This is a genomic window from Cryptosporangium phraense, assembly GCF_006912135.1.
Classification (GTDB): Bacteria; Actinomycetota; Actinomycetes; order Mycobacteriales; family Cryptosporangiaceae; genus Cryptosporangium; species Cryptosporangium phraense.
In genome coordinates, this window is sequence record NZ_VIRS01000014.1 from 112,877 (window position 1) to 168,220 (window position 55,344).

Sequence of the window (55,344 nt, forward strand, 5' to 3'; positions counted from 1 at the left end):
CCGGTCGGCAGCAGCCGGTCGTCGACGAGGACCCGCTTCCCGGCCGGCAGCGTCAGCGTGGCCGCGTCGAGCGCTTCCCCGCCGATCGTCAGGAACGGGTGGATGCCGAGCCCGAACGGCGCCGGGGTCGGACCGGCGTTGACCGCCTGGTGCTCGACCTTCAACCCGTCCTTGCCCAGCGAGTAGTGCACCCGCAGCACGAGCGCGAACGGGTAGCCCGGACGCGGCTGGATCGTGCGGGCCAGCGTCACCGCGGTGGGGGTGTGGTCCATGCGGTCCCACAGCTCCCAGCGGACCAGGCCGTGGATCGCGGTGCGCTTGTCGGTCTCGTCCCAGCCGAGCTTGTGGTCGCGGCCGTCGAACGTGTACTTGCCGTCCCTGATCCGGTTGGGCCACGGAGCGAGGATCTGCCCGACACCCTTCGACGCCATCGCGTCAGCCGGATATCCGGCCAGGACGTCTCGTCCGTTCACCGTGTACTCGCGGATACCACCACCGATCTCGACCAGCGTCACACGCTGGGTACCCGCCTCGATCGTCCACTGATGTCCGGACGGGGTGTTCCACCGCGCCGTCATCGCGCCTCCACATCGTCGGGGGCCAGTCATACCAATAGGAATGCATACTGCACTCCATCCGGGGCACGATATCGGGCGATGGACGCCAGCACTCTCATCCCCGCCCAAGCGGACCTCTCTGCCCTCAAGTCGGCGGCCGCGGGCTGTACCGCGTGCGAGCTCCACGCTCCGGCGACCCAGACCGTCTTCGGCAGCGGCAACCCGGACGCGAAAGTGCTGCTCGTGGGCGAACAGCCGGGTGACGTCGAGGACCAGAAGGGCGTCCCGTTCGTCGGTCCGGCGGGCAAGCTGCTGCAGCGCGCGGTCGCCGAAGCGGGGTTCCCGGCCGGTGCGGTGTACGTCACGAACGCGGTGAAGCACTTCCGGTTCGAGCTCCGCGGTAAGCGACGCATCCACCAGACCCCGCTGCCCGAGCACATCAAGGCCTGCAATCCGTGGGTGCGGGCCGAGATCGCCGCCGTGCGGCCTCAGATCGTGGTCTGCCTGGGCGCCACCGCGGTGAAGGCGCTGCTCGGCTCGCAGTACCGGGTCACCAGGGACCGCGGTCACCTGATGCCGTACGAGAACATCCAGGCGCTGATCACGATCCACCCGTCGGCGATCCTGCGGATGCCCGACGACGCCCGCGAGCAGGGCTACGCGGATCTGGTGCGCGATCTGAGCGTCGTCGTCCAGGCCGTGTAATCTCCCCCTCACTGGTAGGGAATGCGGCCGCAACCGGCTTACGCTGGTGCGATGCGCGACTACGCGATCGTGGTGCAGTCGAATGGCCTGGCGCCCGAGCCGATCGAGATCCCGCCGCCCGGCCCGGGCGAGGTCCGGATCCGGCAGACCGCGGTCGCGCTCAGCTTCGCTGACCTCCGGGCCCGCTTATCGACGGTTCCCGGGAGCTCGGCGGTCGGCGTCGTGGAGGCGGCGGGGCGGCGGGCCGGGTTCGCGGTGGGGGAGCGCGTCGCGTACGCGGCCGGGCCGCCGGGCGCCTACGTGTCGGTGCGCAACGTCCCGGCCACCGCGGTCGTCCCGGTTCCGGACGCGATCTCCGACGAGGACGCGGCCGCGGTCCTCGACAAGGGCCTGCTGGCCTGGGCGCTGCTCCGCCAGGTATATCCGGTGCAGGCCGGCGAGACCGTCGTGTTCCACGCCGCGGCCGGCGGCGTCGGCCTGCTGGCCGGGCAGTGGCTGAGCCACCTGGGCGCCCGGGCGATCGGCACGGTCGGGTCGGCCGACAAGGTGCGGCTCGCGGTCGAGAACGGCTACGACGAGGTCGTCCTCTACCGCACCGACGACCTCGCGGCCCGCGCCCACGACCTGACCGACGGCGCCGGGGTGCCGGTCGTCTACGACCCGATCGGTGCGGCCACGTTCGAGATGTCGCTGGCCGCGCTGCGGCCCCGCGGCCTGCTGGTCTCGTTCGGCGCGATCTCCGGCCCGGTCACCGGCGTCGACCTGTCGGCGTTGGAGGGCTCCCTGTCGGTCGTCCGTCCGCGGCTGGCCGACTACCTTCCGGACGCGACGACGCTGCGCGCCGCCGCGTCGGAGCTGTTCGGTCTCGTCGACGCCGGGGTGATCCGGCCCAACCTGCGTCAGCGGTTCGATCTGGCGGACGCCGGGAAGGCCCAGGAAGCACTCGAATCGCGGGCGACGGTCGGGGCTACGGTGCTCCTACCGTGACAGGAGGCAGACATGGCTGAGCGCGCCATCCGCATCTACGAGACCGGCGGCCCCGAGGTGATGCGGCACGAGGAGCTCGAGCTGCCGCCGCCCGGCCCGGGCGAGGTGCGGATCCGGATCACCGCGGCCGGTCTGAACTTCCGCGACACCTATGAGCGCACCGGCCTCTACCAGGTCGAGCTGCCGACCGGGCTCGGCGGCGAGGCGGCCGGCGTCGTCACCGACGTCGGCGAGGGCGTCACCGGCCTGGCGCCGGGTGACCGGGTGGCCCACGCGACCGGGCCGCTGGGCGCGTACGCGACCGCGCAGAACGTCCCGGCGAGCTGCCTGGTGCCGGTCCCGGGCGGCGTGACCGACGAGGCCGCCGCCGCGGTGCTGCTCAAGGGGCTCACCGTCTGGTACCTGCTGCGCCGCACGTACCCGGTGCAGTCGGGCGAGACCGTGCTGTTCCACGCGGCCGCGGGTGGCGTCGGGCTGATCGCCGGGCAGTGGCTGCGCCACCTCGGCGTCCGGGCGATCGGGACGGTCGGCAGCGACGACAAGGCGAAGCTGGCGATCGAGAACGGCTACCAGGAGACGATCCTGTACCGGTCTCTCGACGTCGCGAAGCGGGTTCGGGAGCTCACCGACGGCGCCGGCGTGCCGGTCGTCTACGACTCGGTCGGCGCCGAGACGTTCGAGAACTCGCTCGACTGCCTGCGCCCGCGCGGGCTGATGGTGTCGTTCGGCAACTCGTCCGGGCCGGTGACCGGCGTCAGCCTGGGCATTCTGGCCGCCAAGGGGTCGCTGTACGTGACCCGTCCGACGCTCGGCACCTACGTCGCCGACCCGGAGGAGCTGCGCTCGGCCGCGGCCGAGCTGTTCGGGCTGGTCGAGTCGGGCGTGATCGACCCGAACATCGGCCAGCGCTTCCCGCTGGCCGACGCGGCCGACGCCCACCGGGCGCTGGAGTCGCGGGCGACGACCGGCTCTACGGTGTTGATCCCGTAGTCGTGCCGTCGTAGCGCCAGAATTTCGGCACCGACACCGCCAGCACCGCGACCAGCACGACGCAGAGCAGGCCGCCACCGACCCAGGCCACGGTCGGACCGAGCCAGGACTCGGTGGCGCCGGCTCGCAGGTCGCCCAGGCGCGGACCGCCGGCCACCACGACCGTGAACACGCCCTGCATCCGGCCGCGCATCTCGTCCGGGGCGTAGACCTGCAGGATCGTCTGCCGGTAGACGGCCGAGACCAGGTCCGAGGCCCCGGCCACGGCCAGCAGCACGACGGCGAGCCAGAGGTTGCGGGCCAGCCCGGCGGCGGCGACCGCGACCCCCCAGCCCATCACCGCGAGCGTCAGCGCAACGCCCTGGCGCCGCACCCGCCCGATCCACCCGGACGAGAGACCGGCCAGCACCGAGCCGATCGCGGTCGCCGCGAACAGCCACCCGACCGCGGCCCCGCCGCCGAACCAGTCGTCGGCGACCTGCGGGAACAGCGCGCGGGGCATCGCGAACACCATCGCGATGATGTCGACCGCGAACGACATCAGCAGCACCGGCTTGAGCACGATGAACGCCAGCCCCTGGCCGACCGCACGTAGCCCGGGGCTGACCCGCTCGCCGGTCGGCTCCAGGTGCGGCAGCCGGAAGGCAGCGTAGAGCGCCATCGTGAACAGCACCGCGTCGACGCCGTAGGCCACCGCGTACGACCAGCGGGCCAGCACGACGCCGGCCAGCAGCGGCCCGACGACCGTGCCGAAGTTGCTCGCGGTGAAGTTGAGCGTGTTCGCCGCCGGCACCTGCTCGCGCGGAACCAGCCGGGGGATGATCGCGCTCCGGGTCGGCCCGCTGACCGCGAACCCGGCCGACTGCACCGCGGTGAGCGCGAGCAGCAGCCAGGCGCTGTCGACGCCGGCCAGCGCCTGGACGACGAGCGCACAGGTCGCGACCCACAGCACGACCGACGAGATCAGCAGCAGCGTGCGCCGGTCGACGGCGTCCGCGACCGCGCCGCCCCAGAGCCCGAACAGGATCAGCGGGATCAACGCGGCCAGGCCGAGCATGCCGACCCAGAACGACGAGCCGGTGATCGCGTACATCTGTACGGGAACCGCGACCGCGGTCACCTGGTAGCCGATGAACGAGACGCTCTGCCCGGTGAACAGCCGCCGGTACGGCCCGAGCTTCAGCGGGGTGGTGTCGACGAGGATCCGGCGCCAGCGGGGCAGTTCCTTCGGGGGAGCGGCCGCGACCTGGGTCTCTTCCGGAGAGCTCACGGGCCCAGCCGTTCGACGACCCAGGTCTCGCCGTCCCGGCGGTAGCGCAGCCGGTCGTGCAGCCGGTCGGGGCGGCCCTGCCAGAACTCGACCGTGTACGGCACGACCCGGAACCCGCCCCAGGTCGCCGGGCGGGGGACGTCGTCGGGGTGCTCGGCGGCCAGGGCGGCCTCGGCGTTCTCCAGCGCGGCCCGGTTCGGCACCACGCGCGACTGCGGGCTGGCCGCCGACCCGAGCTGCGACCCGCGCGGCCGGGTGCGCCAGTAGGCGTCGGACTCGGCCTCGTCGACCCGGTGGACGATGCCGGCGACGTTCACCTGACGCTGCAGTGGGTGCCACGGGAACAGCAGCGTGGCCCGCGGGTTCTCGGTGAGCTCCCGGCCCTTGCGCGAGGTGTAGTGGGTGAAGAATTCCAGCCCGTGCTCGGTGGCGTCCTTGAGCAGCACCGTGCGGGCGCTGGGCGTCCCGTTCGCGGCCGCGGTGGCCACGATCATCGCGTTCGGCTCGACGATCTCCGAGGCCACGGCGGCCTCGGCGAACCACAGGCTGAACTGCGCGAACCAGGTGTCGGCCAGCGACTCCTCGGAGAGGGCGGCCCGGTCGTATCCCACGCGCATCCCGCCGACCTGTGACAGGTCCACTTTTCCTCCGCCCCGGGCACGATTTTCATGGCCCACGCAACCATATGCGGGTCTTACGGCTTCATGACCGTGATATGTCCCCGTCGTGTCGTCCAAGGATGTGGGCTGCGACACGATCACAATGGGCTTGGAGCGGTCTTCCCTCGCGGACCACCCGGGAACGGTAGGAAGATGGCAGAAACGTTCCCGACTGGTGGTCGGCTACCGCCTGCCGCCGGTCGAGCCGGCCGGGGCGTACCGCCACCGAAGACCACTGGGAGCTGAGCCAGCATGTCGGACTTCAAACCGGGGCTCGAAGGCGTCATCGCCTTCCACACCGAGATTGCGGAGCCGGACCGGGACGGGGGCGCGCTGCGGTACCGCGGCGTGAACATCGAGGACCTGGTCGGGAAGGTTTCTTTCGGGAACGTCTGGGCGCTGCTGGTCGACGGGAAGTTCGGCCCCGGTCTCCCGCCGGCCGAGCCGTTCCCGGTGCCGGTGCACTCGGGTGACATCCGCGTCGACGTGCAGGCCGCGATCGCGATGCTGGCGCCGTACTGGGGCCTCAAGCAGCTGATCGACATCGGCCCCGAGCAGGCCCGCGAAGACCTGGCCCGCATCTCGGTCACCGCGCTCTCGTTCGTCGCCCAGTCGGCTCGCGGCATCGGCCTGCCCGCCGTCCCGCAGCGGGAGATCGACAAGGCGCAGACGATCGTCGAGCGGTTCATGATCCGCTGGCGCGGCGAGCCCGACCCGAAGCACGTCAAGGCCGTCGACGCGTACTTCATCTCGGCCGCCGAGCACGGGCTGAACGCCTCGACGTTCACCGCCCGGGTCGCCGCCGGCACCGGGGCCGACTGCGCGGCCTGCATCTCGTCGGCCGTCGGTTCGATGTCCGGACCGCTGCACGGCGGCGCGCCCTCGCGCGTCCTCAAGATGCTCGACGAGGTCGAGAAGTCCGGCGACGCGGACGCGTGGGTGAAGAACGCGCTCGACAAGGGTGAGCGGCTGATGGGCTTCGGCCACCGGGTCTACCGGGCCGAGGACCCGCGGGCCGCGGTGCTGCGGAAGACCGCGAAGGAGCTCGGGAGCGTCCGGTTCGAGGTGGCCGAGGCGCTGGAGAAGGCCGCGCTGGCCGAGCTGCACGCGCGCCGCCCCGACCGGGTGCTGGCGACGAACGTCGAGTTCTGGTCGGCGGTCGTGCTCGACTTCGCCGAGGTACCGGCGCACATGTTCACGTCGATGTTCAGCTGCGCGCGGACGGCCGGCTGGTCGGCGCACGTGGTCGAGCAGAAGAACCTGAACAAGCTGGTACGCCCGTCGGCGCTCTACACCGGCCCGGGCCCCCGCAAGCCCGAAGAGGTCGAGGGCTGGGACACGATCAAGCGCAGCGAGTAAGCCGTACGGTTCTGAGGGCGGGCGCCGAACCGGCGGCCCGCCCTCAGCGTTTTTCCACCGAACCCCGAACCCCGAACCCCCACGAAGGAGCACCGTGAGCGTCACGATCCCCGCCGAGTTGCTGCCGGCCGACGGACGGTTCGGCTCCGGCCCCTCGAAGGTGCGCGCCGAGGCCGTGGACGCGCTCGTCGCGACCGGCCGTAGCTTCCTCGGCACCTCGCACCGGCAGGCGACCGTGAAGAACCAGGTGGGGCGGCTGCGGGCCGGGCTGAGCGAGCTGTTCCGGCTCCCCGACGGGTACGAGGTCGTGCTCGGCGTCGGCGGCACCACGGCGTTCTGGGAGGCCGCGGTCTTCGGGCTGATCCGCGACCGCGGCCAGTTCCTCTCCTTCGGAGAGTTCGGCTCGAAGTTCGCCAAGGCCGCGAAGATCGCGCCGTTCCTGGGCGACCCGACGATCATCGAGTCCGCGCCCGGCGACGCTCCGGTGTTCGAGCCCGAGGGCGGCGTCGACGTCTACGCGACCCCGCACAACGAGACCTCGACCGGCGTCGCGATCCCGGTGTCGCGGGTGCCCGGCGATCACCTGATGCTGCACGACGGAACGTCCGCGGCGGCGGGACTCCAGGTCGACGTCGCTCAGTCGGATGTGTACTACTTCGCGCCGCAGAAGGGGCTGGGCAGCGAGGGCGGGCTCTGGCTCGCGATCATGTCCCCGGCCGCGCTGGCCCGGGTCGACGAGATCAGCGCGTCCGGGCGGTACATCCCGGCGTTCCTCGACCTGGTCACCGCGATCGACAACTCGCGCAAGGACCAGACCTACAACACCCCGGCGCTGACGACGATCTTCCTCGCCGCCGAGCAGGTGGACTGGTTCAACGAGCAGGGCGGTCTGGCCTGGACGACCGCGCGCACCGCGGAGTCGGCCCGCACGCTCTACGAGTGGGCCGAGGCGTCGGCGTTCGCGACCCCGTACGTCAAGGACCCGGCCAAGCGGTCGAACGTCGTCGGCACGATCGACTTCGACGAGCCGGTGGACGCGACCGCGGTCGCGAAAGCCTTGCGGGCCAACGGGATTCTCGACACGGAGCCGTACCGGAAGCTCGGTCGGAACCAGCTGAGGATCGCGATGTTCCCGGGCATCGACCCGGCCGACATCGCGGCCCTGACGGCCTGCATCGACTACACCGTGAGTGCACTCGCGACCCGCTGACGGCGCGTCGGGGCGGACAAACTGGACGTATTGGTCGTACCGTAGGACTTGCCGGAGAACGGCGCGCCCGTACGGCGTGGTATGCGGGGCATACGAGCCCTGCCGTCGTATGGTGGGCACGCTCGCCGGTGTCTGGAGAGGGAGGTCGCAATGCGACCGTTGCGGTTCGTCGCGCTCTCCGCTGACGGGCAGGCCATGATTCTGACCGACGAGGTCGGGCGGATGCTTTCGCTCGCCATCGACGACCAGGTGATCGCCGCCGTTCAGCGAGAGCGATCCGGTACACCCGGTCAGCTATCGATGGATGTGGAGGCGACACTGACTCCGCGCGACATTCAGTCCAGGATCCGATCCGGCGAGTCGGCCGAGCACGTGGCCCGACTCGCGAACGTTCCGATGGAGAAGGTCCTGCGCTTCGCCGGGCCCGTGCTCCAGGAGCGGGCCGCGATGGCGCAGCTCGCTCGCCGTACCCGGCTGCGGGGCGCCGACAGCGGTCAGACCCTGGCCGACGTCGTCGACGGGCGCCTCCGTGCGCACGGCGTCGACGTCGAGACCGTGGCCTGGGACAGCTACCGGCGCGACGACGGCGGCTGGCGCACGACCGCGACCTGGCCGTCCGGTAAGGCAACCGCGCACGCGATCTGGGACCTCGACCGGAGCCGGTCGATGGTCACCCCGGTCGACGAGATGGCGAACTTCCTGTCCGGCGAGCAGGATCTGCTGATCGCGCCGGACGAGCAGATGTTGCCGTTCGGCATCCGGGCCGGTCAGCTGCCCGACGACGCCGACCCGAAGGAAGGCCCGGTCGTTCCGGCGCTCTCGATGCTGCGCAGGCGCGACGAGCGCCGTCGGGACGAGCCCGCGGCGGCGGCCGCGGCCGCGGAGGCGGCGGCCGCGTCGGCACCGGCTCGGGAGGTACCCCGGGAGCTCCCGCGCGAGGGCCGCGGCGACCTGCGCCAGGCTGCCCGAGACAGTGGCCGTGGCCGCGCGCTCGACCCCCGCTTCGACGATCTCCGCGCTCCGCGCCGCCCGGACGTCCACCCCGGACTGTCGGCGCCCGGCCTACCGGCACCCGGCGAGCAGGCCCCCGGTGGGGCTCGCCCCGGCGCCCCGGCCGGACCTGGCGTGCCGGGTCCGGGTACGCCCGGGCCTGGTCTGCCCGCGGCCGGTCTCTCGGCCCCGGCGATGCCGGGCACGCCCGCGGCCGGAGCGCCGAACCCGCCGGGCGTCGGTTCGCCCGGTCCGGCCGGTCGGCCGGGGCTCGCTGGGCCCGTGAACCGGCCCGGCGTTCCGAACCGGCCCGGTATCCCCGGGACGGGGCTGCCTCCGGCTGCTGCCCCCGGTGCGCCGGATCAGAGCGAAGGCACCGCTCCGGCGGCGTCCGGACGGGACGGTCTGCGCGGTGCGGGCTGGCTCGACGATCCCCGCCCGGCGAGCGGGGCGCGCCCGGACGAGGTCCGTCGCCCGGACCCGTGGGGCGACGACCCCCGACGTCCGGCCGGCCGTCGCGGTGACGTGCCCGCCGAGGCGGCGCCGACCAGCGGCGGTGGCAGCGGCATCACCGGGCGCAGCGACTGGCGGGAGCGACTCGACCCGACCGGCGTCGGCACCCCGCCGACCGGCCAGTCCGGCCGTCCGGAGCCGCCCAAGTCCGGCAGCGGCCGGGGCCGCAAAGCCGATCTCCCGAGCTGGGACGACATATTGTTCGGCAGCGGAGCCCGTAGAGGCTCCTGAACTCCGGAAGGCCCGCGCGAAGCGCGGGCCTTCTTGTTACTCCTCGTCCTCTTCCGGCTCGGGAGGGAGCGGGACTCGGGGGATGCGGGCGATCTGGCGGGACTGCGCGACCAGGCGGCCGGCCGAGTCGCGGATCGTGCAGTCCTCGTCGAACCAGCCCGACGCGAGCACGCGCCCGCGCAGCTCGGCCCGGAGCCAGCCCGGCGCCGGCAACACCCGCAGATACGTCGTCATCTGCACGGTCGGCGCCCAGCCGTAGCGCCCGAGCGTGAACGTCACCGGCGGGAACGCGTCGGCGGCCAGGAGGCATACCAGCGGGTCGGGATCGCGCCCGTCGACCATCCTCGCCCACCCCCGCAGCGCCATGCTCCCGTCCGGCCGCCCGCGCACCACGTTCGCGAACTCCGGCGCCAGCCGGACGTCGACGTGGTCCATCAGCGCGAGGTTCGTGTCGGGCAGGACGTCCGACCGGATCCGGGTGCACTGGTCGGGCGACGGCAGCTCGATCGGCGGCGCGAGGTCGAGATCGGGGTTGTTGGAGTCGAGCGTGCTGGTCACCACCGACGACACGAGCACCGGTTGGCCGTCCTGGATCAGCGTCGCCCGGCTGGTACCGACCGTCTTGCCGGTACGCAGGCGCTCGACGACGATCTCCGCCTCACCGGCGTGCGGGGCGGTCAGGAAATCCGTCGTCACGGCCACCGGGTGCGGGTGACCCTCGGCCGCGAGAACCGCTCTCACCACGGGAAGCTGCAGGTAACCCCCGTTGAGCGAAGAACCGATCGCCCAACCGCCGTCGATGAGTGTTGCGTACCGATCAGGCCCGGTCTCCCGGATCTCGGTATGAATCTCCAGCACGACCCCCACCCTGCCAGAGTTCGGCACCGCCGTTGTGGAAAGGCGGGTCCGCCGCCCGTGTGAAAGGTTTGGTGAGGCAACGAATCCGGTACTGGAGGTCAGCATGCAGTACGTCCGCCTGGGTCGGTCCGGCCTGCGCGTCAGCCGCATCTGTCTCGGCACGATGAACTTCGGGCCCGAGACGTCTGAACAGGACAGCCACCGGATCATGGACACCGCCCATGACCACGGGATCAACTTCTTCGACACCGCGAACGTCTACGGCCGCCAGCAGGGCGAGGGCGTCACCGAGAAGATCATCGGCAACTGGTTCGCCTCCGGCGGGGCCCGGCGCGAACGTACGGTGCTCGCCACCAAGCTCTACGGCGCGATGGGCGAGTGGCCCAACCAGGGAAAGCTGTCGGCGCTCAACATCCGGCGCGCCTGCGACGAGTCGCTCCGACGGCTCCAGACCGACTACATCGACCTGTACCAGATGCACCACGTCGACCGGGACACGCCCTGGGACGAGATCTGGGAGGCGATGGACGTCCTTCGTCAGCAGGGCAAGATCCTCTACGTCGGGTCGAGCAACTTCGCCGGCTGGCACCTCGTGCAGGCGCAGGAAGCGGCCAAGTCCCGGCACTTCCTCGGGCTGGTCAGCGAGCAGTCGTACTACAACCTGATGAACCGCTGGATCGAGCTCGAGGTGCTGCCGGCCGCGCGCGAGTACGGCATCGGCGTGATCCCGTGGTCGCCGCTGGAGGGCGGCCTGCTCTCCGGGGCCTTGCGCAAGCAGCGCGAGGGCACCGGCTCCCGGAGCAACTCGGGGCGCTCGGCCGCCGGGCTGGAGAAGAACCGGACGGCGATCGAGGCCTACGAGAAGCTCTGCGCCGACCTCGGGCACGACCCGGCCGAGGTCGGGCTGGCCTGGCTGCTGGCCCAGGACGGCGTCACCGCGCCGATCGTCGGCCCGCGCACCGGCGAGCAGTTCGACAGCGCGCTGCGCGCGCTCGACCTCACGCTCGAGGAGAGCACGCTCACCGCGCTCGACGACCTGTTCCCGGCCCCGTTCCCCAACCCGGGTAAGCCGGCCCCGGAGGCCTACGCCTGGTGAACCACCCACGAGTCGAGTGACTCGTAGCGGACCCCCTGGGCCCCGGTCGTGCTGCTCATCAGGTGGTAGCGGTCGGCGGCCCAGGTCGGTCCGCGGTAGGTCCGCAGGCGGTCGACGTCCTCGCGGAGCTCGTCCCTGGTGATCCGCGCCCGCGGCCGGGCCAGCGTCAGATGCGGCTGGTACGGACGCGGCTCGGCCTCGACCCCGAGATGCCGACGCAGCACCTCCGCGTTGTGGGCCAGCGCTCCCACGTCACCCGCGACGCCGGCCCAGAGCACCCGCTCGCCGAAGCGTCCGGCCCCGGCCAGCGCGAGCGGGCCACTCCGCGCGTCCCCGGCCGCGGCCGCGAGCCGGCCGAACACCGGCTCCGACACCTCGCCCAGGAACACCAGCGTCAGGTGCCAGCGCTCGGGCGGTTCGAGCACCCCCGCGCGCACCACGTGCAGGCCGTCGATCGCCTCGCGCAGATGGTCGACGGCTTCCGGCGGCGGCAACACCGCGACGAACAGACGCACGCCACACAGTTTCTCACTGGCGGAATGCCGCGAATCGCGAGATCGTTACCAGAGGTAATGAGTTGAGCGGCACAACTGAGGAGGCCCCGAGCGGGCATGCTCCATTACGAAGACCTCGCGGCGGACGTCCGGTCCACGACCGGTCGCTTCTTCCGTCGCCTACGGGCCGAGCGCCCCGCGCACGGCCTGACCATGACCCAGATCTCCGCGCTGTTCTCGATCTCGAAGGCCGAGGGCGGCCTGACCCCCCGGCAATTGGCCGAGATCGAGCGCGTTCAACCCCCGGCCGCCACCCGCACGGTCGCCGCCCTCGAGGACCGCGGGCTGATCCGCCGGGCCCCGCACCCCACCGACGGACGCCAGATCGTCCTGTCGACGACCCCGGCCGGCGACGCGCTGATCGTCGCCGACCGGCAGGCCCGCGAGGCCTGGCTGGCCGCGCGCCTGGCCGAGCTCGACGAGTCCGACCGGGAGGTCCTGCGCGCCGCGGTGACGATCCTCGACCGGCTGGCCCGCGCATGAGCCCGGCCCTCCGGACGATGGTCTCGTCGCTGCGCGTCCGTAACTACCGCCTGTTCGCCGGCGGCCAGATCATCTCGCTGACCGGCACCTGGATGCAGACGACGGCCCAGGACTGGCTCGTCCTCGACCTCTCCCACAACTCCGGCACCGCGCTCGGCGTGATCACCGCGCTCCAGTTCACCCCGGTGCTCCTGCTGACGCTCTGGGCCGGCGCGCTGGCCGACCGGCTCGACAAGCGCAAGGTGCTGCTCGCGACCCAGCTCGCGTCGATGCTGCTCGCGCTGGGCATGGGTGCGCTCGTCGTCACCGGTAGCGCCCAGCTCTGGAACGTCTACGTGTTCGCGCTGCTGCTCGGCACCGTCAACGCGTTCGACACCCCGGTCCGGCAGTCGTTCATCTCCGAAATGGTCGGACCGGACCGCCTGCCGAACGCGGTCTCGCTGAACTCGGCGACGTTCAACTCGGCCCGTCTGCTCGGCCCCGCGGTCGGTGGTCTGGTGATCGCCGCGGTCGGCGTCGGACCGGCGTTCCTGATCAACGGCGCCACCTACGTGGCGGTGCTGGTCGGCCTGCTCGCGATGCGCTCGTCCGAACTGATCACCGCGACCCAGGTGGCGCGGGCCCGCGGCGGGGTCATGGAAGGCCTCCGTTTCGTCCGCGGCCGCCGGGACCTGCTGCTGGTCATCGCGATGATGTCGGTCCTCGGCACGCTCGGCATGAACTTCAACCTGACGCTCCCGCTGCTGGCCAAGGTCGAGTTCGACGTCGGTCCGGCGTCGTTCGGTCTGCTCTCGACCGCGTTCGCGGCCGGCGCGCTGCTCGGTGCCCTCGCCGGGGCCCGGCGGACGACGCGTCCGTCGGCCCGCGTGGTCCTCAGCTGCGCGGCCGCGTTCGGGGTCCTCGAGTGCGCGGTCGCGTTCACGCCGACGTTCGGCCTGGCCTGTGTCGTGCTGCTGTTCGTCGGGCTGGCGTTCATCGCCCACAACAACGCGGCGAACGCCCGGGTGCAGCTCGGCACGCCCGCGCACCTGCGGGGCCGGGTGATGGCGCTGTACATGCTGGTGTTCCTGGGTGGCACGCCGATCGGCTCGCTGATCGTCGGCCCGATCTCGCAGCACTACGGCGCCCGCGTCGGCCTGCTGATCGGTGGGGTGGCGACGCTGCTCGCGGCCGGTTTCCTGGCCTTCGCCCGGACCCGGGCCCGCCGTCGTGGGACCGCGCCGGTCGCCGAACCGGCCAGACCCCGCCCGGCGGAGCTCCCCGCGACCGGGTAACCGGGTGGATCCCCACTGCTACCGTTCGGCGCCAGTCAGGGTCGACCGAAACCGGAGGGATCCACCCATGCCTTTACTGGTCCGGCGCTTCGCGGGTGTGGCGGCGGTCTTGGTGACGCTGGCCACCGTGTCCGCCTGCGGTGGCCTGGGCAGCGACGACGACGACCAGGCGGTCTGCGACTCGGTCAAGGAAGAGCTGCGGTCGGTCACGACCGAGGCCGCGGCCCAGGTCGAGACTCCGGCCGTGGCCTCGGAGACGTACCAGGACGGCGCGGCCCGGGTCCGGGCGTTCGCGAAGAAGGCCCACGGTGACGTCGCCGACGCCTCCTACGACATCGCCGACGCGCTGAACCATCTCGGCGGCCTGCTCGCCGTGGACGGCCCTCCGAACAACCCCGCCACGCTGGACCTCACCGCGCTCAACACGGCCGGCGCGAAGCTCCAGTCCGCCTGCGCGTAGACGCCGCCGTCCGACCGGCGTTTCTCACGCGTTACGCTGCTGATATGGCTCGCCGTCCGTCTCGTCCGACGCCGCAGCCGTTGGACGTCGATGCGGTCAGCGTCGTCACGATCGGCACCGTGCTCTGGGGCGTCGGCTCGCTGGTGCTGGCCACGGTCGCCCGCGGCTGGCTCGAGCGCCATGACGACACCTGGTGGATCTGGACCTGCGTGGCCGGGTTCCTGCTCGGGCTGGTCGGCACGTGGTTCGTCCGTCATCGCCGGTCCCGGCTCGCCCGCGCCGCCGAGGCCCACCCCGAGACCCCGGCCGGCCCCGCGGCGCCCGCGGCTGCCGCGTCCCCATCGAAAGAAGAACCGGCCGGGACCTGAGCCTGTCAGCCGGATGTGCGGAGCCTGACAGCACCGTCGCCGACAGTGGGGTCATGTCCATCGCGATCGAGGCCGAAGGCCTCGTCAAACGGTTCGGGACGACGACCGCGCTCGACGGCGTCGACCTGTCCGTCCCGGCCGGGACGATCCTCGGCGTGCTCGGCCCCAACGGGGCCGGGAAGACCACCGCGGTCCGGGTCCTGGCGACCCTCCTCACGCCCGATGCGGGCTACGCCCGCGTCTGCGGCTTCGACGTCGTCCGCTCACCCGCGGCGGTCCGGTCGCGGATCGCGCTCACCGGTCAGTACGCCTCGGTGGACGAGGACCTGAGCGGCACCGAGAACCTGGTCATGCTGGCCCGGCTGCTCGGCTTCCCGCGCCGGGACGCCAAGGCGGCCGCGCGCGATCTGCTCAGCCGGTTCGCGCTGACCGACGTGGCCGGCCGCTCGGTGAAGACGTACTCGGGCGGAATGCGTCGACGGCTCGACCTGGCCGCCAGCCTGGTCGGCGACCCGGACGTCCTCTACCTCGACGAGCCGACCACCGGCCTCGACCCGCGCAGCCGGGGCGAGGTCTGGGACACGATCCGCGGGCTCGTCGCCGACGGGGTGACCGTGCTGCTCACCACCCAGTACCTCGACGAGGCCGACCAGCTGGCCGACTCGATCGCGGTGATCGACCGCGGGCAGCTCATCGCGACCGGCACGCCCGACGAACTCAAGGCACAGGTCGGCGACCAGACGATCGAGGTGCGGCCGGTCGACCCGGGCCGGCTGGAGGAGGTCGCGGCGATCGTCGCCTCGGTCACCCGGGTCGAGCCGGCCCGGGACCTCGCCCGGTCGCTGGTCACCGCCCCGGTGGTCGAGCCGGCCATGCTCGCCGACGTCGTCCGGCGCCTGGACGACGCCGGGATCGTGCCCGGTGAGCTCGGCCTGCGCCGGGCCAGCCTGGACGAGGTGTTCCTGACGCTCACCGGTCACCCGGCCGAGGAGGCAGCATGACGGCGACGCTGGCCGCGCCCGCGGTCTACCGATCCGAGCCGCCGCGTCCGCCCCGGATCGGCCCGCTCCGGACGATCGGTCAAGGGCTCACGCTCACCTGGCGCAACCTGCTCAAGATCAAGCACTCGCCCGAGCAGCTGCTCGACCTGACGCTGCAGCCGATCATCTTCGTCGTGCTGTTCGTCTACCTGTTCGGCGGGGCGATCGCCGGCGACCAGCACACCTACCTGCAGTTCGTGCTGCCGGGGATCCTGGTCCAGACGATCGCGTTCGCCAGCCTCGGCATCGGCACCGGGCTCTCCACCGACCGGCAGTCGGGCGTGTTCGACCGGTTCCGGACGATGCCGATCGCCCGCTCGGCGCCGCTGATCGGCGCGGTGCTCGGGGACGTCGTCCGGTACGTCGTGTCGGTCGCGATCGTGCTCGGCTTCGGGGCGCTGATCGGGTTCCGCATCCAGACCGACCTGCTCTCGACGCTGGCCGCCTGCGGGCTCGTGCTGGTGTTCGCGTTCGGGCTGTCGTGGCCGATGGCGCTGATCGGGCTGCTGCTGAAGAACCCGCGGACCGTGCAGGGCATCGGCGCGTCGCTGATGTTCCCGCTGACGTTCGGCAGCAACCTGCTCGTGGAGACCAGCACGATGCCGGGCTGGCTGCAGGCCTGGGTGAAGATCAACCCCGTGTCGTTCGTGGTCGAGGCCACCCGCGGGCTGCTGCTGGGTCAGGGGCCGGTGGCCGCGCCGGCGGCCAGGACGCTGCTCGCGGTCGCGGTGCTGTGCGCGGTGTTCATCCCGCTGTCGCTGGCGGTGTATCGCCGGCGGACGTGAGGAGCCGGTGGGCCACCTTGGGGATGTCGTCCCGGGCCAGCTGTTCGCCCTCCCGGTAGCGCGCCTCGAACTGCTCGGCGCCCAGCGCGTCGCCGGCCCCCGTCCGGGTACGGGCGACGTCCGGGCTGCCGAGGTCGGGTAGCCCGCGGATCGTCGCGGCCGCGCCGAGCAGCACGGCGGCGCTGCCCGGGTCGCCGAGCGCCAGCACCACCGCGGCGGCCGAGTCCACCGCGCCACCGAGGATCGGCGAGTCCCGGGACTCCTCGGCGACGTCCAGCGCCTCGTGGGCGTTCTCGCGGGCCTCGTCCAGCCGGCCGACGTCGAGAAGGACGTAGCAGTAGTCGGCGAGCAGCAGCGACTTGATCTGCGGCGGCCCGTAGGGGTTGGCCCGGTAACGGGCCAGCTCGGCGGTCAGGATCTCGGCGGCCGCCTCGACGTCGCCGAACAGCCGGCGGATGCTGCCCTCGATCGCGCTGAGGAACCCGCGGACGTGCACGTCGTCGCCCAGGTGCGCGAACATCGCCCGGGTCTCGTCGACGTACTGCTGGGCCCGCTCCTCGTCGCCGACGCGGGCCCACTCCAGCGCCAGCCAGAGCAGCACCCGGGGCTGGTCGTCGAGCCCCTGCAGCTCCGTGAGCAGCACGTTGGCTTCCTCGAGCGCGTCGATCGCCCCCGCGTGGTCGCCGCGCAGCGCCTTGATGCTGGCCAGCGCGCCCAGCGCGGCTCCCCGGCCCCAGCGGTCGCCGATCACCGTGAACTCGGCCCGGGCCTGTTCGAGCAACGGCTCGACAAGGTCGATGTTGCCGTCGTTCTCACGCAGCTGGGCCTCGAGGAACAGCGCCAGCGCCCGGATCCACGGGTCGTCGCTGGCCCGGGCCCGCACCAGGGCCGCGGGCACCCGCTCGTTCTCCTCGGCCAGGAACGCGAGGATCGTGTCGGCGAGCACCAGGACCGGGTGCGAGTTCGGGTCGGTGGCGAACGGGGCGATCTCGGCCGCGGTGCGCTTGGCCCGCTCCCGCGCGACCTCGTAGTCCTGGCCCATCCCCATCTCCGACAGCCCGGCGAACGCGGCGATGATCGCCCGGTCGACCGGGTCGACGTCGTCGGCCAGCGGCAGCACCGCCTTGGTCCAGCGGGCGACCTCCTGGTGGGCCCCGCGGAGCGCGAGGTACCAGGTCAGCGAGGCGGCGATGTGGACCGCGGCCGCGCCCCGGCGCTGGTCGATGGCCCAGCGCATCGCGGCCGAGATGTTCTCGTACTCGATGGTCAGCCGGGCCGTCCACTCGGCCTGCTCGGCCGTGCGGAGCTTGGGCTCGGACTTCTGGACGAAGTCCTCGTAGTAGTCGAGCAGCGCGTCCCGGACGGCGACGGCCTCGCCCGCGTCCTCGAGCCTCTCGGCGCCGTAGGCGCGGACGGTCTCGAGCATGCGGTAGCGCGGTGGCCCGGTGTCGAAGGCGTCGACCGGGTCGACGGTCTCGACCAGCGACTTGTCGACCAGCGAGGCGAGCGTGTCGAGCACCTCGCCGGCCGGGAGCACCGCGTCGTCGGCGCACACCTGCTCGGCCGCTTCCAGCGTCGCGCCGGCCGGGAAGATCGAGAGCCGCCGCCAGAGCGCCTGCTCCCGGACGTTGAGCAGGTCCCAGCTCCAGGCGACGACCGCGCGGAGCGTCTGGTGGCGGGGGAGCGCGGTGCGGCTGCCGCCGGTGAGCAGCCGGAACCGGTCGCCGAGCCGGTCGGCCAGCTGCTCCGGCGTCACCGAGCGGAGCCGGGCGGCGGCCAGCTCGAGCGCGAGCGGCATCCCGTCCAGGCGGCGGCAGATCTCGACGACCGCGTCGACGTTCTTCGGGTCGAGCGCGAACCCGGAACGCACCGCCGCGGCCCGGTCGACCAGGAGCTGCACGGCCGGGTAGCGCGCGGCCTGGGCCGGCGTCACCTTGCCGTCGGGCGGGAGCGCGAGGCTCGGCACCGGGTGCAGGTGCTCACCCGGGACGCCGAGCGGCTCCCGGCTGGTGGCCAGGATCCGCAGCTCCGGGCAGTCGAGCAGCAGCGAGTGGGCCAGCTCGGCCACGGCCGAGATCAGGTGCTCGCAGTTGTCGAGGACGAGCAGCGTCGGGCCCGCGCTCAGCGCCTTCGTCACCAGGACCAGCACGTCCTGGGGCGGCGGCGAGTCGACCCGGTCGAGCATGCTGCCCTGCCGCCGGCCGAGCGTGTTGAGGATCGTCTGCGGTACCTCGCCGCCGTCGCCGACCGGCGCGAGACCCACCATCCAGACGCCGCCGGGGCTGCGGTCGGCGAGCCGGGCCCCCGACTCCTCGGCCAGCCGCGTCTTCCCGGCCCCGCCCGGGCCGATCAGCGTCACCAGCCGTTCGGCCGCGAGTAGCTCGGCGACTTCGGCCAGCTCGTCGCGTCGGCCGACGAAGCTCGTCAGCTGCGGCCGCAGGTTGTTCCGGGAAGCGGGGGCCGGGGCGGGAGCGGGGGCCGGGGGCTTCGGCGGGGCCTTGCGGGGGGTGTGGCCGTTGGGGGAGGTCGGGCCGCCGAGCACCGTGGCGTGGGCGGCGGAGAGCACCGGGCCGGGGTCCATGCCGAGCTCGTCGGCCAGCCGTCGCCGGATCCGGTCGTAGGTGGCCAGCGCCTCGGCCTGCTGGGACGACCCGTTGAGGGCCAGCATGAGCTGCGCGTGCGGCCGCTCCCGCAGCGGGTGCTCGGCGGTCAGCGCCTCCAACTCGGCGACGACGTCGGGGTGCCGATCGAGCGCGAGGTCGGCGTCGATCCGGTCTTCCAGCGCGGCCAGGCGGGCGTTGTCCAGGCGGGCGGCCGCGGCCGCGCGGAACGGCGCGTCGCCGACGTCGGCCAGTGCCGGGCCGCGCCAGAGCGCCAGCGCCTCCTGCAGCGTGGTGGCCGCGCCGAGCGGGTCGCCGCTGGTCAGCGCCCGGCGTCCGGCACCGGCCAGACGCTCGAAGCGGTGGGCGTCGACGGCATCGGGCGGGAGGGCCACCCGGTAACCGGCCGGGACCGACTCGATCAGGCCCTCGGGGAGCGTCCGGCGCAGGCGGCTGACCAGGGACTGCAGCGCGTTGACGGCCCCGGACGGCGGATCGTCGCCCCAGACCGCGTCGACGAGCGCGCCGACCGTGACCAGGCGTCCGGCGTCGAGGGCGAGACGGGCCAGGACGGCACGCAGCCGCTGGCCACCGACCGGGACGCGGACGTCGCCCTTCGTGACCTCGACTGCACCGAGCAGCCCGATTTGCACTGTGAAAGCACCTCCGCCGTCCCGACCGCTCCTCATTCTCCGCCTGCCGTCACGCCGGGCGCGACTGAGATGCGGTCAGGGTCGGCGCGGGTCCGTCCGCCGCCGGGGGCGGACGATGCCGACCGAGCCCGCCGGGCTCACCGGCCCGACGCTACCGGGGTCGTAGACGTCGTCGGCGTGAGGCGTGGGTTCCTCGTCGGTGGTGGCGCGGTGCGCCGCGCGGCGGCGACGGAGGCGGACGGCCCAGGCGACGACCAGGATCAGCGCGACGACGACGATCCCGGTGTTGCCCATGACCTCCTCCACCCGGTGGTACTGGTCGGCCGCGAAATAGCCCAGTACCGGGCACCCGACGCCCCATAACAGGCAGCCGGCGAAACTCGCGGCGAGAAACGTCGGATAGGGCATCAGCGAGACCCCGGCCGCCCCCGGGGTCACCGTCCGCAGGAAGGGTAGGAAGCGGCTGACGACCACGACGAGCCACCCCCGGCGCCGGAGCGTAGCGCCGGCGCGGTCGATCTGAACCCGGCGGCGGCGCAGGAGCCGGCCCTCGAGCAGCGCCGGACCGAACCGCCGGCCGAGCAGGTAACCGGTGGAGTCACCGGCCCAGGCGGCCAGGACCAGCAGCGGGACGACCAGTTGCAGGGAGAGCTGGTGCTGCCCGGCGAGGACACCGGCGACGATCGCCGCGGTCTCGCCGGGCAGGAACATGCCCAGCAGGATCGCGGTCTCGGAGAACACGACCGCGACGATCAACGCGTAGAGGACGGGGCTACGGAGGTCGGTCACCAGGGCGACGACCGTGTCCATTCATCCTCCTTCGCGCCGCCGGACGCCGCTAACAGCGTCCGGCGACGAGTTCCCTAGATCAAGGTGTTTATCCGGGGATTCACCCCACGGGGACCGGTTCGCGCTGCTCCTCGGGACGCTCCGGCTGGACCGGCTCGTCGGCCGGCTCCACCGTGAGGTGCGGCAGCCAGCGGTCCAGCCACTTCGGAATCCACCAGTTGCCGGCTCCGAACCAGTGCATCAGCGCAGGCACGAGCAGCGTCCGCAGGATGAACGCGTCGATGAAGACGGCGCTCGACAATCCGATGCCGAACTCGGCGATCACCCGCTGGCCCTCGAAGATGAACGCGCCGAAGACGAAGATCATGATCGTCGCCGCGGCGGTGATCACCCGCCCGGTGCTGGCCTGGCCGACCGTCACCGCCCGGCGGTTGTCGCCGGTGTGCACCCACTCCTCGTGCATCCGGCTGACCAGGAACACCTGGTAGTCCATCGACAGGCCGAACAGGATCGCCAGCATCATCACCGGCAGGAACGCCTCGACCGGCCCGGCCGCGCCGATGTTCAGCGCGTCCGCGCCCCAGCCCCACTGGAACACCGCCACGATGACGCCGAACGACGCGGCCGCGGCCAGCACGTTCATGATCGCCGCGGTCAGGGGCACGAGCAGGCTGCGGAACGCGACCATCAGGAGCAGGAAGCCGAGCGCGATGATCACGCCGAGGAACAGCGGCAGCTTGCCGGTGAGCACGTCGGCGAAGTCGTCGAAGATCGCGGTCGAGCCTCCGACGTAGACCTGGATCGTGTTGCCCTGCTCGACGTCCGGCACCACGTCCTCGCGGAGGTGCTTGATGAGGTTGCTGGTCTCCTCGGACTGGGGTGACGTGGTCGGGATCACCTGGACGATGCCGAGGTCGGCGCCGGGGGGCGTCGGGAGCGCGACGACGGCGGCGACGCCCTTTTCGTCCTGGACGCGCTGGACGAGCTCGTTGAGTGCGGCCGTGTCGCCGGGCGACTTCAGTTCGGCGACCAGCTGCAGCGGGCCGTTGGAGCCCGGCCCGAAGCCGTCGGCGAGCAGGTCGTAGGCCTTCCGGGTGGTCGAGTCGGCCGGGTCGTTGCCCTGGTCGGACGAGCCGAGCCGCAGCGAGAGCGTCGGGATCGAGAGCACCGCGATCAGCAGGATCGCGATCCCGGCCAGCATCCGCGGACGCCGCTGCACGATCCCGGCCCAGCGGGCCCAGAAGCCGCGGGTGTGGGCCTCGTACGGGCCCTCGGCGGCCAGGCGCTTGCGCTCGCGGCGGGAGAGCACCCGCGTCCCGAAGAACCCGAGCAGCGCGGGGAGCAAGGTGATGGCGCTGGCCACCGAGAACAGCACCACGACGGACGCGGCGACGCCGATGCCGGTGAGGAACGTCAGGCCGAGCACGAGCATGCCGAGCAGCGCGATGCAGACCGTGATGCCGGCGAACACCACCGCGCGACCGGACGTGTTCAGCGCCCGGACCGCGGACTCCTCGACCGACAGCCCGGCCATCAGCCCGTTGCGGTGCCGGGTGACGACGAACAACGCGTAGTCGATCCCGACGCCGAGCCCGATCAGCGCGGCCACCGTCGGCGCGATCGTGCCGATCGTCATGACGTGGCTGAGCAGGATGATCGACGAGGTGCCGACGGCCAGCGCGAGCACCGCGGTGATCAGCGGGATCACCATCGCGAGCAGCGAACCGAACGCGATCAGCAGGATCACCGCCGCGGCCGCGATGCCGTACGCCTCGGAACTGCCCGGCGGAGCCTGGTTGACCTGCTGGATCGCGTTTCCGCCGAGCTCGACGTCGAGACCGTCGGTGCGGGCCTTCTCGGCGGTTTGTATGACCTTGTCGACGTCATCGAGATTCAGGTCGTCGAGCTGGCCCGTGAACGTGACGGTCGCGTAGGCGATCGTGCCGTCCTTGCTGATCTGGGCCGCGCCCTCGGGCGTGTACGGGCTGGTCACCGACGCCACCGAGGGGGCGTTCGAGACCGCCTTCAGCATCCCGTTGATGCGGTCGGTGACGTCGGCGTCCTTGACCGAGCCGCTCTTCGCGTGCCAGACGATCGTGTCCGACTCTCCGGCCGCGTCGGGGAAGGCCTTCTGGAGCAGATCCAGGGCCTTCGTCGATTCAGTACCTGGTAACGCGAAGCTATCGTTGTAAGCGTTTCCGGCGGCCGTTCCCGCGGCGCCGAGCCCGAGCAGGCCCACGACCCAGAGGACCACCACCACGATCCGATGCTGGTAGCACCACCTCGCTAACCCAGCCATCTGCCTCACCCCGCTGCTAATTAATCGGTCGGTCGATTAAATACTAGGGGCAGCCTAAGAAGGCGTGTCAACCGGTGGGTCGTAGGCGTCACACGGATTTCACAGACCTGTCCGCGAGGCGCTGAAGTTCGTACTCTTGGAGCCCGGGGCACGTAGCAGGCATGGCTCCGGGGCTGGCCGGGCCTTCGGGCTGGCCGGGCCTTGGGGCAGGCCGAGCCTCAGGGCAGACAGGGCCTCAGGGCAGGCAGGGGAGAGGAGCGCGACGTGGCGCGTACGGCTGGTAGCACGGCCGAGGGCACCCGGCAGCGGATCCTCGATGCCGCGACCGAGCTGTTCGAGCAGCGCGGCTTCGCCGGCACGTCCATTCGCGACCTGGCCGTGCGGGTGGGCATGACGAAGGCCGCGCTGTACTACCACTTCCCGTCGAAGGAAGAGGTGCTCGAGGCGCTGATCAGGCCGTTCCTCGACGACATGGACCGGATCATCGCGGCGACCGCGGCCGGGCAGTGGTCGCGGGCCGAGCTGGTCAAGCGGCTGATCACGCAGATGAACGACCGCGGCGAGTTCCTCACCGCGGTGCTGAGCGACCCGTCGGTGAAGCACGCGATGTTCGAGCGGCTCGGCATGGCGAACCGGGTCGCGTCGCTGCTGCGGGTGCTGGCCGGGTCCGACGATCCGGTGGCGTTGCTGCGTAGTCGGTGTGCGATGGGGGCGTTGATGTCCGGCCTGATCGGCCACGACGAGCACGACCCGCCGGCCGGCCTCCGCCGCTTGTCGTCCACCGAACAGAACGTGATCTGCCACGCGGTTCTAGCTGTGCTGAACTCGGACGTGGACGAGCCCGCCGCCGTCTGAGCCCCGCCGGCCGCGGGGACGCTGCCGTCGGCGAACCCGGGTGGGGGTCGCCGCGTCCGCGGCGGAAGGTCACGTCGTGGCGGGATCTGTATGGGCGGCGGGAGAGCGCCTCCGGGCCGATCCGCGATCGGCAGCGCGCCGGCACGTGGGCGCGGGTGGGGCAGCACCCCGAAGTGCGTGCAGCATCAGGCCGGTGAGGTCGACCAGCAGTGCCGTTCGCGGCCCCGGACCCGCGTGCGACGTGTCGTCGCCGAGGGCCTCACCGCCCCGGACCGGGCAGGGAAGCGGCTCTGAGGAATTCGCCGTCAATCGGTGTCGGGACTCGGGGCGGGGGCTTTCTCGGCTCGGGGGAGATTCGCGGCCACCTCGTCGAAAGCTTCCGTCACCAGCGTGAACGCTTCCTTCAAAAGATCCTCGCCGATCACCAGGGGCGGCAGGAAGCGCAGCACGTTGCCGTAGGTGCCGCAGCTGAGCGTGACCAGTCCTCGCTGGTGGCACGCCTGGTTGACCGCCCCGGTGAGCTGGGGCGCGGGCGTCATCATGCCGGGTTCCACGATCTCGACGGCCAGCATCGCGCCCCGTCCGCGCACGTTCCCCACCCAGTCGTACCGCTCGGCGAGTCCGTCCAGCACCGGCCGCACGATCTCCTCGATCCGGCGGGCCTTGCCGGCCAGATCGTCGGACTCGATCGTGTCGATCGCGGCCAGCGCGGCCGCGCACGCGACCGGGTTCCCGCCGTACGTGCCGCCCAGGCCGCCGACGTGGGCGGCGTCCATGATCTCGGCCCGGCCGGTGACGCCGGCCAGCGGCATCCCGCCGGCGATGCCCTTCGCGGTCGTGACCAGGTCGGGCACGATCCCCTCGGCCTCGCAGGCGAACAGCGTGCCGGTGCGCCCGAACCCGGTCTGGATCTCGTCGGCGACGAACACGATGCCGTTCGCCCGGCAGTACTCGGCCAGCGCGCCCAGGAACCCCGGCGCCGGCTCGACGAACCCGCCCTCGCCCTGGATCGGCTCGATGATCAGCGCGGCGACGTTCTCGGCCCCGACCTGCTTGTCGAGGATGCTCAGCGCCCGCTCGGCCGCGGCCGGCCCGGACGCGTCGAGTCCGGCCGCCTCGTCGCGGTACGGGTAGGACGTCGGCAGCCGGTACACCTCGGGCGCGAACGGCCCGAACGAGTTCTTGTACGGCATGTTCTTCGCGGTCAGCGCCATCGTCAGGTTCGTCCGGCCGTGGTAGCCGTGGTCGAACACGACGACGGCCGAGCGCCGGGTGTACGCGCGGGCGATCTTCACCGCGTTCTCCACCGCCTCAGCACCGGAGTTGAACAGCGCCGACCGCTTCTCGAAGTCACCGGGCGTCAGGCGGTTGAGCGCCTCGCAGACCGCGACGTACCCCTCGTACGGCGTGACCATGAAGCACGTGTGGGTGAACGCCTCGGCCTGGGCGGCCACCGCGGCCGCGACCGCCGGGTTCGCGTTGCCCACGTTGGTGACCGCGATACCGGCCCCCAGGTCGATCAACTGGTTTCCGTCGACGTCGACCAGAATGCCGCCGCCGGCGGCCGTGACGAACACCGGCAGCATGACGCTGACGCCGCGGGCCACCGCGGACGTCCGGCGTTCGAGGAGCTCCTGCGAGCGCGGGCCGGGGATCTCGGTGAGCAGCTTGCGCTCCTGCGGAACCATCGCTCCTCCAAGGGGGTGCGGCTGTGAACAGCAGTATCGCACCCCCTCGGAGGGGGTCTCAGCGCTTGCGCAGGCCGGGGACGACGATCTCGATCAGCTCGATGTCGTCGGCCTTACCGGCGATGCGGCCGTCGTTGCCCGGGAAATTGTTGTCGTTGGTGACAAATACCCGGTCGCCGCCCAGCGGCAGGATCGTCTCGACCGACTGCAGCGGGAACGAGTAGGTCGGCCCGACCCCGAACTCGCCGGTCCGGGCCGGCGTCGTGATCCCGCGGGGGTCGGCGATCTTCAACAGGTCGGCGACGGTCTTCGAGGCGACCGGCCCGGGCTTACCCAGCTCGGCCACCTTGATCTGCTTGACCTTGGCCTCGGCGCCCTCGAAGTTGTCCCGCTCGAGCCAGGCGATCCGCCTGCCGTCGAGCACCTGGGCGTCCGCGACGCTGAACGCCGGGTCGTCGACGGAGATCGTCCAGGTCTTGCCGGTGTAGGAGTTCTTGCGGATGTCGAACTCGTAGACAGTCCGACGAGTCTTGTCGGTTTCCGCGACCTTCGCACCCTCGAGGATCGGGTAGAGCGTGCGCCCGTCCGTCGAGATCGCCATCGCCTCGAAGCCGGACGACGCGTTCACCGACGGCGTCTCGCCGGTCTTCAGGTAGGGCGACTGGGGCGACTTCGTGCCGTCGGCCAGCGGCACCGGCGCCTGCAGCACCTTGCCGGTCTTGTCGACCTCGACCAGGAACGGACCGAACTCGTCGCCGATCCACAGGTTGCCCGCCGCGTCCCGCTGCAGCGACTCGATGTCGAAGTCGGCGCCGGTCAGCAGGCGGTCCTTCGTCGACTCGTTGACGATCGGGAACGGGATCTTGTGGTCGGGGTCGCGGAAGCTGACGAACCCGTCGATCGACACCGGGGCCAGCGCGGACGACGTCGACGGCCCGGTCCGGTAGCGCGGGGTGACGTAGTACGCGCGAAGCAGGAAGTCGGCGGAGTTCGTCTTGGCCCCGAAGCCGTTGTCGGGCATGGCCAGCAACTGACCCCGGTGACGACCGGTGATGGCGGCCGAGAAGCCGGGGATCGGCTGGCCGTCGAACGGCGGGGTCACGCCGTTCACGGTGGCGGGATCGAGCGCGGTGCCCGAGACCGGGCCGGGCTGGTAGTCGGTGGCCGGGATGCCGGCCCGCCCGATCAACGTGGTTCGCGCGGAGTGGGCGTCCGATGGGGTCGCAGTCAGCACGACCGCGGCGAGCGCCGCGACGGCCGGGACGACGGCGAGACGGGTGCGCACCAGTTGCCTCCAAGTGGTTCGGGTTCTGGCCCGATCCAAAAGGATCCGTCCTAATTTCGCATTAACCGCAGAGGTACCGGTGGCGTAACCCTGGCACTATCGAGGGGCCTCGCGCGGCCCACGGCTGCGGCCGCGCGAGGCCACTCACCGCAGCAGGATCGCTCCGCCGAGCGCCGCGGTGATCAACGACCCCGCCATCACCGCCACCGGAAGCGCCGGGTTCGGCGCCCCCGGCCTCGGCTTCCGCAGCGCCCGCCGACGTCGGTCGCCGAAGAAGCACGCGACCACCACGTGGATCCCGACCACGACGATCGTCAGCACGGCGGCCGGCGGCGGCCAGTGGAGCAACACCGCCCGGAAGACCAGCAGGCTCACCCCGACCAGCCCGGTCAGCGTCCGGACCCAGGCCAGCGCGGTGCGCTCGGCCGCCAACCCAGGACCCCGTCGCCTCACCGGTCTCCGCCGAGCAGAACCACCATCAGCAGGACGACCGCGCCGAGCGCGAGCACCACGGCCAGCGCCTGCGGGAACCGCGATCCCGGCAGGTCGCGACCGGAGTGCATCTCCTTCTCGACCCGCACCCACCGGTAGGCCGAGTGCACCGCGGTCGCCGCCCCGAGCACCAACAGCACCGCGGCGATCGACGTCCGCAGTACCGGCCGCCCGAGGTCGGGGAGCAGCTGATCCACGGCCAGGCCACCACCGACCAGGGCCAGCGCGGTCCGGATCCAGGCCAGGAACGTCCGCTCGTTGGCGAGCGAGAACCGGTAGTCGAGTTCATCCCCCGGCCCGGTAGGCCTTGTCTCGTTCGGCTGGCGCAGATGCAGGTCATCCGCCATAGCCGTACCTCCGAGCGCAGCGTGCCCCTCCATCCTCGCACTCCGACGAACGCCCGGTGTTTAACAGTCGGGGAAGTACGGGAACATGGGTCCGGGGAGGACCACCCGTTTTGCTGGTACTTCGGTACCAGCGATCTCGCCCGCAAGGGCACGCGGTGGTCTTCCCTTTTTCGTGCCCGCAATTGACAGCTCGAGTCGACACCTGTCAGAGTTCTCTGACATATGGAAGAGACTGCCGACCCTACCGGCGACGAGCTGTTGCTGATGCTGAGCGCACTGGCGAACCCGCATCGGCTCCGCATCGTGGCGACTCTCGCCGCCGGACGGAACTACGTCAGCCGGCTCGCCCGCGAGATGGGCATGAGCAGGCCCCTGCTGCACATGCACCTGCAGCGGCTCGAGGCCGCGGGGTTGGTGTCCGGTCATCACGAGATCTCGGAGGACGGGAAAGCGATGAGGTACATCGAGGTGACGCCGTTCGCGCTGCGGCTGACCCCCCAGCAGATCGCGGTCGCCGCCCGATCGCTGTCCGGCCCCACCGACGAGGGAGCGCGCTGATGGATTGGCAAACCGCCGCGGTCTCCTGTGCGGCGATCTTCTTCGCCGCGGTGCTGACCTGGCAGATCTTCGCGACCGGCCGGGTCGCCGTGGTCCACGGCATCCGCAAGGAGATCGCGGTCGAGGTCCAGAAGGACAATGCCGCCTCGCTGGCCGATTTCCGAACCGCCATCGATGAGCTCGCGGCTGCCCAACGCGAGCTCACCGAAGTGACGACTGACGTCCGCGCCCGCCTCACGGCGATCGAGAAGCTCCTGCGCGAGGTCGGCTGACCCACCGGAAAGACAAGTGGGCCGCCGGGCTGCCACCCGACGACCCACCGCACAGCGGAACTCCCATTCCACTGAAGGAGAGCCATGAACTCCCCGCTGAAGTATGCCCGTCCGGCGGTCGGCCGAACTGACCTGCCGAAGAAGCGATCCCGCGCCCGCTGGGGCGCCTGGGGAATCGTCCTGTTCTGGGTCGTCGTCATGATCGGCGTCGGCCCGTTCGCGGGCCGGGTGTCCGACGTCGAAGACAACGGACCGACCGCGTTCCTGCCCCGGGAGGCCCAGTCGACCCGGGTAGCCGAGTCGCTCCAGCGCTTCGGCCAGAGCGACCTGCTCCCGGCCGTGATCGTCTTCGCCCGCGACGGTGGTCTGACGGCCGCCGACAAGGCGGCGATCACCGCCGAGGGTCCGAGGATCGAACGCCTCGGCACCGGCGGCATCGACGGCCCGATCCCGTCGGCCGACGGCGCCGCGCTGATGTACGTCGTCCCGATCAGCACCAACGACGACCCGCTGGGCGCGGTCGAGCGGATGCGCGACCAGGTCGGGAAGGCCTCTCCACCGGGCGTCGACGCGCACGTCGCCGGGGCCGCGGGCAACCTCTACGACCAGGTCTCGGTCTTCCAGGACCTCGACTCGACGCTGCTGCTGGCCACCGTCGGCGTCGTCACGGTGCTGCTGCTGCTCACCTACCGCAGCCCGGTGCTCTGGTTGCTGCCGCTGATCGCGGTCGGGTTCGGCAGCCAGCTCGCGACCGCGGTCGTCTACGTGCTGGCCAAGTACGCCGACCTGCCGGTCAACGGTCAGAGCGGCGGCATCCTGACCGTGCTCGTGTTCGGCGCCGGCACCGACTACGCGCTGCTGCTGATCTCCCGCTACCGCGAGGAGCTGCGCCGGCACGCCGACCGCTACCAGGCGATGGCGCTCGCGCTCCGCCGCACGGCTCCGGCCGTGCTCGCGTCGGCGGGCACGGTCGTCGTCGGACTGCTCTGTCTGCTCGCGGCCGACCAGAACTCGACCCGCAGCCTCGGTGCCGTCGGTGCGGTCGGGGTGGCCGGCGCCGCACTGGTGATCTTGACCCTGCTGCCGGCGCTGCTCGTCGGGTTCGGCCGCTGGGTGTTCTGGCCGCTGGTGCCGCGGGTCGGCAGCGAGCCGAAGAACTCCGGCTGGGGCACGGTCGCGGCCGCGGTCGGCCGGCGTCCGCGGTTGCTCTGGACCTCGGCCGTCGTGTTCCTGCTCGCGATGATGGTCGGCCTGACCACGCTGACGCTCGGCGCGAGCGATGCCCAGCAGTACCGGACCCCGCCGGATTCGGTCCGCGGTCAGGAACTGGTCGCGAAGCACTTCCCGGCCGGCTCGACCGAGCCGACCCAGGTCGTCGCCGCGTCCGGCGCCTCCGATCGAGTGGTGGCGGCCGCACGGTCCACGCCCGGCGTCTCGTCGGTGCAGGCCCCGGTCCGTTCGCGCGACGGCGGTCTGGTCCTGGTTCCGGTCACTTTGTCCGACGCTCCGGACAGCGCCGCCGCCGAACGGACCGTGCAACGCCTCCGCTCCGCTCTGGCCGACGTCCCTCAGGCGGACGCCTCGGTCGGCGGACGTACCGCGTCGACGTTGGACACTCGCGAGACCGCCGTCCGGGACCGGTGGGTCGTGATCCCGCTCGCGCTGGTGGCGATCGCGCTGATCCTGGTCGCGGTGCTCCGCTCGCTGGTCGCACCGCTGCTGCTGATCGGCACCGTCGTGCTCTCGTACCTGGCCGCGCTGGGCGGTACGTCGCTGATCCTCGAGGCGGTGTTCGGCGTGGACGCCGTCGACTACTCGCTACCGCTGCTCGGTTTCCTGTTCCTGGTGTCGCTCGGCGTCGACTACAACGTGTTCCTGATGACCCGGGTGCGTGAGGAAGTCGCGGCCCGCGGCCATCGCGAGGGCGTCCTGACCGGGCTGCGCACGACCGGCGGCGTGATCACCAGCGCCGGCGTCGTCCTGGCCGGGACGTTCGCGGTGTTCCTGGGGATGCCGCTGGTCGCGATGCTGGCGATGGGGCTGCTGGTCGCGGTCGGCGTCCTGGTCGACACGCTGGTCGTCCGGACGCTGCTGGTGCCCGCGCTGGCGCTGGACCTCGGGCCGGTGATCTGGTGGCCGAGCTGGCTCGGCCGTCGCTGGCGGGTGCGGCCCTGACCCGCGTTGCTGCCCGCGCTGCTGCCCCGGCACCCGTCCGGGGCAGCAACATGCCGGTAACGCAATCGTGGCAGGCTGGGGAACGTCGCTGGTCAGGTAGGGGGTTGGGATGCTGCTTCGGGTTCGGGTCTCGCTGCCGGACCGGCCCGGCGCGCTCGGTGCCGTCACCCGCACGCTGGGTGCGGGTGGGGCCGACATCCTGCAGGTGACCGTGCTCGAGAGCGTCGCCGGGCGCGCGCTCGACGAGTTCACGGTCGCGGTGGCCAACCCGGCGGTGCGCGAGCGGGTCACGGCCGGGCTGGAAGCCGCGCCGGGCGTCCGGCTCGAGGGCATCTGGGAGACCGTCGAGCCGCCCGGCGCGTTCCCCGACCTCGGCGTCCTGGCCCAGGTGGCGACGAACCCGTCCCGCGGGCTGGCCACGCTGGTCGACGCCGCACCCGCGCTGTTCAGCGCCGAGTGGGCCGCGCTCGTCGAGACCGACCCCGAGCCCCGGGTGATCACGACGAGTTGGCAGGCGCCGGACGACCTGATGCTGCCCGAGCTGGCTCCGCTGCGTCCGCGGATCCTCAGCATCCCCGGCGGCCCGCACCTGGCCGCGACGCCGTTCGACGGCACGTCGACCGTGCTGGTCGTCGCCCGGCGGCAGGCCCCGCCGTTCCACGACGTCGAGCTGACCCGGCTGACCGTGCTGGCCGACATCGTGGGGGCGATCGTGGGCAAGGGCGCCCACTCCCTCGGGTAATCGTCGGGTTCACGACTCGCCATTGGACCGCCTACGGAGAGTTGCCTGGTAGGCGCGGTGCGCGGTGTGTTCTTCGCCATGAAATCGGTGTCGCCGGCGTGACATCGTTCGTTACCGTCTGCGGTTGAAACTGGTGCAGGAGTTCACAGCCCTCGGGGGAGTCCCCGGGTTCGGGCTGGGTACTTGGCCAGGGCCAGAACCAGTGAAATCCCTGACGCACTCGGGCACCGTCCGCGAGCACGATGGGCACACGCCGGAAGACGTCCGGCCCGAGAACGTCGAGGAGGGGTTCGAATGAGCGTGCTGACACCGACGCTGGACGCGCCGGTACTGCGGCCGCGCCCGGCCCGGCGCCCGGTCGTGGCGACGAAGCCGTTCCCCCTCCCGGCGAAGGCGCCGAGCAAAGCGCCGGTCACTGTGGAGCGTCGGACCGCTCACCGTGTTCTCTCGCCTACGGTGAGTGAGCGCTCTTGGGTGATGCTGGCGCACCTGTCCGGCGTCGTCTCGAGTGCGGCCGGCCCGCTGGCGATCGCCCGGGTGGTCGGGCCGCGCTCGGCCTACGTGCGCCAGCAGGCTCTCGCGGCGGCGAACTTCCAGCTGGCGTTCCTGGCCGCGCTGGCGCCGATGCTGCTGCTCGGCGTCCTGACGTTCGGCCTGGCCGCACTGTTCGTCGTCCCGCTGGTGCTGGCCTGGGGCGTCACCACGTTGCTGGCCACGTTCGCCGCGGCCGGCGGCGAGCGCTACCGCTACCCGGTCGCCGTCCCGGTTCTTCGATAACGCACGACGCACAGCGGCCCCCCGGAGTCTCCGGGGGGCCCCTGTCGTGTCGTCAGCGCGAGTAGAACTCGACGACCAGCTGCTCGTTGCAGATCACCGGGACCTCGCTGCGCTCCGGGTCGCGCAGCACCCGGGCGGTCAGCGAGCTCATCGACACGTCGAGGTACGGCGCCGACGGCCCGGCCCCGGCGTTCGCGCCCGAGGCCGCGACCACGAACGGCGTCAGCTGGCGGCTGCGCTCGTGCACGGCCACGACGTCGCCCGGCTCCAGCCGGTACGACGGGCGGTCGACCCGCAGGCCGTTCACCGTGATGTGACGATGGGTGACGAATTGCCGGGCCTGGTAGATCGTCTTCGCGAAGCCCGCGCGCAGCACGGTCGCGTCGAGCCGGCGCTCGAGCAGCGACACGAACACCTCGCCGGTCTTGCCGGGCTTCTTCACGGCCTCGTCGAACACCCGGCGGAGCTGCTTCTCCCCGATGTCGTACTGGTAGCGCAGACGCTGCTTCTCCCGCAGCCGAAGCGAGTAGTCGCTCTGCTGGCGGCGACGCCGACCGTGGTCACCCGGCGGGTAGGGGCGCTTCTCGAAGTACGGGACGCTCTTCGGAGTCAGCGGAATCCCCAACGCTCGCGACAGGCGCACCTTCGGTCGGGACTTGTTCATTGAAAATCCTTCTGGGTTAGGCTTCACTAACTAAGGCCAGCCTAACCGAATTTGGAGGCGTGATGGAACCGACCCCGGCGGAGATCGCTCGTACGCTGGCGGCCGGCCACCTACCGGCCCGGGTCCGCACCGAGTGCGGCTCCGAGCGCACGCCCGTCACCGAGTTCGCGGTGACCCACGTGACCGACCGGATGGGCCGCGTCCTCCTGCTCCTGGCCGAAGACAGCCCGGTCGACCGCGCGCTCCGCCCGGTCGCCGCCGACGGCGACGCGGTCGCCCAGCTGCTGATCGCCGACCGGCAGCCGGTTCCCGGCGGCCCGTGGCACGGCCGGATCACGATGTCCGGCTGGGCGACGCGCCTGGCCGGCGTCTCGTCGCACCGCGCGGCGATGGACTTCGCCGAGGTGAGCCCGGTCGGCGAGCTGCTCGACGTCGGCCGGGGCAGCGTCCTCTACCGGCTCGACCTGGCCGAGATCGAGTGGGCCACGCCCGGCTACGACGCTCCGGACACCGATCCGGACGGCCTCCGCCGAGTCGACGTCGACGTCGACGCCTTCCTGGACGCCGAGCCCGACCTGTTCGGGGCCGAGGAGCAGAAGCTGCTGGCCGACCTGGCCGACCACCACGAGGACCTGCTGTCCGAGCTGTGCGCGCAGGCCCGGGAGACCGTGGTTCCCGGCGCCCGCAACGCCCGGGCGCTCCGCCTCGACCGCTACGGCCTGACGCTGGGCGTCGACGTGGACGACGAGGAGCGCTGGATCCGGGCCGGGTTCCGGCACCCCATCTCCGACCTGCGTGAACTGGCCGAGATCTTCCACCTGCTGGCCTGCTGCCGCTGCCGCCCGGAATCGCACCAGCACGCGCACTGATTGTTCACAGAATGTCCACGCCAGTCCGGGCGTGAGTTCCTTACGCCCGAAGCCGTCGCCGCAGTACACCTCCGGCATGCCTTCACCTGTTGTCGTTTCAGCGGGATATTCGGTGGTCCTCGCCACCGAGCCGGCGGAAGTCCGCGCAGCCCAGGAGCTGCGCTACCAGGTATTCGGGCTCGAGCTCGGTGCTGAGCTCGAGGGGGTCGGCATCGACGCCGACCGGTTCGATTCGCTCTGCGACCACCTGCTGATCCGCGACGACCGCACCGGCGCGTGCGTCGGCACGTATCGGATGTTGCCGCCCGGGCGCAGCGCCGAGCTCTACTCGGACGGTGAGTTCCGGCTCGACCGGCTCGCGCACCTGCGCGGGGAACTGGTCGAGACCGGGCGCTCGTGCGTCCACCCCGACCACCGATCGGGCGCGGTGATCGGCCTGATGTGGGCGGGGATCGCGCGCTACATGCACCTGGCCGGGCACCAGTGGCTGGCCGGCTGCGCGTCGGTGCCGCTCTTCGACGGCGGCGACGCCGCCGCCGCGACCTGGGCGGTGATCCGGGCCAAGCACCTCGCGCCGGACTCCCTCCGGGCCGAGCCGCTGCACCCGTGGCCGGTGCGCGAGGGCGCGCCGAAGGCGTCGATGATCCCGCCGTTGCTGCGCGGCTACCTCCGGCTCGGGGCGAAGGTCTGCGGCCCGCCCGCGCACGACCCGGCGTTCGGCACCGCCGACTTCCTGGTGCTGCTCTCGATGGCCGACGTCGACCAGCGCTATCTCCGACGGTTCCTCGGCGCATGACTCCGCACCTCAGGCCGGCCGGGCCGCCGTGGGCGCCGTTCTCGCCGTGCGAGGTCGAGTGCCTGGCCGACGACGAGCCCCGGGTGCCGATCCCGGTCGCGATCCTGCGGCTGGTCGGCGTGGTCGGGGCGCTGCTCGGCGCGCTGCCGCTGGCGATCGTCTACCCGGTGCTCCGCGGGGAGTGGCGGGTCGCGGTCGTCCGGGCCTGGTTCCGGGCGCTGCTGTGGACGCTGTCGATCCGGGTGCACGGAACCGTTCCGCCCGCTACCCGTGGCGGCTCGCTCGTCGTCGCCAACCACGTCTCCTGGGTGGACGTGCTGGTGCTCGGCGCGGCGCGGCCGGGCCGGATCGTCGCGAAGTCGGACCTGCGGGCCTGGCCGGTGCTCGGTGCGCTGGCCGTCCGGGCCGGCACGCTGTTCGTCGACCGGAACCGGCTCTCGGCGCTACCCGACTCGGTCGCCGAGGTCCGGTCCGCGCTCGAGGCCGGCGCCCGGGTGCTGGCGTTCCCGGAGGGCACGACGTGGTGCGGCGTCGAGGGCGGACGGTTCCGGCCCGCGCTGTTCCAGGCCGCGATCGACGCCGGAGTTCCGGTCGAGCCGATCCGGATCCGGTACCTGATCCGCGGCCGGACCCCGTCCCCGACGACGGCGACCGCGCCGGCGTTCGTCGGCGACGACCCACTGGTCGCGTCCGTGTGGCGGGTCGCCAGGGCCCGCGGGCTGGTCGCGAGCGTGCACTGCCATCCGTCGCTGTCGCCGGTCGTCGATCGGCGCGACCTGGCCGCCGAGGCCGGCCGGCTCGTCCGGGGCGAGCCGTCGGCGACGGCGGCCGGAGCGCCGGCCGCGGCGACCGGGTCAGTCCAGCGGCCAGGTGTGCGCAGGCGCGTTCGAGTGCATCAGGTCGAGGTAGTCGACGGTCATCCGGCGCAGCGCCTCGTCCCGGTCGAGGCCTGAGCGCTCGTACTTCTCGACGCTGGCCACCTGCCAGTCGGCCCCGGTCCGATGGGTCAGGCACCGGCCCTCGATGACGCCGAGCAGCCGGTCGCGCTCCTCGGCCGAGACGCCCCAGGCGTCCAGGCCGTCGGAGGCCAGCGGCAGCAGGTGACGCAGTACGAGCTCGGAGACCGGCACCTCACCGGCTCCGGGCCAGTACTGCCTGCTGTGGATGCCGTCCCGGGCTCCGGCCTGGAAATTCTCCTTGGCCGCGGCGAACGACATCTGGCTCCAGACCGGCCGCTCGGAGTCGACCAGCGCCCGGATCAGCCCGTAGTAGAACGCCATGTTCGCGGCGATGTCGACCACGGTCGGGCCGCCGGGCAGCACCCGGTTCTCCACCCGCAGGTGCGGACGATCGTCGACGACCGCGTACACCGGCCGGTTCCAGCGCCAGATCGTCCCGTTGTGCAGCGTCAGCTCGGACAGCGACGGGGTGCCGCCGGCCTCGAGCACGGCCGCCGGATCCTCGTCCTCGGTGAGCGGCAGCAGCGCCGGGAAGTACCGCGAGTTCTCCTCGAACAGGTCGAACACCGACGTGATCCAGCGCTCGCCGAACCAGACCCGGGGCCGGACGCCCTGGGCCTTGAGCTCGGCCGAGCGGGTGTCGGTGGCCTGCTCGAACAGCGGGATCCGGGTCTCCGCCCAGAGCCGGTGCCCGAACAGGTACGGCGAGTTCGCCCCCAGCGCCACCTGGGCCCCGGCCGCGGCCTGGGCCGCGTTCCAGTACGACCCGAACGTCGCCGGGCTGACCTGGAGGTGGAACTGGACGCTGGTGCAGGCGCCCTCGGGCGCGACGCTGTCCGCGTAGGTGTCCAGCCGCTCGACGCCGTCGATCCGGATCGGCAGGTCCTCACCGCGGGCGGCGAAGATCTGCTCGTTGAGCAGCCGGTACCGGTCGTTGGCCGAGATCGTGTCCGGGCCGACGTGCGACTCGCGCAGCGTCGGCAGGATCCCGATCAGCGCGAGCTGGGCGCCGATCGTCCGCGCCTTGTCGTCGGCGTGGTTGAGCGCGTCCCGGACCTCCTTCTCCAGCGCGCCCGGGCCGTCCTCGGCGATCCGCCGCGGAGGCAGGTTGATCTCCAGGTTGAACTGCCCGATCTCGGTCGCCCAGGCGTCGTCGGCGATGACGCCGAGAACCTCGGCGTTGCGCATCGCCGGCCGCCCGTCGGCGTCGACCAGGTTCAGCTCGATCTCCAGCCCGGTCAGTGGCCGGTCGAAGTCGAAGCGAGACTCCGCGAGCATGCGTTCCAGCACGTCCAGGCTGGCCCGCACCTTCTCGCGGTAACGGCGGCGGTCCTCTCGAGTGAATTCGACCGCCGGAACGTCGCGACCCATGCTTCTCCCCTCAGGTCATGGCATCGGTCTCCGGACCCCGATACCCGCACTACCCCGGTGAGAACCCCCTACCTAGGAACCATCGCACCGGGTGGGCCGTTGCGAACTGGGAATGCCGGATCAGGTGAAAGGTGTGCACCGCGTGGCAGAAATGGCCCCCGCTCTGGCCGCGAACGAGCCCCACGAGCTGACCGGCCTGTCCGGTTGGGTGGTGGATGTGGTCGAAGCGCTCGGACCGTTCGGTGTCGGGCTGCTGGTGCTGCTGGAGAACCTGTTCCCGCCGGTACCCAGCGAGATCATCCTTCCGCTGGCCGGCTATCTGGCCGGTGCGGGCCGGCTCGACTTGGTGGCGGTGATCATCGCCGCGACGGTCGGTTCGGTGCTGGGGGCGCTGGCGCTCTACTGGCTCGGGGCCGCGTTCGGGGAGCAGCGGATCCGGGTCTGGCTGCGCCGTCTACCGCTGCTGGACGAGGGTGATCTCGATCGCTCGCAGAGCTGGTTCGACCGGCACGGCGGCCGCGCGGTGCTGATCGGCCGGGTGATCCCGGTCGTCCGGAGCCTGGTGTCGATCCCGGCCGGGGTCCAGCGGATGCCGGTCGGGAAATTTACACTGTATACAACGATCGGCAGTGGAGTCTGGAACACGATTTTTGTGGTTCTTGGTTACGCTCTCGGCTCCCACTGGACCACTGTGGGTGACTACAGCGACGTCCTGAACGCGGTGGTGCTCGGGGCGATCGGGATCGCTGTGGCGGTCTTTGTCGGCAAACGCGCGGTGGCCGCCCGGCGCGCCCGGACGTCCGATAGCTGACCGCTACGCAGCGTCAGGTAGACGCTGGTCAGCGCGTCGTCGCCGGGCGGTCGGGGAAGCCTGGACGCCCGTGTTTGGATAGAAAGCATGGCCAACGGCGAAGAGCAGAACCTGTTCACCCTCAGCGATCCGGCAACCGCAGAGGTCACGTTCGACCTCGCTCTCCGCGGCTACGACCGACGTCAGGTCGACCGGTACATCGCGCAGCTCGAGAGCGAACTCTCGCAGTTCGCCGCGCGCCGGGACGACGCGCTCGCCCAGAACCACGCACTGGCCGCGCAGATCAGCGATCTGCAGACGCAGATGGTGGAGGTCCAGCGCCGTCCGACGACCGAGAAGCCGTCGTACAAGCACCTGGGCACCCGGGTCGAGCAGATCTTCGCGCTGGTCGAAGACGAGGCCGCCGAGGTCAGGGCCCGCGCCGAGGCCGAGGCCGCGCAGTCCCGCTCGAAGGCCGAACAGGACATCGAAGCCGTCAAGGCCGGGGTCGAGAAGGCGTTCGCCGAGCGCCGGGACGCGATCGAGGCCGAGTACGGCCAGAAGACCGCGCACGCCGACAAGCTGGTCGCCGAGGCCGAGCAGCACGCGGTCGCCACGCGCCAGGAGACCGAGCAGTTCCGCGCCCAGGCCGAGCGCGAGATCGAGGAGCTCCGCGAGCGCACCAAGGCGCACGCCCGCGAAGTCCAGGACGACGCCAGCCAGTTCTCCGCCCGGGTGCGCGGCGAGGCCGAGAAGCACGCCGCCGACGTGCTGGCCAAGGCCGACGCCCAGTCGGCCGAGGTCCGCCGCAAGGCCGACGAGGCCGCCCGCGGCGCCACCGACGCGGCCCGTCGCCAGTCCGAGCAGACGATCACCAACGCCCGGGCCGAGGCCGACGCGATCCGCGCCAAGGCCAAGACCGACGCCGAGCAGATGGTCGCCGAGGCCCGTCGCATCGTGGCCGAGCTCGACCAGCGCCGGAAGCAGATCAAGTCGGAGATCACCCGCCTGCGGGAGGCCGTCGCCAGGCTCACCGGCGGTGCGGCCGGGTTGTTCGGCGAGGAGGAGCCCGAGGAGACGTTAAAGGGTGAAGCCCCGTCGAGCGGTGGCCCGGCCGGGGCCACCGCTCCCGCGCAGCAGCCGGTCGACCCGGCGGCGGCGACCCAGCGGATCGCGGTGCCCTCCCCCAACCAGCCCACGCCCAACCAGCAGCAGCTGGGGTCGCGCCCGAACAACGGGATCGGGCCGCACCCGAACGGTCCGTCGGTGGCGGCGTCCGAGGTCACCCGGGTCAGCGCGGACAAGTAGGCCGGTCGTGACGAAGGGGTGGGCTGCCTGAGCAGCCCACCCCTTCGTCGTCTCTATTTCAGTTCGCGAGCTCGCCGTCTTCGTCGAGATCGAATTCGCCGTCGTTCACGCCGGCCAGGAATGCGTCCCACTCTCCCTGAGTGAAGAGCAGTACCGCGTCCGGGTCGGTCGAGTCACGCACCGCGATCTGGTCCCCGACGAACGCGACCTCCACGGTCGGGCCTTCGTCTTCGATGCTGCGCGAGCTCCGCAGCCACACGGCGTCGGAGAGGTCGACGTCGGGCATGGTGCCTCCGGTTCTGCACGCCCCGTAACCAATATTGGGGGCTGACGCCGAGAGGGTACACCGCGCGTCACTGCCGCCGTTGACCCTCGGACGCCCTGGCGCTGACCTCCCCGCGTAGAACGTGAAGACCGCGGGGGTCGACCCGGGAAACGACATCTAGCTGGCGCGATTGGCTCGTTCTTCGGCCCACCAGGGGGCTCGCCCGTGCGGGTTGCAGCGGCCGCCGTGGTGGCGGTAGTACATCCGCCAGTCCTCCGGGACGGCTCCGGAGCGTAGGCGCTCGCGCCACTCGCGACGGCGCTTCCGATGCTTAGCGTGAAATATCAGGCTGAGCGCCAGGAAGCCGAGCGGCCAGGCCGGCCAGAAGAACCCGGCGCCGGACAACGCCCAGATCCCGACCAGCACGGCGGCGAGCACGAACACGAACCCGAAGTGCCGGCCGAACTCGTCCCGCTCGTTCCGGCGGTCGCGTTGCTGCTCCTCCGGGTCCGGCGGAATCAGTTTCCGGCCGCCGTCGGGCAGGTCGGCGACGAGCGGCGCGAGCTCGTCCCGGTACTGCGACTGGTAGCAGGCCGCCATCCGCTCGTCGGCCTCGTCCAGCGAGAGCAGCCCGGCCTCGGCCGCGGCGCGCAGGATCGAGACGATCTTCTCCCGCTCGGCCGTCGAGGATCGGATCCGGCCGGGTTGCGGTGGGGTCTGGTCGGCGGACATGTCTCGCTCCGTTCGTCGGGGCCGGCAGGTTGGGGGGCCGACGCTCTCCATGCTCGGTCGTCCGGACCGGCTCCGCGTCGGCTCGCGGGCTGCCGTTGCGCTGCGCCGCCGGGCGCAGGACGCGGGCGCGTGTACTCCGCTGGTGGTACGTGCGCGGGCCACCGCGGGCCGATGACCGGGACCACCGACTGGCCTACGGTCTTCAGGTATGACGACCCCACCCGAGCCGGGAGACCCCCGGGCGCCCGACGACGCCCGGGAGGGTGGGCACCGGCACCCCTGGGAGCGGTGGGAAGCGCGCTGGGAGCAACGGGCCCGCCGCCGCGCCGGCGGCCCGGGCCGGGCCGGGCACTGGGGGATGCGGGCCGAACGTCAGGCCCAGGAGTGGGAGCGCCTCGCCGAGCAGCACGCGAACCAGTGGGAGCGGCACGCGCACCAGCAGACCCGGCACTGGGAGCGGCACGCCGAGCGGCAGGCCCAGCAGTGGGAGCGGCACGCCCGGCGCTGGGAGGAGCAGGCCCGGCGCTGGGAGGCGCGCGAGCACCGGCGCTGGGACTGGGAGAACCGCGGCGAACGGCACCCCGGCGGCGCGGCCTTCGGCATCCTGGTCCTCACCGTGCTCGGGACGCTGCTCGCGTCCTCGGCGCTGGACGGGTACGCCCCCCTCGACGTCCGCGGCTGGGCGCTGGCGGTCGCCGGGCCGCTGCTGCTCGGCGCCCGGAAGAAGGCCCCGATCCCGGTCGCGATCGTCATCAGCGTCGTGATGTCGGCCTACTACCTGCTCGGCTACCCGCCCGGGCCGGCGTTCCTGGCCCAGGTCGTCGCCCTGAACGCGGTCCTGCTGGCCAGCCGGCGCTGGGTCGCCTGGACGATCGCCGGCGTCGGGTACGCGGGCTTCGTCGTGGCCGAGAACACGATCGGCCGCGGACCCGGCGTCCCGCTCGGCGGGCTCATCGCGGCCGCCCTGTGGACGGCGCTGGTGCTGGTCGGCACCGAGGCCGGTCGCGCGGCCCGGGAGCGCGCCGAGGAGTACCGGGCCCGCCGGGTCGAGGTGGAGCGCAGCAAGCAGGAGGGCGAGCGACGCCGGGTCTCCGACGAGCGGCTGCGGATCGCCCGCGAGGTGCACGACCTGCTCGGCCACCATCTCTCGCTGATCAACGTCCAGTCCGGGGTCGCGCTGCACCTGATGGACAGCGGGACCGGCGCGGCCACCGAGGCCGACCTCCGCTCCGCGCTCGCCGCGATCAAACAGTCCAGCAAGGACGCTCTGGTCGAGCTGCGCGCGACGGTCAACGCGCTCCGGGGCGTCGACGAGGACGCCCCGCGCCAGCCGACGCCGACGCTCGACCGGCTCGACGACCTGCTGGCCGGCGCCCGCAACACCGGTCTGGACGTCTCGACGGTGATCGTCGGCGAGAGGCGCCCGCTTCCGGCCCGGGTCGACCTGGCCGCGTTCCGGATCATCCAGGAGGCGCTGACGAACGTGCGGCGGCACGCCGGGCCGGTCCCCGCCGTTGTGACGTTGGAGTACGGCGGCGACCTGCTCGTCGTCCGGATCGAAGACGGCGGCCTCGGCAGCGACGACGCCGAGCCGCCGGACGTCCACCTGGACATCGACGAGCCACCGGAAGGTGGCGGAAACGGGATACCTGGCATGCGGGAGCGAGCCCAGTCGGTCGGCGGGACGTTGCAGGCAGGGCCGTTGCCCGACGGCGGGTTCCGGGTCTGCGCCGAGCTACCGACGGACGAAGCATGATCCGGGTTCTGCTCGCGGACGATCAGGCGCTCGTGCGGGCCGGATTCCGGGCGCTGCTGGACTCGCAGGCCGACCTCGCGGTGGTCGGCGAGGCCAAGGACGGCGCCGAGGCGGCCAAACTGGCCGACGCGCTGACCCCCGACGTCGTGCTGATGGACATCCGGATGCCCGGCGTGGACGGGCTCGAGGCGACCCGCCGGATCACCGCCAGCCCGCGGCTGACCGCGACCAGGGTCGTCATCCTGACCACGTTCGACCTGGACGAGTACGTGTTCGAGGCGATCCGGGTGGGCGCCAGCGGGTTCCTGGTGAAGGACACCGAGCCGGCCGACCTGGTGCAGGCGGTCCGGGTCGTGGCCCGGGGCGACGCGCTGCTCTCGCCGGGCGTGACCCGTCGGCTGATCGCCGAGTTCGCCGGGCACCTGCGCCGACCGGCGCCGACCGCCGACCTCGACGTGCTGACCGACCGCGAGCGCGAGGTGGTCGCGCTGGTCGCGGCCGGGCTGTCGAACGCGGAGATCGCCGACCGGCTGGTCGTGTCGCCGGCGACCGCGAAGACCCACGTCAGCCGGGCGATGGCCAAGGTCGGAGCGCGCGATCGGGCCCAGCTCGTCGTGCTCGCCTACGAGACCGGTCTGGTGCGCCCCCGGACGGCGTAAGCGCTGGTGGACGCCACTATGTGTGAGTTGTCCGTCGCGGATTGCGATCGTCGTCGCCATTGGGTCACGATGCCCCGGTTCGTTACTCGGGGGCGCACCCGGGCGAAGGAGCGGGCTCATGGCCCATGTCCATCACTTCACATACGGCTTGATCACTTTGGTACTCGCCTATTCGGTCTCGGTCCTGGGGTGTCTGCTCGGGCTGATCTGTACGGCGCGGGCACGGGAGACCGTCCGGCTCAGCTGGCGGGTGCGCTGGCTCGCGCTGGGCGCGGTGTCGATCGGGGGCACCGGCATCTGGCTGATGCACTTCCTGGCGATGCTCGGGTTCACGGTCTCGAACACGTTCGTCTTCTACGACCCGGCGCTGACCGCTCTGTCGGCGCTGATGGCGGTCGCGATCGTCTCGGTCGGCATCTTCCTGGTCGGGCTGGGACGCCCGTCGATGGTGAAGGTGCTGGCCGGGGGAGTGATCACCGGGCTCGGCGTGGCCGGCATGCACTTCACCGGAATGGCCGCGATGCGGGTGCTGGACGGCCAGGTCGAGTACGACCCGGTGCTGGTCGTGTCGTCGGTGGTGATCGCGATCGTCGCGTCGACGGTGGCGCTGTGGTTCACGATCGTGATCAAGAGCCGGCCGGCGCTGGCCGCGGCCTCGCCGATCATGGCGATCGCGGTGACCGGCATGCACTACACCGGGATGTTCGCGGCCTCGGTGCGCGAGGTCAGCGTCAACGGCCGGGTCGAGGGTGTGGACGTCACGACGCTGCTGATCCCGAGCGCGGTGATCGTCGGGACCGTGCTGATCGCTCTGCTCTACGCGACGCTCTCCGCGCCGGCCGCCGAGGAGCGGGCCGCGCAGGCGCTCACGGTCCGGCTGCTCCAGGAGTGCGACGAGCAGATGCCGCCGCCGGCGGCCCGGCCGACCCGGGCGACGATGCGCACCCAGCTCCGTCATCACCTCACCGTGCGTGACGACGACGAGTCGGAGGCAACTCCTAGTGGTGCGTTCGTACCGCGGTAGTCCTTAAATCGGGCTAATGGTTCGCTACATGTGATCTAGCGCACCACGCCCATTGCCGTTGCAACACGTGCTTTTCCTGTGTGAACGGTGCGACAAAACGTCGTTGTCTGCATGCAACGAGTGAGGGGTTCAATACCGTTCGAGTTGGTCCGATTTAGGCCTTGAGAAACCTCCGGTGATGAACCAACGTGTTCGGCCGCAGAGCCTGCCGGGAGGTTTTCCGATGGCCGAGGTCCATCACTTCGCTTATGGGTGGCTCACGCCTGCCCTTGCTTACGGTGTGTCAGTTCTGGGGTCGTTGCTCGGCCTCGTCTGCACCGCCCGCGGGCGTCAGGCGATCACGCCGAGGAAACGGTTCGGCTGGCTGACGCTCAGCGCGCTGGCGATCGGCGGCACCGGCATCTGGCTGATGCACTTTCTGGCCATGCTGGGCTTCTCGGTCGTCGGCAGCGACGTCCGGTACGCGGTGCTGCCGACGATCTTCAGCGCGGTCCTCGCCGTGGTGGTCGTCGGGATCGGCCTGGTCGTGCTGGGCACCGGGAAGATGAAGTGGTGGCGGGTGCTGGCCGGTGGTCTGTTCGCCGGCCTCGGCGTCAACGTCATGCACTACACGGGCATGGCCGCGATGCGCGTCGACGGCACGATCGGGTACGACCCGAAGCTCGTCGCGCTGTCGGTGCTGATCGCTGTCGTCGCGGCCACCGCGGCGCTCTGGTTCACGGTCGTGGCCCGGAACCTCTGGCTGATCAGCGGGGCCGCGCTGATCATGGGCGTCGCGGTCACCGCGATGCACTACGTGGGCATGGCGGCCGCGCGGGTGAAGCTCGACAGCACGCACAGCGCGATGAGCGGCGTCGACGTGACGACCGCGCTGCCGGTGATCGCCGGTCTGTCGGGGATCATCGTCGTCATCCTGCTGTACTCGGCGCTCTCGGCGCCGATCGACGAGGAGACGCGGGCCGAGGAGGACCGGCAGCGGTCGGTGACTCCCGACTCGTTCGGGTCCGACTCGCTGTGGACGCCGCGGACGGCGGCTCCGGCGTCGGCCGGTGGCGCGCAGTCGGCGCAGGTCGCCGGCGCTGTCCGGGGCGGTCAGCCGTCGGCCGCGGACTGGCTGGGTGCGGGACGAGGCCCGGCCTCCGGGGGGCCGGCCCCGACGGCGGCGGCTCCCGGGCCGCTGAACGGCCCGGCCTGGCCCGGCGGCGCAGTGACACCCGCGCCGAACGGCACTGCCCCGAACGGTGTGGGCGGCCCGCAGGGCGCGTCGTCGCGCTGGGAGGCACTGCGTCAGAAGCCCGAGACCGCAGGGCCTGAGTCGTCGCCCTGGGCCGACGGCGACGAGCCCGCGCGCCGTAGGCACGCGTCCGATCCGTGGTCCTGACCACCGGAGGGTTCGGCGAAGCCGATTGACGGGTAGCTCCACACTGTCACCGGCCGGTGACATCGCCGGGCCGACGACCGGGTGAGGTGAGCGACCATGCCCCACGAGCACGAGTCCGGAACCGCTCGAACTGAGCCGTTGCCGGAAAATCAGAAGCCGACCCGTCCGCTGCCCTCCGGGGTTCCCGAGGCCGACCGCCGGGTCGACCGCCGGTCCCGGATCTGGGGACTGATCCTGCTCGCAGTGATCGTCCTGGTCGGCGTCGGCTCGTTCCGCGCCTGTTCCTGGTGGAACAGCGACGACCGCCCGCTGGCTCAGAGCACGGTGGACCGCAGCGGGCCGGTGGTACTCAAGTCGATCCAGGACCTGGCCCGCTTCCAGGCCGCGACCGGCACGTTCCAGGTCGTCGTCGATCTGGAGAAAGACACCAAGTACGTCCCGAAGGCGATCTCCGGGCAGCGGACGCTGTTCGTCGGCGTCGGCACGGTCGACGCCTACGTCGACTTCTCCGGCGTCACCAGCGACGCGCTGAAGATGTCCGAGGACCGGAAGTCGGTGTCGCTGCGGCTGCCGCCGCCGGCGCTGGAGAAGGTGAACCTCGACCAGGACAAGAGCTACGTCTTCGCCCAGGAGCGCGGGGTCATCGACCGGTTCAAGTCACTGTTCACCGACGACCCGAACAAGCTCGCGGATGTCTACAAGGCGGCGGAAGCCAAGATCGCGGACGCGGCCAAGGAGACCGACCTCTCCAGCCGGGCCCAGGACAACACCCGGACGCTGCTGACCGGGTTGTTCAAGTCACTCGGTTTCACGTCCGTCACGGTGACGTTCTCCTCCACCTGATGAAATGAGCAGGTGACCGACGAGAAGCGCTGGCAGCCGGGGGCGGGACTGGCCGGATTCCTGGTCGTCCTCGCCTCCGGCTCCGTGTTGGTGCTGGAGATCCTGAGCCTGCGGCTGATCGCGCCGTACGTCGGGGTCACGCTGGAGACGAACACCGCGGTGATCGGGGTCGCCCTCTCGGCGATCGCGGTCGGGGCCTGGCTCGGTGGGGCGGCGGCCGACCGGCTGTCGCCGACCGCGCTGCTCGGGCCGCTGCTGCTGGGCGGCGGCGCGCTGGTGTTCGTCGTGACGCCGCTGGTCCGGTTCGTCGGTGACCTGGTCCGGGGCGCGGACGCGTCGGGCGTGCTGCTGGTGGCGTTCGCGGCCGTCTTCGCCCCGGCGGCGCTGCTCTCCGCGGTGCCGCCGGTCGTCGTCAAGGCCCGCCTGGCAAACCTCGACGAGACCGGGACGATCGTCGGGCGGTTGTCGGGGCTGGGCACGGTCGGGTCGATCGTGGCGACGTTCGGCACCGGGTTCGTGCTGGTCGCGATGGTGCCGACGACCGTCATCCTGACCGGGCTGGGCACCGTGCTGGTGCTCGCCGGGCTGGTCGTGCTGTGGGTGAGCCGGGGGCGGGTCGACCGGCCGGTGGCCGGCTCTCTGGTGCTGGCGCTGATCGGGGTCGGAGCCACGACCGTCGCGCCGAACCCGTGCGATCTGGAGACCGCGTACCACTGCGCGAGCGTCACGACCGACCCGCAGCGGCCCACCGGGCGCACCCTGCAGCTCGACACGCTGCGCCACTCCTACGTCGACCTGGCCGACCCGACCTACCTGCAGTTCGAGTACCTCAAGGTGATCGCCGCGGCCACCGACGTGTTCCGCCCGCCCGGCGCGCCGGTGCGCGCGCTGCACCTCGGCGGGGGCGGGCTCACGCTGCCCCGGTACCTGGAGGCCGTCCGCCGGGGGAGCACCAGCCTGGTCTACGAGATCGACGCCGGGGTCCTCTCGCTGGACCGATCCGACCTCGGCCTCCGTGAGGGCGACGGGATCCGGACCCGGGTCCAGGACGCCCGCGTCGGGCTGGGCGAACAGCCGGCCGGGCGCTACGACCTCGTCGTCGGGGACGCGTTCGGCGGCGTCGCCGTGCCCTGGCACCTCGCGACCCGCCAGGTCGTCGACGAGGTCGCCCGCACGCTGGGGCCGACCGGCCTCTACGCCGTCAACCTCATCGACCACGGCCGGCTGGCGTTCGTCCGGGCCGAGACCGCGACGATCGCGGCCACGTTTCCGCACGTCGCGCTGATCGGCGAGCCGGACACGTTCGGCGGGGACGGCGGCAACTTCGTCGTGCTGGCCTCGCGGACGCCGCTGCCGCTCACCGCGCTGCAGCCGCGCCTCGACGGGATGCAGATCAAGTCCGGCGACGAGCTCACACGTTTCGTGGGGGATGCGAGGGTACTAACCGACGACTTCGCACCGGTCGACCAACTCGTCACGCCCTACCGTTCTTAGAAGGAGCCACCGTGAACTCCCGGAAGCGAATTGTCGTGGTGGGGGCCGGGTTCGCCGGCTTGCACGCGGCCAAGACCGCACTGCGCCAGACCCAGGGCCGCGTTGAGGTCGTGATCGTCAACCCGACCGACTACTTCCTCTACCTGCCGTTGCTCCCCGAGGTGTCGGCCGGTGTCCTCGAGCCCCGGCGCATCACGGTTCCGCTGGTGAACGCGGCTCGCGGAGTGCGGCTCGTGCTCGGCTCGGTCGACGGCATCGACACCGACGAGCACCGCGTCTACTTCCAGGGCCCCGAGGACGAGCGTGGTTCGATCCGCTACGACCGGCTGATCCTGGCTCCGGGCAGCGTCAACAAGCTGCTGCCGGTGCCCGGGGTGTCCGACCACGCGCACGGGTTCCGGAGCATCGCCGAGGCGCTGTACCTACGCGACCACCTGATCCGTCAGATGGAGATCGCCAGCAACGAGACCGACCCGGTCGAGCGGGCCGCCCGCACCACGTTCGTCGTGGTCGGCGCCGGCTACACCGGCACCGAGGTGGCCGCGGCCGGCCAGCTGTTCACCGAGGCCGCGATGCGCCGGCTGCCGAACCTGCGCGACCAGCGGTGCCGCTGGCTGCTGCTCGACCTGGCCCCCAACGTGCTGCCCGGCCTCGATCCGCGGCTCGGGCGGGCCACCGACGCGATCCTGCGCCAGCGCGGGCTCGAGGTCCGGATGAAGACGTCGGTCGCCGAGGCGACCGCCGACGGCGTCAAGCTCTCCGACGGGGAGTTCGTGCCGACCCGCACGCTGATCTGGTGTGTCGGTGTGCGGCCCGACCCGCTGATCGAGAGCCTGGGTCTGCCGACCCAGTCCGGCCGGCTGACCGTCGACACTTACCTGACCGTCGCCGACCATCCGGACGTCTACGCCGCCGGCGACAGTGCCGCGGTGCCCGATCTGACCCGGCCGGGCGAGATCACGGCGATGACCGCGCAGCACGCGCAGCGTCAGGGGGTGCAGGCGGGCAAGAACGTCGCCGCGTCGCTCGGATTCGGCGAGGCGGCCCAGTACAAGCACCACGACCTGGGGTTCGTCGTCGACCTGAGCGGGGCCAAGGCGGCCGCGAACCCGCTCGGGATCCCGCTGTCCGGGTTCCCGGCCAAGGTCGTGACCCGGGGGTACCACCTGCTCGCGATGCCGGGGAACCACCCGCGCGTGGTGGCCGACTGGATCCTCGACGCGACGTTCCGGCGCCAGGTCAGCCAGCTCGGCCTGGTGCGGGGCACGTCGGTGCCGCTCGACACCGCGTCCGGAGTGGAACGCCCGAGCGGAGAGCACTAGACGCACCGATGCCCGGTGGCTGACGGTCCACCGGGCATCGGGTACTGCGACGGTCAGCGACGGCGGCGCCACCGCCCCGGGTACGCCGTACCGAAACCGCACATGTGCAGGGCCATGAAGAGCAGGCCAAGCGCTACGAGCGTGTTCCAGTTGAAGAGGTCGCTCACCGGAAGCTGGTCGATCAGGTCCAGGAACAGCAAGATCCCGAACGTGATCGCGGCCAGGATGGCAAACATGCAGGGCTCCTTGGGGGATTAGGAGTACTACGTTGCGCCCCCAGTTCCCCGGTGCGGAAGTTCCGAAACTTTGCTCCCGTCTGGGGCTACCAATTCTCCAGTGAAGCGGCGAAAATGCCCGCCAGATCCTCAGGAGTCGGCGTCCGCGGCGACACGTCGAGTAGCCGCTGCTGCTTGAGCGTGCCCTCGACCAGGGCGTCCACATCGTCCGAACCGAAGCCGACCGCGGCCACGCCGGACGGGATGTCGATGTCGCGCATCAGCGCGATCAGCGCCTCGGGCAGCCGCTCGGACGGGGGAGCGTCGGACGCGGCCCCGCCGGAGAGCAGGTCGGCCGCCCGCAGGTGGCGGGCCGGATCGGTCGGGAACGTGAAGCGGAACGCGGCCGGAGCGGTCAGCGACACCGACTGGCCGTGCGGAACCATCGCGTGGTCGGCGTCGTAGCCGGCCGGACGGTACTCGCGCACCATGCCCGCGATCGGGTACGCGCAGGCGTGCGGGATGTGGACGCCCGCGTTGCCGAAGCCCATCCCGGCGAACGTGGCCGCCATCATCATGTCCGAGCGCGCGTCCAGGTCGGTGCCGACCAGCACGGCCCGGCGGAAGCTCCGCGCCACCAGCGCGAGCGCCTTCTCCGACCAGGTGTCGGAGACCGGGTTCGAGCCGTTGTAGGCGACCCGGTCCTGCGGCTCGTGGCGGAGGAACGTCGTGTAGTGCCGGGCGGTGTACGACTCGAGCGCGTGGCAGACGATGTCCATTCCGGACGCGGCCGTGACCGCGGCCGGCAGCGACATCGTGAGCAGCGGATCCACGACGGCCAGCACCGGGCGCAGCGACGGGTGGCTGATCCCGCTCTTCACCTTCAGCCCGAGGATGTCGAGCACGCAGACCGGCGTGCTCTCCGACCCGGTGCCCGCCGTGGTCGGCACCGCGATCAGCGGCTTCGGCGGCTTGCGCGGAGCCAGGCCCTCGCCGACCGGCTTGTTGACGTAGTCCATCAGGTCGCCGCCGGACGTGCTGAGCAGGTTCACCGCCTTGCCGGTGTCGATCACCGACCCGCCGCCGACCGCCACGTACGCGTCGAACTCCCCGTCTCCGGCGAGTTCGGCCGCGGCCGTGGCTGCGGCGCGCAGGCTCTCGTCGGTCGGTTCGGTGTGCGCGCGGTCGTAGACCGCGTGGTCCACCCCGGCCGCTTTCAGCGCCTCCCCGATGCGGGACGGCAGACCGGTCGCGGCGATCCGCTGGTCGGTCAGCACCAGCACCCGGCGGACGCCGAGCCGAGCGACGTCGAAGCCCACCTCGTCGGCCGCTCCGGGACCGAACTTGAGCGGCGGTGCGCCCCAGGTGAAGACGGATTCGGTCATCAGGTCGGTCATCAGTGACTCCCCTCGGCGGCGCTCTTCTCGGCGACCAGCTCCAGCGCCGTGCGGATCACCGGCGGGATCTCGCACTTGCGCCGGGTCGTGCTGTCGACGTAGACGTGTACGAACCTTCCCACCGCGACCGCGTCCGCGTCACCGTGACGGAACACCGCGAGCCGGTAGACGACGCTCGAGTGGCCGAGCCGGTCCACGGCCAAGCCCACCTCGAGCGGGTCGGGAAAGCCGACCGGCCGGAAGAACTGGCAGGACGTCTCGACGACGAGCCCGATCGCCGGCAGGTCGCGGATGTCGCAGCCGGTGGCGTCGATCAGCCAGCCGTTCACGGCCGTGTCGAAGTACGAGTAGTACACGACGTTGTTCACGTGGCCGTAGTGATCGTTGTCGGACCAGCGGGTCGGGACGGCCCGGAGCACCGGAAACGCAGCTCGGGTCGGTTGGTTCGGCATGAGCTCATCGTGCCTTGGTGCGCGCCTTGCGGCCTATCGGCAATTTCGCCGAGCGAATTGTTAACCTACCTTGCCGATAGGAATTGTGTTTCTGTCGAGCCTCTGAAAGACTGACGTCATGAGCGACGCTTGGTACCTCACCAGTCGCCTCCACATCGACTTCGGGCACGCGTCCAGTGCCTGGTGTCGGCGCTCCTGACCAAGCGACCCCCTTCCCACGTCAGGAGTAGACCCATGAGTGTGCAATCCCTTACCCCGGCGCGGCGCAAGCCCCGGGCCGGCGCCGGGCCGTCGTCCGCGTCGATCGTCGTCGAGGTCGCGGTGAGCGGGGCCGACGCGCTGGAGGCGGCCACGCGGCTCGCACGCGAGATCCGCGATCTGGTCGACTCGGCCGGTGCCGAACCGTCCGGCGTCGAGGTGTCGGCCTCGGTGGGCCTTCACATCGGGGCCGGCGCGCCGCGGGCCGCGCGCACGCCGTTGAGTTCGGTGCCGCAGCAGAGCCGGTCGAGCGCGAATAGTGCCTGGGCGCCCGGCCCCGGCTCGGACGGAGCGGCCCGGGTGCAGCTGCCGTCGTTCGTCGCGCCCTCGCCGTTCGCGGCCGCCGTCGAGCCGGGCGGTCGGCCCGCGGCTGCATCGGGTGCTGGTCCGAGGGCCGTCGGCGCGGCCGTGAGCACCGCGCCGCTGCAGATCTACCCCGAGCGACGGGTGGCGCTGCTCGACGGCGAGCAGGTCTCGCTCACCCGGCGGGAGTTCGACCTGCTGCTGTTCCTGGCCGAGCACGCCGGGCGGGTGTTCGACCGCCCGCAGCTCCTGCGGCTGGTCTGGGGCCACCAGGTCATCTGCGGCGAGCGCACGGTCGACGTCCACATCCGGCGGCTGCGCGCGAAGGTCGAGGAGACCGGGCCGGTCATCTCCACCGTGCGTGGCGTCGGCTACCGGCTGGATTCGGCCGAGCGGGTCGCGGTCGTCCGCGAGAGCAACTGACACCACGTCGAGGTGAACGCTGATCTCGTCGTGTGAACCTTGCTCACGGCCGGGTCGGGACGCCCGGCAGCCGGGAGGCGAGGGACCGGCGGGCCTTGGGCGTGGGCATCGCGGTGAACGCGATCGTCTCGATGTCGCTGGGCGCCGGCATCGCCTGCGGCGCCGGGTCGAGCCGGGGCGTCGAGCGCATGTGCACGGCCAGCCCGGCCACGCCGGTCAGCGCCACCGTGAGCGTGGCCAGCACGGTGAACCCGGCCAGCGCGCCGAGGTCGGAGAACACCCCGCCGCCGGCGATCAGGTGCTGGTAGGCCCAGTAGCCCTCGAGGGTGGTGGCGGTGGTGCCGATGGCCGCGACGACCGACCAGTGCAGCGGCCTCCGCTCGGATTCGGCGCGGTCGAGCGTCCGAATGGTGTTGAGGGTGAGCGTGATGTCGGACGCCCCGGCCGGGCGGACCGGCATCGACCGGTGCGCATCCCGACGCCGTCCGAACAGGATCAGCGCGTGGTCGGCCGACTCGGCGCGGGTCTCCAGCGCACGGCGGGTGAGCCGGTGCACGGCGTAGCCCAGCGACGCGCCGACCAGCGCGACGAGCACGACCGGGACACCACCGACGATCGCCAGACCGGCCGCCGCGGCCGACCAGAGCGCCGCGCCGACGATCGCGATCACGGTCGTTCCGCGTTTCCGCGGACCGGAACTCACGGTGGTGGCGACGGCCACCGCCAGAGCGACCATGGTGACGTAGAGAATCATCGGCGCCTCACCTCCGGGATCGCGGTCAGTCTAAGCCATCCTTCACAAGACCCTGTTAAACCCATCGCGTGTTCCTGGGTTCATTCCGGGTAGTGCGCGTCAATGGCAGACATCGCGGTGTTCGACGTGGACGGCACCCTGGTCGACACGAACTATCAGCACGCGCTGGCGTGGTTCCGGGCGTTCCGGCGATATGACCTGACGCTCCCGGTGTGGCGGCTGCACCGGGCGATCGGGATGGGCGGCGACCAGCTGGTCGAGGCCGTCGCCGGCGGGGACGTCGAGAAGGAGCACGGCGACGACCTCCGGGCCGCCTGGGAGGAGGAGTACGCGCCGCTCCTCCCCGAGGTCCAGCCGTTCGAGGGCGCCCGCCGGGTGCTGGAAGACGCCTCCGAGGCCGGGCAGCGGGTGGTGCTCGCCAGCTCCGGGAAGGCCGAGCACGTCGAGCACTACCTCGACCTGCTGGACGCCCGGCCGCTGGCCGCCGCCTGGACCACGTCCGACGACGTCGAGCGGACCAAGCCCGAGCCGGATCTGGTCGCGGTGGCGATCGAGAAGGTCGGCGGCGGGACTGCGGTCATGGTGGGCGACTCGGTCTGGGACTGCGAGGCCGCCCGGCGGCTCGGCGTCGCCTGCTACGCGGTCCGGACCGGCGGTTTCTCGGTCGACGAACTCCGCGACGCCGGCGCCCGGGACGTCTTCGACGACCTGAACGATCTGCGGGACGGACTCCGCCGGAGCCGGTGAGCGTAGCCGCCCTATCCTGTGAGTTCGTTGATGACGCGGGAGGGGGCGGGTGAATGGCCAAGCGGCGCGCCCTGCCCGGCTACGCCCGGAACGTCTGGCAGTGGGTAGCGGCCGGACGTCCGGGCGGCCGGCACCGCGGCGGGGCGGCAGAACCCGGGCCGGACGCCACCGAGCAGCCCGAGCGTCCGGACCCGCGGCGGGCGGCCTCGGTCGACGACCTCGGCGACCCGACGTTCGGCCGGCCCGACCACGAACGTGCCCACCGGGAGCCCGGCGAGCGTCGTCGCAGCGATCAGATGCCCCGCTGGCTGCCCCGGGCGTTCATCGTCGCCGGGCTGACCGTGACCGGCTTCGTCCTCACCTGGTGGCTGCTCGGCCGCCTGCGTGACCTGATCGGGCTGCTGCTGCTCGCGCAGTTCCTGGCGTTCGCGCTCGAGCCGGCTGTGAACTGGCTGGCCCGGCGGGGCTGGAAGCGGGGCGCCGCGACCGGCGTCACGATGCTGGTCGTGCTGGCCGCGCTGGTCGGGTTCATGGTGGCGGTCGGCTCGCTGCTCGTCTCGCAGATCTCGACGCTGTCGGCGCGGCTCCCGCAGTACCTCGACCTGACCGTCGAGTGGGTCAACGACACGTTCAACTCCCACATCTCGATCCAACAGATCCAGAGCCAGTTCACGGCCGACGACGGGCCGTTCCGGCGCTGGGTGGAGGGCATCGCGAGCAACGCGGTCGACCTGAGCACGAGCGCGCTCGGCGTGGTCTTCCAGACGCTGACCGTGCTGCTGTTCGGCTACTACCTGTGCGCGGACGCGCCCCGGGTGCGCCGCTCGCTCTGCTCGGTGCTGCCGCCGGCCCGCCAGCGGGACGTGATGCGGGCCTGGGAGATCGCGGTCGACAAGACCGGCGGCTACCTCTACTCGCGGCTGGTGCTGGCGCTGGTGTCGAGCCTGGCGCACTACATCGTGCTGTCGATCCTCGGCATCCAGTACTCGGTGGCGCTGGCGCTCTGGGTCGGGCTCGTCTCCCAGCTGATCCCGACCGTCGGTACGTACCTGGCTGCGGCGCTGCCGCTGATCGTCGCGCTGGTCGCCGACCCGCTGGACGCGGCGATCCTGCTCGTGTTCGTGATCATCTACCAGCAGATCGAGAACTACCTGCTGCAGCCGCGCATCACCGCGCGGACGCTCGACCTGCATCCGGCGGTCGCATTCGGGGCCGTGCTGGCCGGTGCGGCCGTGCTCGGGCCGACCGGTGCCGTGCTGGCGATCCCGTTCGCGGCGATCAGCCAGACGTTCGTCGGGTCGTACATCCGCCGGTACGACGTCGAGGAGCACCCGATCCACGATCCGGTGGCGATGGCGCGGATACCGATCGCTCCCGCGCCGCCGATGCCGCCGCGCTCCGGCGACGACGCTCCGCACCATGCCGACGGCTCGGTCGCGGCTCCGGCCCCGGCGGAAGTGTCGGCGGAACCCGGGCCGGCGGTCGAGGACGAAGAGACGGGGCAGCGGGAGACGGGGCAGCGGGAGACGGGGCAGCGGGAGACGCCGGCCGCGCCCTAAAGTCCGGGATATGCCGCATGTGTACCAGCGTCCCGCTGGTGCGGACGGTCCCCGAACTCGTCGACGCCGTACCCGCCGGGCCCGCCGCCGGGCGGCCGCGGTCGCCGGCGGCGTCGCCGCGGTGTTCCTCGGCGGCCTCTCGGTGGCGAACTCGATGCTCGACGTGCGGCCGGTGGGCCACGGGCGCGGGGGCGGTACCGTGGCCGATGAACGCCGTTCGGCCCGCCAGCCGGACGTGCCCGCACCGGCACAGGGGGCCGCACTGTATCCGCAGGGACCGTCCGTTCGAGTTCCGTTCGGCAGCCTCTCCCGGGCGCGGTACCGCGGCGCGGTGATCCGTCCGTCCGGGCCGCAGGAGAACCTCAACGCGACCGTGGCCGCGTACTACCGGCACTGGCAACGCGCGTTCGTCCGCTCGCGGCCGTGCGGCCGCGACTGGTCGGCGGTCGTCTCACCGGACGCCGGGCTGCCCTACATCGGTGAGGCCCAGGGCTGGGGCCTGGTGATCACCGCGCTGATGGCCGGTGCGGATCCGCACGCGAAGGAGCAGTTCGACGCGATCCTGCGGTACGTGCTCGGGCACCCGTCGTCGATCGATCCCGACCTGCACGCGGCCGAGCAGAACGAGCGCTGCGAGAGCATCAACGGCGGTGACTCGGCCACCGACGGCGACCTGGACATCGCCTACGGCCTGCTGCTGGCCGACGAGCAGTGGGGCGGGTATCGCGAGGTGGCGCTCCGCCGGATCGAGGCGATCAAGCGCAGCCTCGTCGACCCGCGGTCGCACCTGCTCCGGGCGGGCGACTGGGCCCGCGACGGCGACGACGAGGTCAGCCGGATCTCCCGCTCGTCGGACTGGATGCTCGGGCACTTCCGGGCGTTCCGCGCGGTCACCGGCGACCCGTTCTGGGATCGGGTGCTCGACGCGCACCTGTCGCTGATCACCCGTCTGCAGGGGTCGTACTCGCACGGCACCGGGCTGCTGCCGGACTTCGTGACCGGCATCGACCGCGAGCCGCGCCCGGCCGACGGCGAGATCCTGGAGAGCGAGAACGACGGTCGGTACTGGTGGAACGCCTGCC

55 protein-coding genes (2 of these 55 only partly in view) are annotated in these 55,344 nt (G+C 71.8%); 35 read left to right on the forward strand and 20 right to left on the reverse strand.

Annotation, left to right across the window (positions count from 1 at the left end; translation table 11 throughout):
- Positions 1-578 carry the 5' portion of an aldose 1-epimerase family protein gene (locus tag FL583_RS20450; protein WP_170323763.1) on the reverse strand. 343 nt of this gene lie to the left of the window's left edge, so 578 of the gene's 921 nt are visible here — the first part of the coding sequence; the start codon lies at positions 576-578; its stop codon lies off the left edge, out of view.
- Positions 579-656: 78 nt separating this feature from the next.
- Between FL583_RS20450 and FL583_RS20455 the strand changes: the two genes are divergently transcribed.
- Genes FL583_RS20455 through FL583_RS20465 form a run of 3 tightly spaced genes read left to right on the forward strand, consistent with a single transcriptional unit; the run spans position 657 to position 3,239 of the window.
- Entirely contained in the window at positions 657-1,262 is a 606-nt protein-coding gene (locus tag FL583_RS20455) for a UdgX family uracil-DNA binding protein (protein ID WP_142706305.1), read from the forward strand.
- 51 nt (positions 1,263-1,313) lie between these two features.
- On the forward strand, positions 1,314-2,249 hold the full coding sequence (locus FL583_RS20460; RefSeq protein ID WP_142706306.1) for a quinone oxidoreductase family protein: 936 nt from the start codon (positions 1,314-1,316) through the stop codon (positions 2,247-2,249).
- Positions 2,250-2,261: 12 nt separating this feature from the next.
- Positions 2,262-3,239 (forward strand): quinone oxidoreductase family protein, encoded by a 978-nt coding sequence (locus FL583_RS20465; RefSeq protein ID WP_142706307.1) that lies wholly within the window; start codon positions 2,262-2,264, stop codon positions 3,237-3,239.
- On the opposite strand, the gene FL583_RS20470 is transcribed toward FL583_RS20465, so the two are convergent.
- On the reverse strand, positions 3,220-4,509 hold the full coding sequence (locus tag FL583_RS20470; protein WP_142706308.1) for an MFS transporter: 1,290 nt from the start codon (positions 4,507-4,509) through the stop codon (positions 3,220-3,222). The two genes, FL583_RS20465 and FL583_RS20470, sit on opposite strands and share 20 nt — an antisense overlap.
- Positions 4,506-5,126, reverse strand: coding sequence for a pyridoxamine 5'-phosphate oxidase (gene pdxH / locus FL583_RS20475; RefSeq protein WP_142706391.1), 621 nt, complete (start codon positions 5,124-5,126; stop codon positions 4,506-4,508). The genes FL583_RS20470 and pdxH overlap by 4 nt, the downstream gene beginning before the upstream one ends.
- 294 nt (positions 5,127-5,420) lie before the next feature.
- Between pdxH and FL583_RS20480 the strand changes: the two genes are divergently transcribed.
- The 3 genes from FL583_RS20480 to sepH all read left to right on the forward strand — a co-directional run bounded on the left by FL583_RS20480 (position 5,421) and on the right by sepH (position 9,471).
- Entirely contained in the window at positions 5,421-6,527 is a 1,107-nt protein-coding gene (locus FL583_RS20480; protein WP_142706309.1) for a citrate synthase 2, read from the forward strand.
- Between the two features lie 94 nt (positions 6,528-6,621).
- Entirely contained in the window at positions 6,622-7,737 is a 1,116-nt protein-coding gene (serC, locus tag FL583_RS20485) for a phosphoserine transaminase (RefSeq protein WP_142706310.1), read from the forward strand.
- Positions 7,738-7,887: 150 nt separating this feature from the next.
- Complete coding sequence (gene sepH / locus FL583_RS42470) at positions 7,888-9,471, forward strand: septation protein SepH (RefSeq protein ID WP_205752305.1); 1,584 nt, start codon at positions 7,888-7,890, stop codon at positions 9,469-9,471.
- A 36-nt stretch (positions 9,472-9,507) separates the two neighbouring features.
- Here the strand turns inward: sepH and FL583_RS20495 are convergent, their stop codons facing one another.
- On the reverse strand, positions 9,508-10,329 hold the full coding sequence (locus FL583_RS20495) for a thioesterase family protein (protein ID WP_170323764.1): 822 nt from the start codon (positions 10,327-10,329) through the stop codon (positions 9,508-9,510).
- A 103-nt stretch (positions 10,330-10,432) separates the two neighbouring features.
- Between FL583_RS20495 and FL583_RS20500 the strand changes: the two genes are divergently transcribed.
- Positions 10,433-11,425: an aldo/keto reductase gene (locus tag FL583_RS20500; RefSeq protein ID WP_142706312.1), complete on the forward strand. Its 993-nt coding sequence runs from the start codon at positions 10,433-10,435 to the stop codon at positions 11,423-11,425.
- Here FL583_RS20500 and thpR read toward each other — a convergent pair.
- Complete coding sequence (gene thpR / locus FL583_RS20505) at positions 11,413-11,940, reverse strand: RNA 2',3'-cyclic phosphodiesterase (RefSeq protein ID WP_170323765.1); 528 nt, start codon at positions 11,938-11,940, stop codon at positions 11,413-11,415. The two genes, FL583_RS20500 and thpR, sit on opposite strands and share 13 nt — an antisense overlap.
- A 96-nt stretch (positions 11,941-12,036) precedes the next feature.
- Here thpR and FL583_RS20510 point away from each other — a divergent pair, with 96 nt between their 5' ends.
- The 6 genes from FL583_RS20510 (at position 12,037) to FL583_RS20535 (ending at position 16,389) form a co-directional block, all read left to right on the forward strand.
- Positions 12,037-12,462 carry a MarR family winged helix-turn-helix transcriptional regulator gene (locus FL583_RS20510; RefSeq protein ID WP_142706314.1) on the forward strand — a complete coding sequence of 142 codons (426 nt, stop codon included), beginning with the start codon at positions 12,037-12,039 and terminating at the stop codon, positions 12,460-12,462.
- The gene (locus tag FL583_RS20515) at positions 12,459-13,736 is read left to right on the forward strand and encodes an MFS transporter (protein WP_142706315.1); all 1,278 of its coding nucleotides are present in this window, start codon (positions 12,459-12,461) and stop codon (positions 13,734-13,736) included. The genes FL583_RS20510 and FL583_RS20515 overlap by 4 nt, the downstream gene beginning before the upstream one ends.
- Before the next feature lie 67 nt (positions 13,737-13,803).
- Entirely contained in the window at positions 13,804-14,196 is a 393-nt protein-coding gene (locus tag FL583_RS20520) for a hypothetical protein (protein WP_142706316.1), read from the forward strand.
- 44 nt (positions 14,197-14,240) lie between these two features.
- Entirely contained in the window at positions 14,241-14,564 is a 324-nt protein-coding gene (locus FL583_RS20525; protein ID WP_142706317.1) for a DUF2530 domain-containing protein, read from the forward strand.
- Positions 14,565-14,617: 53 nt separating this feature from the next.
- The gene (locus tag FL583_RS20530; protein WP_142706318.1) at positions 14,618-15,565 is read left to right on the forward strand and encodes an ATP-binding cassette domain-containing protein; all 948 of its coding nucleotides are present in this window, start codon (positions 14,618-14,620) and stop codon (positions 15,563-15,565) included.
- Positions 15,562-16,389 (forward strand): ABC transporter permease, encoded by an 828-nt coding sequence (locus tag FL583_RS20535; protein ID WP_142706319.1) that lies wholly within the window; start codon positions 15,562-15,564, stop codon positions 16,387-16,389. The genes FL583_RS20530 and FL583_RS20535 overlap by 4 nt, the downstream gene beginning before the upstream one ends.
- Here FL583_RS20535 and FL583_RS20540 read toward each other — a convergent pair.
- From FL583_RS20540 to FL583_RS20550, 3 genes are all read right to left on the reverse strand, one after another.
- Positions 16,349-19,642, reverse strand: a complete 3,294-nt coding sequence (locus FL583_RS20540) for an ATP-binding protein (RefSeq protein ID WP_170323766.1) — start codon at positions 19,640-19,642, stop codon at positions 16,349-16,351. The two genes, FL583_RS20535 and FL583_RS20540, sit on opposite strands and share 41 nt — an antisense overlap.
- Before the next feature lie 75 nt (positions 19,643-19,717).
- Positions 19,718-20,452, reverse strand: coding sequence for a DedA family protein (locus FL583_RS20545; protein ID WP_142706321.1), 735 nt, complete (start codon positions 20,450-20,452; stop codon positions 19,718-19,720).
- A gap of 79 nt (positions 20,453-20,531) precedes the next feature.
- Positions 20,532-22,730, reverse strand: a complete 2,199-nt coding sequence (locus tag FL583_RS20550; RefSeq protein WP_142706322.1) for an MMPL family transporter — start codon at positions 22,728-22,730, stop codon at positions 20,532-20,534.
- A gap of 264 nt (positions 22,731-22,994) precedes the next feature.
- Here FL583_RS20550 and FL583_RS20555 point away from each other — a divergent pair, with 264 nt between their 5' ends.
- Positions 22,995-23,585: a TetR/AcrR family transcriptional regulator gene (locus FL583_RS20555; RefSeq protein ID WP_170323767.1), complete on the forward strand. Its 591-nt coding sequence runs from the start codon at positions 22,995-22,997 to the stop codon at positions 23,583-23,585.
- A gap of 305 nt (positions 23,586-23,890) precedes the next feature.
- Here FL583_RS20555 and gabT read toward each other — a convergent pair whose 3' ends face one another.
- The 4 genes from gabT to FL583_RS20575 form a co-directional block, all read right to left on the reverse strand.
- On the reverse strand, positions 23,891-25,273 hold the full coding sequence (gene gabT / locus FL583_RS20560; RefSeq protein WP_142706324.1) for a 4-aminobutyrate--2-oxoglutarate transaminase: 1,383 nt from the start codon (positions 25,271-25,273) through the stop codon (positions 23,891-23,893).
- A gap of 58 nt (positions 25,274-25,331) precedes the next feature.
- Positions 25,332-26,558: an esterase-like activity of phytase family protein gene (locus FL583_RS20565; RefSeq protein ID WP_205752307.1), complete on the reverse strand. Its 1,227-nt coding sequence runs from the start codon at positions 26,556-26,558 to the stop codon at positions 25,332-25,334.
- 144 nt (positions 26,559-26,702) lie between these two features.
- Complete coding sequence (locus FL583_RS20570) at positions 26,703-27,011, reverse strand: DUF202 domain-containing protein (protein WP_142706326.1); 309 nt, start codon at positions 27,009-27,011, stop codon at positions 26,703-26,705.
- Entirely contained in the window at positions 27,008-27,397 is a 390-nt protein-coding gene (locus FL583_RS20575) for a YidH family protein (protein ID WP_142706327.1), read from the reverse strand. Before FL583_RS20575 ends, FL583_RS20570 begins: the two co-directional genes overlap by 4 nt.
- Before the next feature lie 222 nt (positions 27,398-27,619).
- On the opposite strand from FL583_RS20575, the gene FL583_RS20580 reads away from it, so the two are divergent.
- The 5 genes from FL583_RS20580 (at position 27,620) to FL583_RS20600 (ending at position 31,921) form a co-directional block, all read left to right on the forward strand.
- Complete coding sequence (locus tag FL583_RS20580; RefSeq protein WP_142706328.1) at positions 27,620-27,955, forward strand: ArsR/SmtB family transcription factor; 336 nt, start codon at positions 27,620-27,622, stop codon at positions 27,953-27,955.
- Positions 27,955-28,227: a hypothetical protein gene (locus FL583_RS20585; RefSeq protein ID WP_142706329.1), complete on the forward strand. Its 273-nt coding sequence runs from the start codon at positions 27,955-27,957 to the stop codon at positions 28,225-28,227. Before FL583_RS20580 ends, FL583_RS20585 begins: the two co-directional genes overlap by 1 nt.
- 84 nt (positions 28,228-28,311) lie before the next feature.
- Positions 28,312-30,402, forward strand: coding sequence for an MMPL family transporter (locus tag FL583_RS20590; protein ID WP_142706330.1), 2,091 nt, complete (start codon positions 28,312-28,314; stop codon positions 30,400-30,402).
- Positions 30,403-30,511: 109 nt separating this feature from the next.
- Positions 30,512-31,144, forward strand: a complete 633-nt coding sequence (locus FL583_RS20595) for an ACT domain-containing protein (RefSeq protein ID WP_142706331.1) — start codon at positions 30,512-30,514, stop codon at positions 31,142-31,144.
- Between the two features lie 294 nt (positions 31,145-31,438).
- Entirely contained in the window at positions 31,439-31,921 is a 483-nt protein-coding gene (locus FL583_RS20600) for a DUF4870 domain-containing protein (RefSeq protein ID WP_142706332.1), read from the forward strand.
- A gap of 52 nt (positions 31,922-31,973) precedes the next feature.
- On the opposite strand, the gene rpsD is transcribed toward FL583_RS20600, so the two are convergent.
- A complete protein-coding gene (gene rpsD, locus FL583_RS20605; RefSeq protein WP_142706333.1) occupies positions 31,974-32,585 on the reverse strand; it encodes a 30S ribosomal protein S4 in 612 nt (203 codons plus the stop codon).
- Between the two features lie 62 nt (positions 32,586-32,647).
- Here rpsD and FL583_RS20610 point away from each other — a divergent pair, with 62 nt between their 5' ends.
- From FL583_RS20610 to FL583_RS20620, 3 genes are all read left to right on the forward strand, one after another.
- Positions 32,648-33,454, forward strand: coding sequence for a DUF2470 domain-containing protein (locus FL583_RS20610; RefSeq protein WP_142706334.1), 807 nt, complete (start codon positions 32,648-32,650; stop codon positions 33,452-33,454).
- A gap of 76 nt (positions 33,455-33,530) precedes the next feature.
- The gene (locus tag FL583_RS20615) at positions 33,531-34,250 is read left to right on the forward strand and encodes a GNAT family N-acetyltransferase (RefSeq protein ID WP_142706335.1); all 720 of its coding nucleotides are present in this window, start codon (positions 33,531-33,533) and stop codon (positions 34,248-34,250) included.
- Positions 34,247-35,203, forward strand: coding sequence for a lysophospholipid acyltransferase family protein (locus FL583_RS20620; protein WP_142706336.1), 957 nt, complete (start codon positions 34,247-34,249; stop codon positions 35,201-35,203). The genes FL583_RS20615 and FL583_RS20620 overlap by 4 nt, the downstream gene beginning before the upstream one ends.
- Here FL583_RS20620 and FL583_RS20625 read toward each other — a convergent pair.
- Positions 35,105-36,580 (reverse strand): glutamate-cysteine ligase family protein, encoded by a 1,476-nt coding sequence (locus tag FL583_RS20625; RefSeq protein WP_142706337.1) that lies wholly within the window; start codon positions 36,578-36,580, stop codon positions 35,105-35,107. The two genes, FL583_RS20620 and FL583_RS20625, sit on opposite strands and share 99 nt — an antisense overlap.
- Before the next feature lie 151 nt (positions 36,581-36,731).
- Between FL583_RS20625 and FL583_RS20630 the strand changes: the two genes are divergently transcribed.
- Positions 36,732-37,391 (forward strand): DedA family protein, encoded by a 660-nt coding sequence (locus FL583_RS20630; protein WP_142706392.1) that lies wholly within the window; start codon positions 36,732-36,734, stop codon positions 37,389-37,391.
- Positions 37,392-37,478: 87 nt separating this feature from the next.
- Entirely contained in the window at positions 37,479-38,678 is a 1,200-nt protein-coding gene (locus FL583_RS20635) for a coiled-coil domain-containing protein (RefSeq protein WP_142706338.1), read from the forward strand.
- A gap of 58 nt (positions 38,679-38,736) precedes the next feature.
- Here FL583_RS20635 and FL583_RS20640 read toward each other — a convergent pair whose 3' ends face one another.
- Both FL583_RS20640 and FL583_RS20645 read right to left on the reverse strand, forming a co-directional pair.
- Positions 38,737-38,964: a DUF397 domain-containing protein gene (locus tag FL583_RS20640; protein WP_142706339.1), complete on the reverse strand. Its 228-nt coding sequence runs from the start codon at positions 38,962-38,964 to the stop codon at positions 38,737-38,739.
- A 156-nt stretch (positions 38,965-39,120) separates the two neighbouring features.
- Positions 39,121-39,675 carry a DUF1707 domain-containing protein gene (locus FL583_RS20645; protein ID WP_170323768.1) on the reverse strand — a complete coding sequence of 185 codons (555 nt, stop codon included), beginning with the start codon at positions 39,673-39,675 and terminating at the stop codon, positions 39,121-39,123.
- A 208-nt stretch (positions 39,676-39,883) separates the two neighbouring features.
- On the opposite strand from FL583_RS20645, the gene FL583_RS20650 reads away from it, so the two are divergent.
- From FL583_RS20650 to FL583_RS20680, 7 genes are all read left to right on the forward strand, one after another.
- A complete protein-coding gene (locus tag FL583_RS20650) occupies positions 39,884-41,431 on the forward strand; it encodes a histidine kinase (RefSeq protein WP_142706341.1) in 1,548 nt (515 codons plus the stop codon).
- Positions 41,428-42,090, forward strand: coding sequence for a response regulator (locus FL583_RS20655; RefSeq protein ID WP_142706342.1), 663 nt, complete (start codon positions 41,428-41,430; stop codon positions 42,088-42,090). The genes FL583_RS20650 and FL583_RS20655 overlap by 4 nt, the downstream gene beginning before the upstream one ends.
- 118 nt (positions 42,091-42,208) lie before the next feature.
- The gene (locus FL583_RS20660; RefSeq protein WP_142706343.1) at positions 42,209-43,114 is read left to right on the forward strand and encodes an MHYT domain-containing protein; all 906 of its coding nucleotides are present in this window, start codon (positions 42,209-42,211) and stop codon (positions 43,112-43,114) included.
- 280 nt (positions 43,115-43,394) lie between these two features.
- The gene (locus FL583_RS41020; protein ID WP_205752308.1) at positions 43,395-44,495 is read left to right on the forward strand and encodes an MHYT domain-containing protein; all 1,101 of its coding nucleotides are present in this window, start codon (positions 43,395-43,397) and stop codon (positions 44,493-44,495) included.
- Between the two features lie 96 nt (positions 44,496-44,591).
- Complete coding sequence (locus FL583_RS20670; RefSeq protein ID WP_142706344.1) at positions 44,592-45,338, forward strand: DUF4230 domain-containing protein; 747 nt, start codon at positions 44,592-44,594, stop codon at positions 45,336-45,338.
- 12 nt (positions 45,339-45,350) lie between these two features.
- Complete coding sequence (locus FL583_RS20675; protein ID WP_170323769.1) at positions 45,351-46,832, forward strand: fused MFS/spermidine synthase; 1,482 nt, start codon at positions 45,351-45,353, stop codon at positions 46,830-46,832.
- Positions 46,833-46,843: 11 nt separating this feature from the next.
- Positions 46,844-48,154 carry an NAD(P)/FAD-dependent oxidoreductase gene (locus FL583_RS20680; RefSeq protein ID WP_142706345.1) on the forward strand — a complete coding sequence of 437 codons (1,311 nt, stop codon included), beginning with the start codon at positions 46,844-46,846 and terminating at the stop codon, positions 48,152-48,154.
- A 53-nt stretch (positions 48,155-48,207) separates the two neighbouring features.
- Here the strand turns inward: FL583_RS20680 and FL583_RS20685 are convergent, their stop codons facing one another.
- The 3 genes from FL583_RS20685 to FL583_RS20695 all read right to left on the reverse strand — a co-directional run bounded on the left by FL583_RS20685 (position 48,208) and on the right by FL583_RS20695 (position 50,218).
- Positions 48,208-48,390 (reverse strand): hypothetical protein, encoded by a 183-nt coding sequence (locus FL583_RS20685; RefSeq protein ID WP_142706346.1) that lies wholly within the window; start codon positions 48,388-48,390, stop codon positions 48,208-48,210.
- Positions 48,391-48,476: 86 nt separating this feature from the next.
- The gene (locus tag FL583_RS20690) at positions 48,477-49,766 is read right to left on the reverse strand and encodes a hydroxyacid-oxoacid transhydrogenase (protein ID WP_142706347.1); all 1,290 of its coding nucleotides are present in this window, start codon (positions 49,764-49,766) and stop codon (positions 48,477-48,479) included.
- Positions 49,766-50,218: an acyl-CoA thioesterase gene (locus FL583_RS20695; RefSeq protein WP_142706348.1), complete on the reverse strand. Its 453-nt coding sequence runs from the start codon at positions 50,216-50,218 to the stop codon at positions 49,766-49,768. The genes FL583_RS20690 and FL583_RS20695 overlap by 1 nt, the downstream gene beginning before the upstream one ends.
- Positions 50,219-50,452: 234 nt before the next feature.
- On the opposite strand from FL583_RS20695, the gene FL583_RS20700 reads away from it, so the two are divergent.
- On the forward strand, positions 50,453-51,202 hold the full coding sequence (locus FL583_RS20700; RefSeq protein WP_142706349.1) for a winged helix-turn-helix domain-containing protein: 750 nt from the start codon (positions 50,453-50,455) through the stop codon (positions 51,200-51,202).
- Positions 51,203-51,245: 43 nt separating this feature from the next.
- Here FL583_RS20700 and FL583_RS20705 read toward each other — a convergent pair whose 3' ends face one another.
- Positions 51,246-51,956: a hypothetical protein gene (locus FL583_RS20705; RefSeq protein ID WP_142706350.1), complete on the reverse strand. Its 711-nt coding sequence runs from the start codon at positions 51,954-51,956 to the stop codon at positions 51,246-51,248.
- A gap of 102 nt (positions 51,957-52,058) precedes the next feature.
- On the opposite strand from FL583_RS20705, the gene FL583_RS20710 reads away from it, so the two are divergent.
- The 3 genes in view from FL583_RS20710 to FL583_RS20720 are tightly spaced (at most 53 nt apart) and all read left to right on the forward strand, a layout consistent with a single transcriptional unit that may run on beyond the window.
- Positions 52,059-52,703, forward strand: coding sequence for an HAD family hydrolase (locus tag FL583_RS20710; protein WP_142706351.1), 645 nt, complete (start codon positions 52,059-52,061; stop codon positions 52,701-52,703).
- A 53-nt stretch (positions 52,704-52,756) separates the two neighbouring features.
- The gene (locus FL583_RS20715; protein WP_142706352.1) at positions 52,757-54,262 is read left to right on the forward strand and encodes an AI-2E family transporter; all 1,506 of its coding nucleotides are present in this window, start codon (positions 52,757-52,759) and stop codon (positions 54,260-54,262) included.
- Between the two features lie 10 nt (positions 54,263-54,272).
- Positions 54,273-55,344: the 5' portion of a family 8 glycosyl hydrolase gene (locus FL583_RS20720; protein WP_142706353.1), read on the forward strand. 353 nt of this gene lie beyond the right edge of the window; the window shows 1,072 of its 1,425 coding nt (coding positions 1-1,072); it begins with the start codon at positions 54,273-54,275; the stop codon falls past the right edge of the window.

Bases quoted from the DNA above. Each gene is read 5' to 3' on its own strand.
- FL583_RS20640 (WP_142706339.1), bottom strand. From the start codon at position 38,964: ATGCCCGACGTCGACCTCTCCGACGCCGTGTGGCTGCGGAGCTCGCGC.
- FL583_RS20545 (WP_142706321.1), bottom strand. From the start codon at position 20,452: ATGGACACGGTCGTCGCCCTGGTGACCGACCTCCGTAGCCCCGTCCTC.
- FL583_RS20530 (WP_142706318.1), top strand. From the start codon at position 14,618: ATGTCCATCGCGATCGAGGCCGAAGGCCTCGTCAAACGGTTCGGGACG.
- FL583_RS20585 (WP_142706329.1), top strand. From the start codon at position 27,955: ATGGATTGGCAAACCGCCGCGGTCTCCTGTGCGGCGATCTTCTTCGCC.
- gabT (WP_142706324.1), bottom strand. From the start codon at position 25,273: ATGGTTCCGCAGGAGCGCAAGCTGCTCACCGAGATCCCCGGCCCGCGC.
- FL583_RS20710 (WP_142706351.1), top strand. From the start codon at position 52,059: ATGGCAGACATCGCGGTGTTCGACGTGGACGGCACCCTGGTCGACACG.
- FL583_RS20595 (WP_142706331.1), top strand. From the start codon at position 30,512: ATGCTGCTTCGGGTTCGGGTCTCGCTGCCGGACCGGCCCGGCGCGCTC.
- FL583_RS20550 (WP_142706322.1), bottom strand. From the start codon at position 22,730: ATGGCTGGGTTAGCGAGGTGGTGCTACCAGCATCGGATCGTGGTGGTG.
- FL583_RS20465 (WP_142706307.1), top strand. From the start codon at position 2,262: ATGGCTGAGCGCGCCATCCGCATCTACGAGACCGGCGGCCCCGAGGTG.
- FL583_RS20635 (WP_142706338.1), top strand. From the start codon at position 37,479: ATGGCCAACGGCGAAGAGCAGAACCTGTTCACCCTCAGCGATCCGGCA.
- FL583_RS20575 (WP_142706327.1), bottom strand. From the start codon at position 27,397: ATGGCGGATGACCTGCATCTGCGCCAGCCGAACGAGACAAGGCCTACC.
- FL583_RS20695 (WP_142706348.1), bottom strand. From the start codon at position 50,218: ATGCCGAACCAACCGACCCGAGCTGCGTTTCCGGTGCTCCGGGCCGTC.
- FL583_RS20655 (WP_142706342.1), top strand. From the start codon at position 41,428: ATGATCCGGGTTCTGCTCGCGGACGATCAGGCGCTCGTGCGGGCCGGA.
- rpsD (WP_142706333.1), bottom strand. From the start codon at position 32,585: ATGAACAAGTCCCGACCGAAGGTGCGCCTGTCGCGAGCGTTGGGGATT.
- FL583_RS20535 (WP_142706319.1), top strand. From the start codon at position 15,562: ATGACGGCGACGCTGGCCGCGCCCGCGGTCTACCGATCCGAGCCGCCG.
- FL583_RS20650 (WP_142706341.1), top strand. From the start codon at position 39,884: ATGACGACCCCACCCGAGCCGGGAGACCCCCGGGCGCCCGACGACGCC.
- FL583_RS20615 (WP_142706335.1), top strand. From the start codon at position 33,531: ATGCCTTCACCTGTTGTCGTTTCAGCGGGATATTCGGTGGTCCTCGCC.
- FL583_RS20525 (WP_142706317.1), top strand. From the start codon at position 14,241: ATGGCTCGCCGTCCGTCTCGTCCGACGCCGCAGCCGTTGGACGTCGAT.
- FL583_RS20455 (WP_142706305.1), top strand. From the start codon at position 657: ATGGACGCCAGCACTCTCATCCCCGCCCAAGCGGACCTCTCTGCCCTC.
- FL583_RS20670 (WP_142706344.1), top strand. From the start codon at position 44,592: ATGCCCCACGAGCACGAGTCCGGAACCGCTCGAACTGAGCCGTTGCCG.
- FL583_RS20520 (WP_142706316.1), top strand. From the start codon at position 13,804: ATGCCTTTACTGGTCCGGCGCTTCGCGGGTGTGGCGGCGGTCTTGGTG.
- FL583_RS20590 (WP_142706330.1), top strand. From the start codon at position 28,312: ATGAACTCCCCGCTGAAGTATGCCCGTCCGGCGGTCGGCCGAACTGAC.
- FL583_RS20580 (WP_142706328.1), top strand. From the start codon at position 27,620: ATGGAAGAGACTGCCGACCCTACCGGCGACGAGCTGTTGCTGATGCTG.
- FL583_RS20715 (WP_142706352.1), top strand. From the start codon at position 52,757: ATGGCCAAGCGGCGCGCCCTGCCCGGCTACGCCCGGAACGTCTGGCAG.
- FL583_RS20600 (WP_142706332.1), top strand. From the start codon at position 31,439: ATGAGCGTGCTGACACCGACGCTGGACGCGCCGGTACTGCGGCCGCGC.
- FL583_RS20460 (WP_142706306.1), top strand. From the start codon at position 1,314: ATGCGCGACTACGCGATCGTGGTGCAGTCGAATGGCCTGGCGCCCGAG.
- FL583_RS20620 (WP_142706336.1), top strand. From the start codon at position 34,247: ATGACTCCGCACCTCAGGCCGGCCGGGCCGCCGTGGGCGCCGTTCTCG.
- FL583_RS20685 (WP_142706346.1), bottom strand. From the start codon at position 48,390: ATGTTTGCCATCCTGGCCGCGATCACGTTCGGGATCTTGCTGTTCCTG.
- FL583_RS20630 (WP_142706392.1), top strand. From the start codon at position 36,732: ATGGCCCCCGCTCTGGCCGCGAACGAGCCCCACGAGCTGACCGGCCTG.
- FL583_RS20690 (WP_142706347.1), bottom strand. From the start codon at position 49,766: ATGACCGACCTGATGACCGAATCCGTCTTCACCTGGGGCGCACCGCCG.
- FL583_RS20645 (WP_170323768.1), bottom strand. From the start codon at position 39,675: ATGTCCGCCGACCAGACCCCACCGCAACCCGGCCGGATCCGATCCTCG.
- sepH (WP_205752305.1), top strand. From the start codon at position 7,888: ATGCGACCGTTGCGGTTCGTCGCGCTCTCCGCTGACGGGCAGGCCATG.
- FL583_RS20660 (WP_142706343.1), top strand. From the start codon at position 42,209: ATGGCCCATGTCCATCACTTCACATACGGCTTGATCACTTTGGTACTC.
- FL583_RS20700 (WP_142706349.1), top strand. From the start codon at position 50,453: ATGAGTGTGCAATCCCTTACCCCGGCGCGGCGCAAGCCCCGGGCCGGC.
- FL583_RS20480 (WP_142706309.1), top strand. From the start codon at position 5,421: ATGTCGGACTTCAAACCGGGGCTCGAAGGCGTCATCGCCTTCCACACC.
- FL583_RS20625 (WP_142706337.1), bottom strand. From the start codon at position 36,580: ATGGGTCGCGACGTTCCGGCGGTCGAATTCACTCGAGAGGACCGCCGC.
- FL583_RS20515 (WP_142706315.1), top strand. From the start codon at position 12,459: ATGAGCCCGGCCCTCCGGACGATGGTCTCGTCGCTGCGCGTCCGTAAC.
- FL583_RS20500 (WP_142706312.1), top strand. From the start codon at position 10,433: ATGCAGTACGTCCGCCTGGGTCGGTCCGGCCTGCGCGTCAGCCGCATC.
- FL583_RS20510 (WP_142706314.1), top strand. From the start codon at position 12,037: ATGCTCCATTACGAAGACCTCGCGGCGGACGTCCGGTCCACGACCGGT.
- FL583_RS20705 (WP_142706350.1), bottom strand. From the start codon at position 51,956: ATGATTCTCTACGTCACCATGGTCGCTCTGGCGGTGGCCGTCGCCACC.
- pdxH (WP_142706391.1), bottom strand. From the start codon at position 5,126: ATGCGCGTGGGATACGACCGGGCCGCCCTCTCCGAGGAGTCGCTGGCC.
- FL583_RS20610 (WP_142706334.1), top strand. From the start codon at position 32,648: ATGGAACCGACCCCGGCGGAGATCGCTCGTACGCTGGCGGCCGGCCAC.